The sequence below is a fragment of the Rugosimonospora africana genome (assembly GCF_016862975.1).
Taxonomy (GTDB): Bacteria; Actinomycetota; Actinomycetes; order Mycobacteriales; family Micromonosporaceae; genus Rugosimonospora; species Rugosimonospora africana.
The window spans coordinates 1-56273 of the sequence record NZ_BONZ01000103.1; the positions used below are offsets into that span (position 1 = coordinate 1).

A 56273-nucleotide genomic window follows, 5' to 3' on the forward strand; every position below is an offset into this window, starting at 1 on the left:
AGCCGTATCTACGGGCCGCCGACATCTGGACGGGGCTTGACGTTAGAGGTCGATCTCGGGCTCGTTGTTCAAACTACGTTCCGATGCTTCGTCTTCAGGGATAGCGGGGATTGCGGCACGAATCCGAGCGGCCTCCGCAGCCTGAGCGAGCCGTTCGGGTACCGGACGAGACTGTGGTTGGGGTCGGGTGGCCGCCACGGCGTGGACGCGAGCGGTCGTGTCACGGACGGCCGTGAGAACCTCCCGGGCGTCGTTGGCGGCCCGCTGTGCACGGAGGGCTAGTTCAGCTGCGGCCGCAAGACCTGCGTACCGGGTGGGCAGCGCCTGCTGGTACCAGCTGCCCCAGACCTGGTGTTGGGTCTCTAACGTGGTGACATCGTTTCGTCGCTCCGAGACTTGCGTTGTCACGTCGGTCAGTTGGCGGCGTAGCCCGTCAACACGACTCTGTGCGCGGTTGGCGGTCGTCTGGGCGGCGGCGTGCTTGGCGGCTGCGCTGGTTCGCAGCGGGCCGATATGCCACCAGCGTGGCGCGACGGAGGCGGCGGTGTGGCCGTGCCGCTTGGCGCTGGATTCGGCACTGGCGACGGCGAGTCGGAGTTCGCGGTGACGCTGCTCGGCGGCGATGAGTTGTAGGTGTGCCGTGCGGAGAGCACCGGCGACGTAGGTGGGTGCGGCGGCGTCTGCGGCGCGTTGCGCGGCGACCAGGGATCGCAGCTCGGTGTCGGCGGCTGCGGTGATCTGCCCGGCGAGGGTGGCCACGCCGAGGACCGTTTGGGCGCGGTGCCAGGCACCCCAGCGGCCAGGGTCGCGGTGGGACGGTTCAGGCCCGATCGGGTCGTCGCCGATGATCTGGTACCTGTCTCGGTAGGTTGCGACGACACGAACGCGGCTGAGCCACTGTTCCCGCTCGTCACGCCGTCCGGGAACCGGACCGAGTGCCAGCGACCATGTCGGCCGTAGTTCGGCGGCCTGTTCAGCGAGCCCTTGAGCGCGCCGGTCGCAGATGGCCGCCACTGCTCGGCGCGCCTGTTCGAGTTCACGGTCGGCTTCTGAGCTATCAGCGCTGAATGACGCGGATGGATCCCCGCGAAACGCGGTGGCCGGGTCCTGCGGCATGTCGCTGTAGAGCTGATCGATTCGCCAGGCCAGGACAGTGGCGACATCGCGGGCAGTTGCGAGTTCCCGCTGTTGTGCAACTGCGGTGAGTACGTCGTCGGGGTTGTAGCCGGCCTGGGCGAGTCTGGCCAGCCGATGGGCGAGTACGGGCATGGCGGGGTCGTCGGCCAGCCGACGGGCAGCGCCCGGTCCGGCCACGGCACTGACGATAGTCAGGTAGTGGGGAATGTTGACCCGTGCAGTCAAGTCGTCGTAGATGAGGCCCCAGTGGTGCAGGGCGTCGTGGTCGGCCCACAGCGTCTGCTCGGTCTCAGTGGCCGACCGGTCGGTGTCCTCGCGACGCAGGATATCTGCGATGACCGCGATCCCGGCCTTCGGCTCAGTGGGCTGGTGCCCTTCGGGCGGCTCGTCGTTCACCACCACGTAGAGCTGATTGATCAGGCTGCCGCGGGTCATCATGACGTACAGGCGGGACCGGTTGGTGTCCTCGTCCATCAGGACATGGGCGGTGTCCACAGTGCGGCCCTGTGCGGAGTCGACTGTGGCTGCGTAGGCGAGGCGTACGTGCTGCGCGACATACTCCGCCGGAAGCAGGGTGAGATCGCCGGTACGGGTATGCCGCACCTGTAGCGTTCCGTCGGCGCGCGCATCAAGCACTCTCCACTGGTCGCGGTTCGCGACGAACTTCTGCCCGCCCATCGTGGTGAGACGCCGGTCGTTGCGGCGGGTCACGACGAGGTCGCCGACGCCCGCGCGCGTACCGTCGGCCAGGCTGATTGTCTGTCCGGCTGGTATGACTCCGGCCCGCCGCAGGATGATGCGGGCTTTCGCGGCGATGTCGGTAGCTTCCGCTTCGGTCTCGACGAGGATCAAGGCATCACGGCCGGCGAGCACGTCAGCGGCCCACCCGTCGAGCATCTGCCCGATCAGTGATTCGCGGTGCCCGCTGTGGATGCGGCCACGGCGGTCGTACTCGGCGACCACGGTGGTGTCCCCCTCGCGCAGGCGCAGTGACGCAGGCCCCTCCCACGCGTCGGCGAATCGACGCACGTCATGCAGCTGTGTGGTGTTACCGAGGCTGGCCAGGTAGCGGAACATGCCGCCCGGGCCTACGGCGGAGACCTGCGCGGGATCGCCGATCAGGATGAGTTTTCCATCAACGGGGCTGAGAAGCCGCACCAACTCGGCAAGGTCGCGGCTGGATGCCTGGGACGCTTCGTCGAGGATGACCCACTGGCCAGGCCGGAACGACCACTGCCCAGGCTGACTGCCTGCGGGCGGGGTGCGTTGAGCGTGCAGCCACATCGCGATGTTCTCAGTTCGGATGCCGGTCAGGCCACCTGCGCGGGTGCTGTAAGTGAGGATTTCGGCGGCGTTCTGCCCGACGGTCAACCCCAGTACCGGGACACCGGCCTGCTGCGCAGCCAGCCCGACCGCGCGCTGCAGGTAGGTCTTGCCGGAACCGGCCGGACCGACGACGCCGGTGACCCGCCGATCGTCGCCAACTATGAACCGCAGCGCGGAGCGCTTCTCCGCAGTCAGATCAAGCTGCGTCGCGATTCGGTCCAGGACGGCGTTCGGAGCCGCTGTCGCACCGCGCCTGGCGGCGTAGGCGATGACATCATGCTCGGCGGTGAGAACCGCCTTGGTGGTCATTCGCAGGTCGCGGTGACGCGTGTAGAGCGGCTGCTGGTCGCTGCCGCGAGTCAGGCTGGACCCCCAGGTCATCAGGGCCGGGGGAGTGAGCACCCGCAACCCTCCAGCACCGGTGTTCAGCGCGTGAACGGCAAGCCGTGCGACACGTTGCCAGTCCCGCCCCGCCGGGTCCGTGGGATCGACACCCAGGTGCCGGCCGATCGCCAACTCGAGGTGATCGAGGCCCCACACCGCGCGCTGCTGCTCCAGATCCCGCAGCGCGCGACGCACCGCCAAGCCCGCATCATGCCGCACTGCCGCGGCCACCACCCGGGCCCGTTCCCGCCCCTCCACAAGGCCGAGTGCCGCTGCGGCCTTGTCGAGGTCCGCTTCGTCGACTCGAGCGTCGGGCGCCGCGCGGCGGGCTCGCTGCAGCACCTGGCGGGCGATCCGATCAATCTCATCGGGTACCCGGCCGACGACGACGTCGCACACCTGCGCGGCGGTGTCGAGCCCCGCGTGGCGATCCTCGAAGTGCCAGCGGCGCACCGCCGCCCTGGTGGACTCGGGCCCATCCTTGCGTTGGCGGGTACGTAGAGTCGCGTCCTGGGCCCGGGCCCGCCACCGACGTCCGGTCAGCCGCTCGCGGATGCCGCCCGCGCCGTCGGTGCGATGGCGCATCTCCTCCTCGACCGCGGCCCGGCGCTTCGAGTAGTGGACAATCGACGCCGGGCTGATGCCCACCACTTCGCGGATCGGCGAGCCCGGACGGGCCGTGAAGCTCACCCCGAGCCGGCGTGCCAGTTCGCCTTCCACCGCACGTTCGTAGACGACTCGGGCGGCGATGGTGGCCTGGTAGAACGCCCGGCTGTCCAGGGACAGCCACCGCTCGCGGCCATCGGCGTTCACGGTGCGAACCTTCGATGACACGATGATGTGCGAGTGCAGCTGAGGGTCCTTCTCCCGGCTCATCCGGTGGTCGAAGACCATCGCGGCCAGGCCATCGGTGTCGGCTTGCACGACCCCGTTGACGCCGAGCCGGGTGAACGCGCCATGCCGGCGCAGGTGCGCGAGGGCGGCGCGCACCCCGGCGTGCTGGGCAGCCATGACGTGCGCTTTGACGGCGTCGTCGCCGAACGCCCACAACAACGATACGGATTTCACGGGGCTGACGGTGATGTCGAATCCGGCGACCGCGCGCCGTTCCGGCATCGTCCAGATCCGCAGCCATGCAGTGGCGATCTGTTCGTAGGTCGCGTCGGCGGGCAGTGCTTTCCACGCCCGTTCGACGGCCTCTTTCCGATACTCGTCTGTCATCGGGACATAAGCTCGCCACAGATGGCCGAGATGTTGCCCCGTCACCGGGTGCTGGCCCTTGCCGATCAGACGGTCGGCCTCCTGATGGGTGACCTGTCCTTCTACTCCGAACAGGAGATTGCTTTGGCCGGCCCACCATCCCGGCGCCTCGCCCTGTGAATTCAGATGGGTGAAGTGCGCGAGCGGTGACCCGCGTGGAGCGGGGCGAAAGTCCTCCCGGCCGGCGGCGATCTGCCGCATCAGATAGTCCATGCCAGCGCCTGGAGCAATTCTCGTCACGGAAAGCATGAGGCAAACGTACGAGATCAAATTGTAGCTTGCGACATTGTCAGTGCCACGGGGTGTGCTACTCATCAAGGGCCGGTCGAGAGGGACTGCCGAAGGCGCTGGTTACGGCGATGCAGTCAATGGTGAACGGTTGTTGAGAAAGTGTGACTAGTGGTGAACGAATGGCTTTGGGAGTGGTGGAGGTGGGGGGTGGTGGTTAGCCTCGGCCTTTCGTTACCGGTCGGTTGATGCGCTGAGCGTTGAGACGTGAACATCCCTTGGCCTGGGTGGACTTGGATCGCATGGCCAAGATCGGCTGGTGTGGGGGTAGCACCCGCCGGGTGAAGCGGCCTGTGCGGTATGGCCTTCAGGCGGCTACGGTGCAGCGGTGACAGAGGCGGCGTGGGAAACGATCCCAGGCGAGAGGTACGAGGACTTCTGGGCGCTGTTCGATGCGCGGTACCGGTTCCGGCCCAGGACGCGGGAGAACGGGACAGGGATCGACGAGCCGCCCGGCTCGGTAACCATCGACTTGAGCCCGATCTTCGCTGGGCAGCGTTCGCAGTTCGCCGCCGGTGAGGATGCGCTCAACGCCCTGGCCCTGCTTGCGATGACTGAGGTCTTCTCGGCCGATCAGCGCCTGCTGGTCCTCGACTGGCAGCATCCCAGCCACTGGTTCTGGCCGCATCGACAGGCGCTGCATCCCAAGCAGGAGTGGCCGGTGGAAGTGTTCCCCAACGGGGACTACTACATCTTCCTGACCGAGGACATGACCGTCGGCACGTTTGGCCATCCCTGGCGCCAGACGCTGTGCATCTTCGGCACCGCGCTGGTCGAGTCGCTGGTACCCAAGCTCGCCGCCTGGCTGCCGGTGAAACGCCGCGCCTGAATGGAGGCGGCCCGGTAAGGCGAAAGAGCCTTCCGCTCTGCAACGATCGGACTTGCTGAGGGTCCTGATCATTCCGCACGGAAGGCACTTTCGCGGTGAAGGCTACCGGGTCGCGCCCGAAGATCGTTGTTGCCGGTGGTGGACGCGGCGTGGTGAGCCGAGCCGGTACCCGCCTGCTGGCCGATCTGGCGGACATCACCGGGTTGGCCGGCGGTTTCGGCGATGCGCTCGGGCCGCTGCGTCAACGCCGCGGCGGGCACGACCCGGGTCGGGTCGCTGTGGATATGGCGGTGATGCTCGCCGACGGTGGTGAGACGATCGCGGACCTGGCGGTGCTGCGTAACCAGCCGGGCCTGTTCGGGGCAGTTGCCTCGGACCCTACGGCGTGGCGGGTACTGAACAGCATCGACGCCGAGGCGCTGGCTGGGCTGCGGTCGGCGCGCGCCGCGGCGCGGGAGATGGCCTGGGCGCAGCGGACGGAGACGAGCGGCGGTTGCCCGTGTCGACCGCGGCCGGACAACCGATCCCCGCGTTCGTGTTGGACATGGACGCCTCGATCGTGATCTGCCATTCAGAGAAAGAGTCCGCAGCGCCAACGTGGAAGCACACGTTCGGGTACCACCCGTTATTCTGCTTCCTCGACGCCACCGGGGAGGCACTGGCGGCGATCCTGCGCCCGGGTAACGCGGGGTCGAACACCACTGCCGACCACATCACGGTTCTCGACCTGGCCCTGGTGCAGATCCCCGACGCCTACCGGCATGGCACCCCGATCCTGATCCGGTCAGACTCGGCCGGGTGCACCCACGGCCTGCTGGCACACATCCGCGGCCTACGAGAACACGGCATCAATGCCCGGTTCTCCGTGGGGGTCGCGATCACCGAACAGATCCGTGACGCGATCGTCAAGGTCCAGCAGTGGATCCCGGCGATCGGCACCGATGGAAAACCCCGCGACGGCGCGCAGATCGCCGAGATCAGCGGTCTGGTGCCCGACGACGGCTACCCCGATGGCACCCGGTTCATCGTGCGCCGGGAGGTCCCGCACCCCGGCGCGCAACTGACCCTGTTCGACACCATCGAAGGGTTCCGCCACCAAGTCATGGCCACTGACACCCCCGCCGGACACGGCTCGATCCAGCACTTGGAAGCCCGCCACCGCGCGCACGCCCGCGTCGAGGACGGCATCCGCTGCGGCAAAGACACCGGCTTCGGCCGCTTCCCATCCCGCGTCTTCGCGATCAATCAGGCGTGGCTGGAACTCGCCCTGACCGGAATCGACCTACTCGCTTGGACCCGAACCCTTCTCCTGCAAGGAGAACTCTCAACCGCTGAGCCGAAGAAACTGCGCTACCGACTGTTACACGTCGCCGCCCGCGTCACCCGCACCGGCCGGCGAATCTGGTTGCGGATCGCCGAGAACTGGCCATGGTCGACACAACTGGTGGCCGCATTCACCCGGCTGGCCGCACTACCACGACCCATCACCTGAACCCGCCTTCGCCATCCCGACCAGCCATCCCTGGAGGAACCCGGCCACCGCGCCGGGCCACAACCAGACCCACCGCCCTGAGCTACCGCCCAGCCACGGACATCGCGATCACGAAACCTTGATCAACAGTTAGCGAAAGACCGAGGTTAGCGTGAGGGTATGGCGAGTCGGTCGACTAATGAGCAGGTTGAGCGGTTGCGGGAGCAGCAGCGGCGGCAGCGTCGGGCGTTGGATGCGGTGGCGGTGGCGCAGCGTGTGGTGGAGGATGCGCGGGTTCGGCGTAGGAGGCGGGTTTTGGAGCTTGACCGGGCGGTGGTCCGGGCTGAGCGGGGTTTTGATGTGGCGTTGGTGGTGTTGGCTTCGGTGATGCCGGTGGATCAGGCGGCGGCTGTTGCGGGGGTGGATGTGGCGGTGTTTAGGGCGGCGCGTAGGCGGGGTGGTGCGGCGGAGGTTCGGGCGGCGGTCGCGCGGTTGGGTGTGGGTCGTGGGGGCGGGCGGCGGCGGACTGTTTCGGGGGGTGCGGCCGGTGTCGGTGACGGTGTGGGGGCGGCGGCGGGTCCGGGGTGAGCGGGTGTTTCGGAGCGTTCGGGGCGCCGTTGTCCCCCGGCTCGGGCCGGGGGACAACGGTCGGCTCAGGTGGTGGTTTCGTGGGGGTTGGTTGGGGGTGGGGGTTCGGCGTGGGGGTTGCCGAGTACGCGGACGGTTTTGGTGAGGATGAGGGGGGCTCCGTCGGGGCCTCGGAAGTGGCCGCGTACGTATCGGCGTCGGCGTAGGGATTGTTTGGGGCCGTAGGGCTGTTGGCGGAAGAATCCTGGTACCCACCAGCGGTTGCGGTAGATCCTGGTGGGTTCGTTGCCGGCGTCGGGGGTTGTTGGGGTGCGGCGTTGTTTGCCGCGTAGTTTGACGATTCGCACGGGTGGTGCGGGGCGTTGTGCGCGGGCGTAGGCGCGGCGGATTGCTTTGTCGGGTTCGATGTCGTCGGTTTGGGCTTCGGGTTGGGCGGCGATGAGCCAGGTGGCGAGGAGGGTGGCGAGCACCGCGTGGGTGTGCGGGTTGGCGGCGCTGTATGGCTTGTCGAATTCGAGGCGTGTGCCGATGCTGATGGGCGCGAGCCATCCGACGCGTTCGCGGAGTTGCTGTAGGTCCTTCGCGGTGTAGGCGCGGGTGCCGGTGGTTTCGGCGGGGGCGAAGAAGGTGAGCCATAGTCCGCCGGGGATGGTTCCCCACTGCGCGGCGATGACGGGCACTGTCTGGGTGGTTCCGGCGAGTGGTGGGTGGCAGATCGGGTTGCTCCAGATCATTAGTCCTTCGCGGGCGAGTGGTTCGTGTGGCGCGATCTGGAGTTCGTGGAGGCTGGTGGCGGCGTGCCGGGCGAGTTCGGTGAAGTCGGGGTCGATCCAGTAGAGGGTGGCGTGGTGGGCGTGTTGGGCCATGAGCGCGGTGTACCGGTCGATGGGGGAGCGGGTGTCTGGTGTGTCGGTGTCGGGTGTGAGTTGGCTGGTGAGTGTGTGGATCTGTTCGGGAGTGAGTGCTGTGGCGAGGTCGGTGGTGGCGTGGCGGCGCCAGTAGTTGGTGAGCCGGTCGCGGACTTTGGGCAGGCTGGTTGGCCGGATGTGTCGGCCTTCTGGGCTGGGTTGTGGGGTTGCCGGCGCCGAGGTTGCCGGGGTGGTGGCGGTGTGTAGGGGTTGCCGGTGTGGGATGCCGTTGGCGAGCAGTGCGCGGTGGAGTTGTTCGAGGTGGGCGGTGGCGTCGGATGGTTGGCCCCAGTGGCGTGCTCTGCGTTGTGCGCGGCGGGTGAGGCCGGCTTGGTCTCCGGCGTCGATGAGGTTGGCGCATCGGGTGCAGGCGGCCCAGCGTTCGCCGAAGTTGTGGCCGGAGAGGGCGTCTCCGCCCGGCAGGGTGACGAAGATGTCGATGTTGCCGAAGTGGTAGCTCCACTGGGGGTCAGGTGTGGAGCAGAAGTCGCAGATCATGGCGAGGTTGGCGACGTGGTGGATTGGGACGGGCCGGGGTGGGTGGTTGTCTGCCGGCGGGTGGGGGTGGTCGAAGTGGCTGGCGCCGTCGACGGTGTGGACGTTGAGTGGGCTGCGGCAGGTGGCGCAGGCGTAGCCGTTGGGGTCGATGGCGGTCACTGGTCGGCTCCGGTGCTCGTGGTGGGGTGGGTGCCGAGTAGGTGGGCCGGGTCGTGGGTGATGACCCATGCGGCGTGGTCGTCGACGAGGGCGGCGGCGCGGCGGGTGAGGCGCAGCGAGTACCGGTCGGGGTAGGTGACGTAGCGGACGCAGTGTTGCCAGAGGGTGAGCCAGTGGGTGGCGAGCCGGATCAGGGTGCGGTGGTCGGCTTGTGGGCAGAGGCAGATCCATTGGCCGGCTTGGGCGGTGTCGCGTCGGTAGGTGGTGATGGCGGTGTGGATGGTGCGGGCTTGGTGTTCGTTGGTGAGTGGTCCGGTTGGCCAGGTGGGTTGGTGGTAGCAGGGGTGGAGGGTGGTGATGGCGTCGTTGGTGTGGTGCAGTGCGGTGTTCAGTAGTGGGATGACTTGTGTTGTGCGTGCTGATAGGGCTGCGGTCAGGTAGGGCCCTGACGCTTTGGCCTCGTGGATCATTGGGGTTCCTTCGGGTCGGTTGTTGTTGAGGCCCCTTGGCCGGTTTGCCGTCCGGCCGGGGATTGGCGGTTCGGGTCTGGGGTGCGTCGTGTGAAGCGGTTCCGGTGGTGGCCTTTCCGTGATGTGGTGCGCCGGCGTTCTGGTCGGGTGCTGTGCGCTTTGGTGTCGCCGTGAGCGGCCTGGGTTTCTGGTCGCCCCCGGAATGCGGGGCGGCGGCCTTTGCCGCCGCCGTGTTCGGCGCCGGTGCATCCCGGCGGAGGCTCGCGGTCAAGGGCCGAAGAGCAAAAGATCTTGGCCGGTGGTCCTGCGGCCAAGATGTTTTGTGTGCCCTTGATCGGGAGGTGCCGGGGTGCGACGCCGGGGGCGAACGAGGATCGGCCGCGTAGCGGCTCCTGGCGGTTCTTCCTGGCCTGGCCGGCCTTGAGGCCGAAGGGTGACCGGGCGGTCAGCTGGCAGGGAGGGCCGGCGTGGGTTTTGCCGGGTCTCCCGGTGTCCGCGGGAGCAGCGGTCGTGGGCACGGCGGACCGGGGTAGACGGTTGTTGTGGTTGGTGGGCGCGACGCGGACAGGCTGTGCCGATCAGTCGGCGGGATGTGTATGACCGGCGGTGGGCGGCTTACGCCGCTCGACACGTTCACCGGTCTGTCAGTGCCTCTTGCTACGTCGGCGAGGCGGGAGATTCCGCTGGGATCCGGCGCAGACCGTGGAGTCGGTGGAGCTGGCTGCCGGATGGTCTGCCGCTGCCGTCGGGCAACGACGGTTCATCGGCTGGTTACACGATGGGAAGGCTGCGCGGGGCGGGGTGTCCGACGGCCGGACAGGTCTGGCGGGCGGACTCGACGGGATCGGGGACGAACAGCTGAGCCGAGGAATCTGGTGTTGCCGGCTACGCGTTGCGACTCTCAGCTGACCGGCATGTTGGCTGAGCGGAGCCGAACGTGCGGGTTGAGCGAGGTGCGGCTGCGTGAATGGGTCCGTGCGTCGTCCCGGCGAGGCAATGAAGGGGCGCAGGGCGCGGCGCGGTGGCCTTGTGGGGCCGCGTGATCTGCGGCTCGCCTTGCCGTCGCTGAGATTGCCGAAGGCCGGGGCTGGGCACCCAGGGGTGCGGCTGGCAAGGCCACCCCGGCCTTCTTCAACAGCAACCGGAAGGATCTCCCGGCGGGGTTACTGTAGCGGGTGTGGCCGAGGGTCCGGGGCTGCCCGATCGGGGTGGTGCTGTACGGCTGTGGGGGATGGGGTACCTGACAGGATCGAGGTCCGGGTGGGTGGTTTGTCACGGCAGCCAGTCGCGTGTCTGGCGTTGCGCTGACAGTCCTGCTGCGTCGAATTCGTCGTGGTGGCCGGTGCGGTCGATGCCCATCCGGGTCAGTATCTGTGAGATCGGACTTCCGTCGGGGGGAAAGCGCCGGCCTTCCTCAAGGGACAACGGCCCGAGCAGAAGTTGGCCGTGCAGCCACAGCACGGCACGCTGGCTCCCGACGCCGCCGAAGTAGTCCGCCTCGACGTAACCGATCGGGCCGGCCGAGGACCAGTCCGCCAGGATCCGGTCGAATCCGCCCGGCAGCTTCCAGAAGCCCAGCGGCCGCGCCGATGCGCCGTCCGTGACTGCGTCATGCAGCTCGTCCGTCATGGGCACCATGGCGGTGTTCTGGCGGAGGGGTACCAGTGCCGCCGGGATCGACGTCCTGTCTGCGAGCACGGTACGGAGTGCCGCCGTCGGTCCGAGGATTGCCTCAAGCGTGTATGCCATACCGCCTCGCTGATCAGTGGCTCTGCATGGCCAGAAGATCGAAGCAGGAGCCGGTCGAGCCTGTCCGTCCCCGACCGGCTCGAGCGATGCGTCGTCGCTGCCCGGATCAGGGCAGCACCCGGTGTGGTGTCTGTTGTGGTCGACATCCTGGCACACGTGCTCTCTGCCGGCGGAGCTGCCTGTCGATGTCGATCGGAACGGTGAGAGGTGCTCTGGTGGATGATGCGTCGGGCCGTGGCGTCCTCAGCTGGGCGACGGTCGCACCGCGCTGGCGATGTCCGGCGTCATCCGTGGGCCCCTGGCTGCTCCGCCCGGCACTCGTCGGTGGGTCGGCGGATATTCTGGTCGGCCGGCGCGACGCGCAGACGGCGGAGTTCCGGGTCCGTGTGTCGGCGATCCGTGGGTCAGGCGTCATCATCAACGTGTGGCGCGTTCTTGTAGACGGCGTAGGCGAACCAGGCGGCGTCGCGGGCGGCCGCCGGGCTCTCGTTGGAGACCTTGGTGAATCCGTCCGAGCACTCGCCGGTGGTGGCGGACACGACGAAGCAGGTGACGTTCGGCCACCCCGCCTGATTGCAGAAGACGCCGATGTCCTCGAGGATCGCGCCGGTGGCCAACGGCGCGAGGCCGGGCTGCAGCTTCTCGGCGAAGACCTTGTAGGTGATCGGCTGGTGGCCGTTGGCTGCGATTTCCTGCAGGACACGCAATCCGTTGATCATGCGGCGGGAGCGGGCCTCGTCGAGGCCGGTCCGTCTCACATACTCACTCAGTACGGGATGCATCGTTGCCTCCAGCTTCGCGAGAGAAATTATGCGCTGACGGGCGGGGCCACGTCGATCGATGGGTCCGGGTGGCAGGGCACGGAACACCCTCCTCGTCGTGCCGGCGGCTCGCCGGCCGGCGGGTGCCGGCACGCCCGACGTCCGGCCCCCGCTGCGGGTCGTCGGCGGGGAGGGTTTCACTGTGCGGTGACGACAAGTATCTTTACGTCCACGCAGTGCGTACGATGTCGCCTCGGGACAAGGCAGATGACGTATAACAGATTCAACCATCAGGGGTATTTTGGCGAGAGCTTCGTGCGGGCTTTGGTCAGTGCCGCGGGCCTCATCGCGGGGCAGCAGGATGTCGACCACACCGGAGTGGACTTCTCGATCGACTTCCCCGGCGCCCGTGGTACCGCCCGGTTCCCGAAGATCGAGGCGCAGGTCAAGTCCTGGTCCAGCCCCAGGGGCACCGATGTGCACTGGCACTATCCGATAGACGTCGACAACTACAACAACCTCGCCGGTGCCGGGTTCACGGTCCCCCGGTACCTCTTCCTGGTGATCGTGCCGGCGGATGTCCGTCAGTTCGCGCAGGTGGATGAGACGTCCATGCGTCTGAACCACTGTGGGTACTGGGCGTCGCTGCATGACCGTCCGCTGGTCGATCCCGCTGTGCAGAGGAGTGTCACCGTCCATGTGCCCAGGCGCAATCTGCTGACCGTCAGCGGGCTTCGGGCGCTTCTGCATCCTGTCCCCGTCCAGCAGGTGCCGGCATCGTGACGCCCCCGGCCATGGCGAGCGCGGAGGAGCTGCGCGCGGCGTCCTCGCTGCCGCCCGAGACGCTGCGCCAGTACCTGGAGGTGACCGGCTGGTTGCCGGCGCAGCAGCTCGAACGTGCGACGTTGTGGACGCGGAGCGAGGACGACGGCGACTTCGAGGTGCTCCTTCCGGGCGACCGGAATGTGCGTGACTACGCGGGCCGGATGCACGACTTCCTCGCGACCGTCGCCGCCGTCGAGGAGCGTCCGATCCGGCTGCTTCTGACCGATCTGGAGACGACCGGGGCCGACACGTTGTCCTTCCGGCTGCTGCCCGGTGGGCCCTCCGGCACGATTCCACTGTTCAACGCGGCCGACGCCCTGACCGGTATCCGGGAGCTGGTCGTGTCCTCCACGTTCGCGTTCATGCACCACGGGCCCATGCTGGTCCAGGGCCGCCGGCCGGAGCGGGTACTCGAGTTCGCCCGCACCGTGCGGCTCGGGACGCCTCGCGCCGGAAGCTGGGCCATCGCGGCGCACCTTGCGGTGCCCCGGGTCGGAGTCGATGACACCCCGCCGTTCGCCCGCCAGGTGTCGCTGCAGATTCATCGCGCGGTCCGGGCCTGTCACGTCGCATCGGGGGAGGTGGTCCGCAGGTTCGATCTGGGGCGGTTCCTGCGGCGCACGGGCGAAGGCGTGTCCTCCAACGTCTGCGACGCCCTCGCCAGGCTGGGCCGCAACGGCGTGCCGTACGACGTGGGATTCGACTGGTCGCGCCAGCATCCCACCTCGGTGCCTGCCGACTCGTTCCGATTCGACGAGCGCCGGATCGAGGTGCTGCGCCTGGCCGCCGATCAGCTCAAGGTGGCCGTTCCGGACGGGGAGGCCACCATCGAGGGTAAGGTCAGCGGGCTTCGGCGGGACACCGGTGAGGGTGGTCAGGCGACCATCCGTGGACCGATCTCGACCGTCTACGGCTCGTCGGAACGGTCCGTGCGGGTGCTGCTTCCCGATCGTCTGTACCAGCGCCTCGTCGCCGCGCATGGCCGGCGGCAGAGCGTGCGGGTCTCCGGTCTCGCGGTGCGTGGGCATATCGAGCGCGTCACCCGCGTCGAGATCCTGGAGGATTCGCCGGACGCGTGACCGGTTCGGTCTGTGCCGGTTCCTCCGGTCGTCGCGGTCGTCTGCCGGGGCGGACGGCTGTCCGCGCCACTGGTCCGGGTGCGGTCGGCGATGCCGCGTCGCTCGACGGGGCGGACGACCGCGACTGGTGTGCGTTGCGGACCGTCGTCGGGGTGTGCGCCGGCCCCTCGTGGTCGGCTGCGGCCAGGCTGGTCCGGGCGTGACGGACGCTGGTCCGCCGGTCCCGTCCGGTAGGCATGGTGGACGCTGCGACTGGTCCGGTACGGGTCTGTACGGTCTGCCGTGTCAGTCGTGGTGGACCGGTTCGGACAGCAGCGTCTCCGGGCGGACGACCCGGAACGCGGGGTTGTCGGGCTGGTCGCCGGCGGTTGTGCGGGCGGCCTGTGTCCAGATTCTGTGGACCGCGTCGTAGAGGTCGTCGATGCGGTGGGCTGTGCGGGCCCCACGTGAGCGGCTCCGGGCCCAGAGGACGGCCCGCCATCCGCCGTCCGGGGTGCGGCGTTCGGAGTTGACCAGTGGCTGGAGACGCGACTGCAGACGGTGTTCGAGTGCGAGGCCGGTCTCGTCGGGTCGGAGGTGGGTGAGGGCGGCGGCCTCGGGCAGTTCGGGCCACCGGATGACGACGACGCGGTCCCAGATCTCGGGTGGGAAGGTGCTCGCGAGGTGGTGGCTCTCGCCGACGGGCAGGTCCCGTAGTCTGCGTTCGGCCTGCAGGGTCTGACCGATGTAGAGCAGTCCCCATCTGAGCCATACGCCGTAGAGGACGGGGCCGGTGACCGGTCTTCCGGTGCTGTCGGCGGCGATGAGCTGCTGGCCGAGGCGGTGGGCGAACCGGTAGCGGCGTTGCCGCCATTCGCGGGTGTCGTCCTGCCGGGCGGTGAGCGTCTGGAGTGCGTCGCGCCACTGCCGGAAGGCGTCGTCGGAGGTGCTGTGACGTGTGTCGTGCGTCATGACGTGGTCTGGTCCGGTCGGCTGGGGTCCGCGGTGATGGTGGTGCCGGCGGTCGGTCCGGTGTCGGGCGTGCCGGGGGCCGGGGTGCTGGGGCGTGTCCACACCTGTTCGAGAAGTCCGGCGATGTCGTCGTCACCGCGCTGCTGGTAGGCGCTGAGGATTCTGCGCGGTTTGGTGTCGTCGGGCAGGCCGACGGCGTGGGCGAGCCGGGCCCGGGCGGTGTCCGGGTCGTCGGTGGGGGCGGATCCGGTCAGGCGGAGTGCCTGCGTCAGCGGTGGCGTGTTCTCGGGGATGTCGTCGGCGGGGCGGACGTTGAAGCGGCTGTCCGGCAGGAATTCGAGGAAGAGGGTCTGGCCCTCCCGGCTGTCGAGTCCGTCGAGGAACCGTTTGATGGTTCCGCTGGATGGTTGGGCGGCTGTCCAGCGGATGTTCTGGGTTCCCAGGTCGGAGTCGAGTTCGACGACGTCGCCGCGTCGGCAGCCGACGAGGTTGGCCACTCCTGCCGGTATCGGGAATCCGGATCCGCGCAGGTGGTCGCGGGTGACGCTGATGCGTAGTCTCCAGAGTTCGCCGTCGCGGAACAGCCGCCGGGTGGCGGCCGGTTCCTTGCGTGCCGGAGTGGGGTCGGTTCGGCGTTGCACGATCCCGTCGACGATCTCGTATTCGCCGGAGCTGGCGTTGGTGTAGACGCTGCTGGGGGAGATGTTGAAGCGTCCGGCGATGGACTGGACCAGTTCGTTGATGCCGACGCGTCCGTCGGTGGCGTCCAGTTCGCGTCCGATCAGTTGACGGATCGAGGTGTACTGTTCGACCTGCCATTCGGCCAGCGCCCAGGTGGATCTGTCGGTCCGGATGAAGCGGTCGTCGTCGGCGAGGGTGTTGGCCAGTGACCGGAGGGCGCGGTCCCTGCCGAGGCGCTGGTGGAGGTCGTCGATGTGCAGGGGCTGCCCGGCGATGGCGAGCAGGCCGGCGGCGTGGTCGGCCATGGAGCGGGTCCGGGTCAGCACCGTGTCTCCGTGCAGGAGGTGGCCGCAGTGCTGCAGCCAGGCCCGCAGTTCGGTGACGGGCATGGTGGTGGCGGCCGCGACCGCGGTGAGATCGACGAGGCCGTGTCCGTCGGCGAAGTCCTCGAGCAGTGTGCGGGTGCGGTCGGCGGCGGAGCTGACGTCGGGTGCGGCGGCCCATCCGTCGGTGACCTCGAAGTAGTCGTCGAGCCGGTCGAGGATCAGCCAGAGGGGTGCGTCGAACCCGGGGACGTCGCGGGCGAGTTCGGGGTGCAGATCGATGAGCCGGTCGAGTCGGGCGATGGGCTGGATCTCGACGTGGAGGCTGGCCAGGAGGTTGCCGGTGGCGGTTCCGAAGTGCAGGGCGCCGGTCAGCTGTTCCTTGATCCCGCTTTCGATCTGGCGGACGCGTTCTCTGCTGATGTCGAGCCGGGCGCCGAGTTCGGCGAGTCGCCGGGGATCGGTGGCGATCATCCGTTCGCGGAGCACGAGGCTCTGCCGTTCGTCGAGCCGGGACAGCAGGGCCGTGAGTTCCAGGATCGGGTCGGGTGGGGTGGGCTGGGGGGCGATGTCGGCTGCGGTCAGGGAGTTGATGCGAGTGACGAGGTCCTGGATCTGTTCGGGTGCGCCGTCCTCGACGGCGAGGTTGAACAGCGGCTGTTCGGCGTTGCGTCGGATGTGGCGCCATGCGGCGAGCTGTTCGAGGTCCTCGAGCAGCTGGGCCTGGGCGGGGGGAAGGGTTTCGGCGGGTGACGGTGTGGTGGTGTCGGGGTCGTTGTCGTAGGCGGTCGCGCCGAGTGCGGCGGGTCGGGTGATCGCGGCGGAGACGAGGGTGGTGGTGATGTCCTCGATGGTGCCCTGTCCGGTTCCTCTGACGGCGTAGAGGTCGTGGACGCGGAGTTTGACGACGTCTCCGAGGGTGTGCAGCTGCAGGCGCTGGAAGGCGGTCCGGGCCCGGGCGCCGGCGCGGAGTGCGGCCAGGGGGAGGCGGACGGGCAGGGTCGGGAACGCGTCGTCGAAGGTGGTGTCGGGGTGCCGGGTGATGAACAGCCGGGCGAGGCGTCGGCAGAGGTCGTCGTGGTCGACGGCCATCGTGGTGACTGCGGGTGACTCGGTGAGCCACCAGTCCGGTGAGGGTGCCGCGACGGCGAGTTCGGGGGTGGTGTCGGGGGCGTGGTGGGCGAGCCACGGCAGGATCTGCGGCCAGGCGGTGTCGTGGTACGCGTCGGGTGGCAGGTCGTCGGGTTGTTCGGTCATCGGTTCCTCGTGGTGCCGCGGTCGGTGGGGTGCGGGTTTGGGTTCAGCCGGCGTTGTGGAATCCGAGGCGCTGCGCCTCGGTCATCAGCAGCAGTGCCTGGTGGGCCTGGCGGTCGGTGACCGTCCAGCCGTTGTTGACGTAGCGGCCGACGGTGTCGGCGAGCTGGCGCTGCCAGGGGTGGAGGTTCTGGGTCTCCTTGGCCCAGCGGGCGACGGCGAACCAGTCGGGTGCCGGGGTGGCCATGACGGCGGCGACGTCGCCGTGGGTGGTGTCGTCGGTGGCCGTGCCGGCGCTGTCCTGCACGGGGCTGTCGGTCAGTTCGGCGGCGAGGTCGTCGGGCACGGTCCAGGGGGTGGCGAGGACGGTCTCCCAGCAGTCGGGGCGTTTGGCCCATTCGCCGATGTTGGTTCCTCCGCGCAGCGGGTTGACGACGGCTTCACGGACGGGTGCGCAGAGGGTGTCGAGTGCGTCGGTGAGGGCGGCGCTGATGCCCTGTTCGCGCCAGATGCGGTCGAGGTCGATGCGGCGGGTGGTGGCCTCGGCGAGGCGGGCGATGGTGTACGCCACGACGTTGATCTTGTAGCCGCCGAAGTCGCGTGCGGCGACGATCCTGTCGGTGGCCTTGAACAGGATCGCCTTGGCGATCAGTCGCTGGCAGTAGCTGACGTCGATGGTCGGGATGTCCTCGCCCATGCGGGACATGAATTCGCGGAAGTTCTTCTCGGCGCCGCGGCTGACGAGGTGGGGCAGGCCGGCCCAGCAGTGGGCGTACTTGGCGGCGTCGGCCTTGGTGAACTTCTGGCTGAGCGGGTGCAGCGCCTTGAACCTCTTCTGGTTGGTGGGTGTGCGTTCGCGGGCCAGGGCGTCGGTGTACTGGCCGCGGGCGCGTTCGTAGAACCAGCGGGTGTCCTGTCCGCTGCCGTCGACGGCGGGTGCCAGCAGTGAGCGGGTGATCTTCTCGATGCCGACGTGCCAGGGGTGGTTGGAGCTGAAGTCGACGACGGTGACCTTGTTCTGGGTGTTGGAGTACCTGGAGATCTCCGGGACGATCTCCTGGAGCCGGTCGGGGGACACGACGGTCAGTTTCATCTGGACGTCGGCCCGGTCCAGTTCGGCGCCGTCGCGGGTGTGGGCGTAGTGGATCGAGGCGGTGGTCTGTCCGCCGTTGACGATCTGGAGGTCGTGGATGCGGCTGATCGCCTGTCCGCCCTCGGGCAGGCGGGTGAACTCGACCCGGGAGGCGGTGGCGGTGATCCCGTTGTTGTAGGCGAGGAAACGGTCGGGGTTGTGCAGGAGGGTGTCCCGGATGCCGCGGTTGACGCCGCCCTTGGTCTGCAGGAATGAGCGCACGTTGAGTTCGAGCAGCCGGGTGCCGTGACGGGCGTAGAGGTCGGCGAGGTGGCGGCCGGGGATGATGGACAGGAACACCGCGTAGTCCTGGTCGCCGGCGCGGCTGGTGGCCAGGCACGGCAGCGGCGGGTCGAAGTCGACCGCGATCGGTTCGCTGAGCGTGCCGGACGACGCGAGGCGGTGCAGCCGGGTCAGGTCCCAGATCTGGTGGGTGACCGCGAGGCCCTCGAATTCGGTCGGGGGGATGGTGGGTACCGAGCTGACGGTGTCGGTGAGCAGGAACAGCCGGATCCGGGGGGCGTCGGACAGTGCCTTCTGCACGGCGAGGCACATGTCGCGTACGTCGTTGGAGTCCTCGATGTCGCGGGCGAGTCCGTCGCGGCAGCGGCGCAGGAAGGTGGTCAGTCGCCGGAACAGGGTCTCGGCCTGGGTGCGGGTGAGTCGTTCGTCCTGCGGGCGGAGGCTGAAGTGGGTGATGAACAGGTCGAGGGTGCCCAGGGACTCGTTGGACCCGTACCCGTTGACCTCGAGGCCGTGGGCGCGGTGGTAGGCGATGAAGGTGTTCTCGACCTCGCCGGCCTGTTCGAGGTCCTCCAGGACGCGTCGGGTGAAGGTGTCCGGGGCGGTGGCGTTCTCGGCCTCGGCGGTGGCCAGGACGTCGGCGACGAGTTCCTGGGCGTAGGAGTCGGCATCGAGCTGGGTCACGTCTGTCCTTTCACGGCCTGGGCGACCTGTTCGGCGGGAACGCGGTGGTGGTCGAGTCCGACGGTGCTGAGCCGGTAGCGGCACTCGCCGACGCCGGCCGGCAGGTCGGTCGCGGTGATGCGGGGGAAACCGTCGGCGACGTGCCAGAACCGGGTGTCCCGGACGGTGTAGCGGGGTTCGTCGTAGAGGTGCCGTTGGCTGGGGAGATAGCCGACGCGGGTGAGCAGGTCGTCGAACGTGGCCCGGGCGGCGGCGCCGGTCAGGAGTGTGTGGATGGTGTCGATGACGGTGTTGAGGGATTCGCCTGAGCCGCCGCGTCGTTCGTCGATGGACAGGTGGGCGAGCAGGAGCCGGTCGACGCCGGTGTCGTCGAGCTGTCGTTCGTTGGCGATGACGATGTTCTGCGGTGCCACGGCGGTGCCGGTCTTGACCTCGATGGCGGCGGATTCCAGCTGGAAGTCCTGGTTGCTGCCGGTGGGGCCGGTCCAGGCGTCCACCGCGGTGTCGGCGGGCAGGTGGGGCAGCAGGTGGGTGCGCAGGATCGTCAGTTCGCCGTAGAGGCCGCGGCGGGCGGGTGTGTCCAGTCCGGTGTCGGCGACCGACTGGAGCAGGTGCCGCCAGTGTTCGAACCGTTGGACCGCGGCGCGCAGGGCCTGGGCGGGACCGACGGCTGCCGCGGCGACACCGGCCATGTCGGTGACGAGGGGGTTGAACACCTCCCGGCGGTCCTGCGCGGTCAGAATGACCTGCAGGTCCCGTCGGCCGGGTCCGGCGGGGGTGAACCGCAGGGTCAGTCCACGGGTGACGGGCAGGGCACCGTGGCGCACCTGTGCCTCCGCGGCGGCGTTGGGGACGTGGATGACCAGCATGCGCTGCCCGGTGGGCTGCTCGACGGCCAGGAATATGTCCTGCGGTGAGCTGGGGAACAGCCGGAGGGTCACGATCCCGGCGGCGTGGTGTTCGGACTCCAGCTGCCGCCAGGCGTCCTCGTCGATCCGCACTACTCGTCGTCCCCGTCGTCGAAGTCGTCGATCTCCTGCTGGGCCCAGATCTCGTTGACGACGTACTCGGTCTCCGAGGCGTGTTCGGAGAACGGGAAGCTGATCGCGAAGCCGACGACCGGTGTGGCGTCCGCGCACCTGTCGCAGTCCTCGGTGTGGCCGGTGCGGATGATGTGTTCCGGGTGCATGAGCGGGTAGATGAGCAGCAGCGGCTGGTCGACCGTCCGGACCCGGCGTAGCGGCTGGCCGGTCGGGACGTCGGGCTCCTTGAACGGTCTGCTGGTCTGTTCGGCCTTGAGGCGGCGTACCTTCCTGGTGCCTGCCAGCGCCCGGTCGCGCTGCTCGTCGCTGAGGTCCCGGCTCTCGTCTGCGGGGCTGAGCACACGGCGGATGGTGTAGCGGTCGTCGGTGATGTCGCGGCTCTCGGTGCGGGTGACGAGGCGGACGTCGCGGGATCCGACGGTCGCCGGCTTCCCCTGGGGGGTGCCGACGAGCCGGACGGTCCATCGGGACAGTTCCTGTCTGGCCGCGCACAGGCGGATGTACTGGGCGATGAACGCGGGTCGGACCCGGTACGAGCCGCGGTCGGGCAGGTATCCGTCGAGGAAGCCTTCGATGATGTCCTGGGGCGTGACGTTCTCCCACACGATGCTGCCGCCGTCGGTGCGCCCGCCGTGGTTCTTGTCGAGCAGACGCACGAAGTTGTCGAGGTTGGTGAGGTTGTGGTCCAGGGTCGCGGGACGCAGGTCGAAGATGGTGGTCTCGGGAAGTTCTCCGGAGTAGCTGAGCCGGACCTTGATTCCGCGGCGCATCTTGTTCGGCGCGGTGACCGCGAGCCCGGCGGAGGAGGCCCGTACCCGTAGCCCGAACCGTTCGGGGGTCTCGCCGAGGGCGGCCATCTCCTCGAAGTCGCGGCGCAGTTCGTTGTCGGCCGCGGTGATCTCGACGTAGGCGTCGAGCAGGTCGGGCGAGGTGTACAGCCGGCACAGGTCCTCGTAGCCAGGGCGGTAGCCGAACCAACGTCCCATCTGCAGGAGGGTGTCGTAGGCGGCGGAGGAACGCAGGTAGTAGCTGATGCTCAGGCCCTCCAGGGTCAGACCGCGGGAGAGCTTGTCGCCGCCGACGGCGATCACGGACACGCCGGTGCGCCGGTGTTCGTAGTACTCCAGGGCGTCGCGGGAGGTGCCGTTGATCGCCCGGACGTCGATCTTCGCGAGTGCGGGACGCAGTTCCGCGGCGACGCGGTCCCAGGGCACCGGTGGGGCCTCGTCGGCGGGGAACGCGGCGGTGGTGGGGGTGAAGTCGCGCTGCCAGAGTTCGCGCAACCGGGTCAGGGCCCGGTCGGCCTGGTCGCCCTTCGTGTCACGCAGCCGGTCGTGCAGCAGCCCGACGTACTCGTCGACCTGGTCGCGGACCAGGTTCTGGACGGCCTGGAAGCGGGTGACGTGGATGAGCATGGAGTTGTGTTCCCGGACCTGTCCGCGGGCCCGGCGGGCGGCGCAGGTGAGGATGAAGGAGTCGATCGCCTCTTCGAGCGAGGTGGGCAGCTGCTCGGGGGGCGTCCAGTCCTTCCTGTGGCGCTGCGGCATCCAGGTGTCGTGGTCGTCGACGGGTCGGAAGATCGGCAGCTGCTCGATGCTGGTCTCGTCGGGGTCGTCGGCGCGCAGTCCGAAGACCCGTTCGGGGCCCAGGTAGTTCGAGGGGGCGGGCAGGCTCTCGATGAAGCTGTCGGGGAACAGGTCGGTGCCGAAGACGTCGTGGTCGGCGTCGTGGTCGATGTAGATGTTGGCGAACGGGGTGGCGGTGTAGCCGACGTAGGCGGCCCGGTCGAAGCTGTTGAGCAGGTGACGGATCGACCTGTTGATGGTGGAGGGGTCGGTGTCGTCGTCCCTGCTGGTGTCGACGGAGGCGTGGTCGGCCTCGTCGTCGATGACCAGAAGCGGAACGTCGTGGACGATCTTCTCGGTGGTTCCGGCGGTGGCCTCGCCCTCGACCTCGATCATCCATCGGCGCAGGTACTCGAGGATGCTGCGGTGCTTCTTGATGACCAGGACGACGGGGTAGTCACCGATCGGCAGGTTGAGGTTGGCGGCGACCTGCCGGCGGAAGTCGCCGTTCTCGGCGCTGTTGGTCAGCGATGCGATCTTGAGGCGTTTGACGCCGGGCATCGCGCCGACGCCGATGCGTGCGCTGTTGGTGTCCTGGTCGTAGCGCTGCTGGTACTGCGTGTCGAAGCCGAGCAGGCCCTCGTCGACGCGCAGCTGGGTCTGGCTGCGCAGGCTGTTGTGGATGCCGGCGAGGATCACGATGAGCTTGTATCCGGCGTCGGCGGCCTTGGCGGCCAGTCCGATGTAGTTGCCCGTCTTGCCGGACTGGACCTGGCCGACGACCAGGCCGGTGCGCCGCCACCGGCCGTCGCGCTGCGGGTCCTCGAGCTGGCGCAGGATCCGGTCGGTGCTCTGGTCGAGGCGTCGCACGACCTGGGGCGCCATGATGCGGACGTCCTCGAGGTAGCGGCGGTAGCGGTCCCAGAACTCCCATCCGCGTTCGACCTTCGCCTCGGCGAGCCATTCACGGTGGTCGGCGGCGTTGGTCAGGCCGACTGCGTCATCCTGCCAGACCGCCACCCTGGCCTGGATCTCGCGGGCGAGTGCCTGACGGTCGACGGGGTGCCCCAGGGTCTGCTGCAGCCTGTGGACGGCGTCGATGCTGGAGTCGATCTCCTGCGGGGTCGGCTGCCGGTCCTGGGGCAGGGCGGCGAGGACGAGGCGGACGGCCTGCCGCAAGGCGTCGTCGTCCCCGGTCGTGGGCGCGGTCATGGCATCCTCCAGGTCGGTGCGGTGTCCCGCGGACACCTCGGGTGGCTCATGTCTGTCGCCAGAATCCGTCGAGCTGGTCGAACGGGGGCATGACGGCGAGGCGTTCGCGGGCCTCGCGGGGCGTGCGTCCCTGGGCGACGAACGCGGTGTAGATGCGTTGGGCGATGTCGGTGACCTCGGTGGGGGCTGCGCCGAGGAACGGTTCGGGGTCGTCGGCCGTGTCGACGTCGTGCATGATGCGCAGCGCCGCGACGGGAACGGTCTCCTCGAGGAATCTGATCAGCGCCCGGGCGTCGACCGCGGAGTCGGGGCCGCCGCGCAGAACCTCCCGCACCAGCGGGTGTTCGCGGTTGATGCGGCAGCGGACGTGCCCGTCGCGACGGTCGACGCGCCACGCGTGGACGAACTCCGCGCCGTGCTCGCGGGCGGCGATGCGACCGCGGTGGCTGAGCACCTCGGCGGCCCGGCCACGGGCCGCGGTGCCGATGCGCTGCAGGTGGCGACGGATTCCGACCGGCGGCACGGCGGTCGACTTACGGACGTCGATGGCCCAGTCGGCGTCGGCCTCGGCGGGCACATCCAGGGCGATGCGGGCGAGGTTGTAGCGTTCGTCGCGGCGGAAGCCCTGGATGCCCAGCCAGTCGCCGGCGAGGATGAGCCGGTCGCGGCGGTAGACGTAGAAGCCCTGCCGGTCCAGCCATCCGGCGGATCCGGCGGCGCGCTGCAGCTGCGGCGGGGTGAGCCGGCGCGGATGGGGCAGGATGAACGCCTCGATCCGCACGTCGTGCGCGCCGACGGGGATCTCCTCGGCCGGCAGACGCTGCACGGACGGGTGGTCGGTCAGGAACGGGTCCCATGCGGTGACCGGTTCGCCGTTGACGGTGATCGTCAGTCGTCGGCGGCCGGTCAGGAAGCGGCTGAACACCATGCCGAGGTGGTCCTGGACCCGGGCGGCCTCGGCGTAGAACTGCTTCTCGGCGCGGCTGTCGCCGTCGGGTGCGGTGGCGAAGCGGTGCAGGGCGCGCCAGACCACCGCGGTGCCGGCGGCACCGGTGGGACGCAGCCGCCTGAGGACCTGTGCGGTGTCCTCGTCCGCGCCGTGCAGCAGCCGCCACTCGCCCGAGTCGACGACGAGGGACAGGTCCCAGGTGCGCACGACCTCGTCGTCGGTCGCCGTGCGGCTGGCCACGGTCAGCCGGCCGGCCTGGGAGAAGGAGGCGCTCTTCAGACCCATGCCGAAGCGGCCCAGGTCCTGGCGGCCGCGGTTGCGGAAGCTGCCACGGGCGGCGACGGTCATCGCGGTCACCAGCTCGGCGGCGTCCATCCCGTGTCCGTCGTCGACGACCGCCACCCAGGAGGACGGTCCGTCCCAGCTGAAGAACACGTCGACGGTCCGGGCGCCGGCGGCGATGCTGTTGTCGACGAGGTCCGCGACCGCCGCCTGCACGCTGTATCCCAGGGACCTCAGGGATGTGACGGTTCCGGCGGGGTCGGGGTTGACGACGTCGTAGCTCAATGTGCTGGTCGGCTCCATCTGGCGTGCGGCGGTGCGCCGGCGGCTCGGTGGCGGCGCCGCGTCGCGGGGGCGGCACCGGGCGGTACGGGGCGGAGTGTCCGGACCGTCAGGGTACAGGTGGGTGACGGACCTCTGACTCTAGGTGGCGTGCCAGGGCGTTGTCTGTGGCGCTGCGTGCCGCGTGATCGGCCCGTTCGGTCCGGCGTGGCCGATCCGATCGTCCATCGGCGCGCCGGCCGTTCAGCGTCCGGCGGTCGCTGTGGTGGTGGCGGCCGGTGGTGGACGGTCACCTGACCGTGTGGCGGTGGGCGTCGGATCGGGCACCCCGGTAGTGTGCGTGGGCGTGACCGAGGCCGACGCTGAACAGCTGCCGTCCCCACGTCGCGGCGGATACGGGGTGCGGCTGGTCCGGGGTCCGTTCGTCCGCCTGGATCCGCATCCGCAGGCGTGCGGCGACGAGGATGGGCTGGTCCGGCATGCGGCCGCGGTGCGGCGGGCGGGACGGCGGCCGGCCGCGGATCTGTTCAGTGGTGCGGGTGGTCTGAGCCTGGGGCTGCGGGCGGCCGGGTACGACGTGGTGATGGCCGTCGACCACGACCCGGAGTCGGTGGAGACCCACCGGCACCACCACGGTGGGCTGACGGTCGACTGGGATCTGGGCGATCCGGAACGGGTCCGGCAGGTGGCCGGTCTGATCACGGCCGCCGGTGTCGAGCTGCTCACGGGTGGCCCGCCGTGTCAGCCGTTCTCGAAGGCCGGACGGTCGAAGATCCGGCATCGGGTGCGTAACGGTCTGCGTGATCCCTACGACGAGCGCCGGGATCTCTGGCGGTCGTTCCTGGAGATCGTGCGTACGGCCCGGCCGCCGGCGGTGCTGATGGAGAACGTGCCGGACATGGCACTGGACAAGGAGATGTTCATTCTCCGGACCATGGTCCATGAGCTGGAGTCGATCGGCTACTCGGTGGAGGAGCGGTCGGTGGAGACGTTCCGGTACGGGGTGCCGCAGTTCCGTCAGCGACTGATCCTGGTGGCGTTGCGCGACGGGACGAGCTTCGCGTGGCCGGATGAGCAGCCGGAACGTGTGACGGTGTGGAACGCGATCGGGGACCTGCCGCCGGTGGAGGGTGGCTGGCGTCCGGAGGGCGGGGCCGCCGGATGGAGCGACTACGACGGCCCGTCCAGCGATTTCCAGCGCCGGATGCGTGCGGACGTGTCGTCGGCGGATGAGCACAAGGTCTTCGACCACATCACCCGACCGGTCCGGGAGGACGACGCGCGGGCGTTCGAGGCGATGGATGCGACCACCCGGTACCGGGACCTGCCGCCGGAGGTGAAGCGGTACCGGGACGACATCTTCGACGACAAGTACAAGCGGCTGGATGAGAACAACCTGTCGCGGACCATCACCGCGCACATCGCGAAGGACGGGTACTGGTACATCCATCCCCGGCAGAACCGGACGCTGACGGTGCGTGAGGCGGCGCGGCTGCAGACGTTCCCGGACTGGTTCCGGTTCGCCGGTCCGCCCTCGGCGGCGTTCCGGCAGATCGGCAACGCGGTTCCGCCGCTGCTGGGGGAGCACCTCGCCGGGGCGGTGCGTGACGCGTTGGATGATCCGCGACCGGCGGCGGCCACGACCCGGGATGTCGCGGCGCTGCTGGCGGCGTGGTTCGACAGCGCCGAGGTGCGCGGCATTCCGTGGCTGCGGGCGCAGACCCGGTGGCAGGTGATCCAGGCCGAGATGCTGCTGGACCGGGCCCCGGCCGAGGTGGTGCGGTTCATCTGGCCGTTGCTGGCGCGGTGGCGGCAGCCCCAGGACACGGTTCTGCACGAGGCGGACCTGGTCGAGATCAGCGGCTGGGCGTCCCGGTCGCCGCGGGCCGGGACCATCCTGGAGCTCGCCGGTCGGCTGGCGGACAACCCGGCGGTGCTGCGCGACGATGTGAAGCTGCGCCGGGTGCCCGGTCTGACGGAGGCGGTCGCGGACCTGGCGGTGCTCGTGGTCCCCGGCGGCGTCGAGGACTCCGAGGAGCCGGTGCTGGTGACCAAGGGGGTGCTGCGGGTCGCGGCGCGGTTCAGCGGCGACCCGGTGGACAAACGCAACCGGCTCACCGACGGCCGTCTGGAGGTGGCGCGGATGATCGGGGGCGACACCGACGCGCGGCGCGCGCACCTGGGTCTGGTGGATCTGGCCAACAGTCTGTGCCGGCCGGTGGAGCCGCTGTGTGACGCGTGCCCGCTGCAGAAACTGTGCGCCGAGTCGAGGGTCGATCCGCTGCGCCTGTTCTGAGCCCCGGATCAGTCCAGGCCGAGCATCCCGGCGATGTCGGGTGCCTGTTCACGCAGGACGGCGGCGATGCGCTGCCACGCCGCCCACTCGCCGGCCTGCATCGCGGCGGCCCGCACGGCGAGACCGGCGGTCGTGGCGGCCTGCGCGACGGCCCGCACCTCGGCGGGGGCGCCGAGGTCCGCGGGGACCGGCCGTTCAGCGGGGCGGGAGCTGCGGCGGTAGGCGTCGTTGGCGTGGACGCACAGTTCGTTGACCGGTGATTCGAGCATCTGGCGCAGCTGCGGCGGCAGGCTCACCCGCATCTTCGCCACGTTGATGTTGAACATCGCGTCGAGATCGGTGCTGAAGTCCAGCGCGGCCCGGGCGAGTTTGGTGTGCTCGTCGATGCCCCGGATCCCGTTCCAGCCGCCCCACTGGACCAGCCGGTCGGCCCGGTAGATGTAGAGGCCCTGCTGCCGGTTCCAGTTCAGCGGTCCGGACATCCGTTCGAACTGCGTGACGTTGGAGAACCTGTCGCGTGCCGGCAGGACGTAGCGACGCAGACCGACGTGTCCGGACGTGTCGCCGGCGGCGATCTCGAATCGCTGCGGCGGCAGTTCCGTCAGGGCCGGCTCGTCGGGGGCGAACGGGTTCCACGGCTGGACCTTCTGACCGTTGACGGTGATGACCAGGGTCGGGTGGCCACGGCGTCGCTCGAGGAAACGGTGGAAGACGATGCCGAGGTGTTCGGTGGTCTTCTCGGCGAGGGCCTCGAGGCGGCGGCGGGCCCAGCCGCCCTCCGGACGTTTCTCGGGCAGCACGCGGTCGAGGTTGCGCCAGAGGACCACGGTGCCGGTGCCTTCGGCCAGCCACTGGCGGGCTCTGGCCACGTGCGGGTCGGATCCGGGGTCGATGACGATCCACTGGTCCCATTCCTCGACGACGTCCAGATCGAGGACCCGGGCGCTGGTGCGGACCACCGTCGGTGAGCTGCGGCTGATCACGGCGACGGAGCGGCACTGGGACAGGGATGCGGTCTTCAGCCCGAGCCCGTACCTGCCGAGGTCGCCGTCGGAGTAGGCGCGTCGGCTGCCGAAGCGGAGTCCTTCGAGCAGCGCGCCGGGGGACATGCCCTGCCCGTCGTCGGCGATGTAGACCCGCGAGTCGGGCCCGTCGAACTCGATCATGATCTCGACGTGGGTGGCGCCGGCGGCGATGCTGTTGTCGACGATGTCGGCGACCGCGGTGGGGAAGTCGTAGCCGATGTCGCGCAGGGATCCGGTGAGCCGTGCCGCCGAGGGGGCGACGTCGAACCAAGCTCCGCCTGGCATGTGACACCTCCGTCTGTGCGTCCGTCAGGACCAGGATGTCACAGACCACGTCATGATCTTGGTCCGGTCCCTCGCGCGTCGCGCAGCTGCCGCCACGTGCGTTCGACGACGTCCGCCACGTCGTGGGGGCGCTCGTGCTCCCAGAAGTGCAGTGTCCGCCAGCCGAGGGCCGCCAGTGCGGCGTCCTTCTCCCGGTCGCGTTCGACGTTGCGGTGCAGTTTGGCCTGCCACCATTCCCGGTTGTTGCGGGGCATGACGCCGTGCTGCGGGCAGCAGTGCCAGAAGCACCCGTCGATGAAGATCGCGAGTCGGGCCCGGGTGAGGACAATGTCCGGGCGCCCCGGGAGGGTCGCGGGGTGCAGACGGAACCGCAGTCCGCGGCGGTGCAGTTCCCGCCGCACGGCGACCTCGGGCCCGGAGGATGCCCGGGGCATGCGGCGCATCTGTGCGCTGACGGCGGCGTTCAGCGGGGCTGGTGGTCGTGTGGTCTGCGACGACGACACCGGGCCTCCTGTCGGTACTCCGGCCGCACAGTTTCAGGCGGCCGTCGGCCAGCGTACCGATCCGATGCCGGGCGCGGCCGGTCATGCCTCGTGGGCGGCAACTCCGGCGATGACATGGAATGTACGGAGCACGTCCTCCTCATGGTGTTCTGGTGTGATCTGTCGGGAATGCTCGTGCCCGCGTCGCACTGCCACCGCGCAGTGTCACCCTGGTCCGCGCGGAGGGCAGGACGACCGGACACGGACGCCCGGGCTCCACGAAGGGTGTGGTGACGGTGGACCGGGGAGATGCGTCAATCTGAGCGGCTCCGATGCTGACCTTCGGCTCGTTGCAGCCCGGCTTCCCGACACCGCGGCGTGGGCGCCGGGCAGCCGAACGTGCCCGGCTCGATCGCGTCGGGGTGTGGGTGGAGGGGTACGGATCGACGACGACAGCTTCGGCATCGGAGTACCTCCGGGCAGTGCCAGCGACCTGCCGATGAAGGACACCCTCATCGGGGCGTCCACCGTTGTGGTCCACCATGCTGCGATGACCGGGCCCTGCGGCGTATCGAGCAGGGTGAGGATGTCACCGGACCTGGCGGAGCGGTGGACCGGGTGATGCCGTTCCCACCGGAGGAGCAGGTGAGATCGATGACCGGGCGGCTGGCTGCGCTTGTCACGCCCTCGAACATGTCGCGGTCCCGGCACCGGGACTGAACTGCCTCCCGTACCGGTGGGCAGCCCGAACCCGCGATGGTGGAGAGTGATGGAAGGCAGATGATCCTCGCGTTGCGGCGGGAGGGTCTCCTCGGCCGCGGTCGAGCCGGTCTCCGCCACCTGATCAGCGCTGTGGTCGCCGGAGGCGGGCCGGCCATCGCGGGCGGCTGTGCGCGCGGACGACGGCGCAGCACCGACCCGACCGTGGCCCCGTCGGTCGATCCGTCCAGCGGACCGACCTTTCCGTCGATCTGCCCGGCCTTTCGACCGAGGCAGTTCTGTTGCGCCACGACTTTAATATTGAAGTCCGTCAGGCGGGCGTGAGCAGGGTGCAGGTTGCGCCCCGGCCGACGCCGGGAATCTCGGGGACCGCAGGCGCCGTCGGACACGGGCTGCTGATCGACCGGCCGCCGGACCGGAGGGACGGCGCGCCGGGTCGTCGATGGCCGCCTGCGGATGCGCGGAGGACGCATCGGACAGAGAGGGCGGTCAGCGGTGTCGGAGCCTGTGGCTGATGAGGAGGTCCGGGACCTCATGGCGCACATCGCGAACGCGATGTACGGAGGGGGCACGATCGAGGGGGTCCGTCGGCGACTGGCCCGGTATGTTCCCGCCGACGTGCTGGACCGCGCCCTGGTCGCCTACGACATCCAGACCCGACGCATCCGCGATCTGCGCGACCCGGCCTCACTGAAGGACCCGAAGCGTCTGACGGACCCGTGGTACGCCGGCCCGCAGCCTGAGGATGTCTTCTGGCCCGCGCTGCACCAGAGGCTGACCGCGTCCGGACTGTCCGACGGCGCGCTGACCTCCATCGACACCGCGTCGACCAAGGTGGTCGAGATGCTTCCCCGGTCGAGCGACGAGCAGATCAGTGCCAGAGGGCTGGTGCTCGGATTCGTGCAGAGCGGGAAGACCACCAACTTCATGGCGGTGGCGGCGAAGCTGTGCGACGTGAGATACCGGCTGATCATCGTGCTGTCCGGCATCACCGACAACCTCCGCTCCCAGACCCAGCAGCGGCTGGAGCAGATGCTGGTGGGAGACGCCCACGGACGCTGGCATCTGCTCACCGGCAGCACGTCTGACTTCGACGCCGACCGGCGCAACGCCGCCAATCTGCTCGGCAATCCCGATCACCGGCTGCTGGCCGTGGTCAAGAAGAACCCGTACCGGCTGCGCCGCCTGACTGCGTTCCTCGATCAGGCCGGCAGCGTCCTGCAGGACTGCCCGATCCTGGTCATCGACGATGAGGCGGACCAGGCCAGCATCGACGTGGGATCACGCCGACGCCAGTCGGTGATCAACAACCTGATCCGTCGGATCCTGGCCAAACCCAAGGTCGCCTACGTGGCGTACACCGCCACCCCGTTCGCCAATCTGCTGATCGACCCGACGGTTCCGGACGATCTGTATCCCGCGAACTTCATCGTCGACCTGCCGCGACCGGAAGGATACTTCGGCGCGGAGACGATCTTCGGCCGTGATCTGCTCGCCCATGAGGAGGATGGTGCGGACGAGGGCCTGGACGTCATACGGGACGTTCCCGACGACGAGATCCACGAGGTGCAGCCGCCGCGCGGCAGGGACGGCGTCGACGGGTGGCATCCGACCATGTCGGCGAGCCTGGCCGCCGCCTTGCGCTGGTTCATTCTCGCGACCGCGGCCCGTCGGTCCCGGGACGGCCACGCCAGCGACTCCACCATGCTCGTCCACACATCCATGCGGGCGGCGGCCCACCAACGCCTCGCCCTGTGCGTTGGCGATCACCTGGAAATCCTGACGAAGGAGCTGCGCGGCGACGACGCCGACGCCTGGGAGCAGCTGCACAGCGACTGGCTCGCCGAGGCTGAAAGGCTGCCGGCACAGCTGATGGGCCTGGATCCGGTCGCCTGGCAGGACCTGTCCCCGCACATCCTGCCGGTCCTCGACGACGTCCGGGTGGTCATCGACAACTACCAGTCCGATGACCGGCTGGCCTACGGGGATGCGCCGGTCACGGCGGTGGCCATCGGTGGCAACACCCTGGCCCGCGGGTTGACGCTCGAAGGGCTGGTCTGCAGCTACTTCGTCCGTGCGGCCTCGGCGTACGACACGCTGCTGCAGATGGGACGGTGGTTCGGATACCGCCCCGGCTACCAGGATCTGCCCCGGATCTGGATGACGGCCGATCTCGCATCCTGGTTCCTCGACCTGGCGACGGTGGAGGCGGAGATCCGGCAGCAGATCCGCCGGTACGAGGATGAGCACCTCAGTCCCCTGCAGCTCGCCGTGAAGATCCGCAAGCACCCCGCGCTCGCGGTCACCTCCGCGGCGAAGATGCGGGCCGGGATCACCGTGAAGAACAGCTACAGCTGCCAGATCGCGCAGACCATCAAGTTCCACCACCACGACGCAGACTGGCTGCAGCACAACATCGACGCCGCGGACCGTCTGCTGCGACGGGCCGCCGCGGCTTCGGGTGTGACGGAATCACCGGCCCGGGCGGGACGCCGTGTGCTGCAGGACGTGCCGGTCAGAGAGGTGGTGACGTTCCTCGGGGAGTACCGCTTCCACGAACGCAGCCCGCAGCTTCGCCCGGGGGCGCTGCGTGACTACATCGCCAAGCAGAACCGCCATGGAGCGCTGCGGACCTGGAACATCGTCATCGTCGAGCAGGCGCAGAACCGCCTCGGGTGGATGGAGCTGGGCGGCCGTGGGGTGAACCTCATCAACCGCAGCCGCCTCTGCACGCCCGACAGCTACGCCGACATCAAGTCCCTGGTGTCCACCTGGGACCGGGTCGCGGATCTGGCCGCGCCGGCGGCGGAGATCCGGGCGCGCATCGGCACGGACAAGGTCACCGACGAGCAGCTGAGAATCCACCGCGACGGCCAGCTCGGACCGGTCGGCCTGCTGTGCCTGTATCCGATCAGCAGGGACTCCGTGGATGAGACGCATCGGCAGGGCAGGTACCCGCGCACCTCGCTGGACGCGGTGCGGCACGTCATCGGCGTCGGCCTGTTCTTCCCGGAGGCGTGGGGACCGGAGGAGCAGGACTACGTCTCGGTCGACCTGTCGGACATCGCCCCACCGCCGGACGAGGTCGACGCCCTCGACATCGAGGCCCTCGACGCGGAGGACGAGCGTGTGGGCGAGAAAGGTGGCACCGGCCGTGCCCGTGGCTGACCGCGCCGAGACCGTCTTCGGTCTCCTTGAACACGCGGGCGCGCCGACCGGACTGCGGGTACGGCAGGGTGACACGCGCGTCGCGGCCGGGCCGGTCGCCCACGGCATCGACGTCCACGGTCGGCGGCACCTGCTGGTGCCCCTGGCGGAAGGGGAACGTCCCGTCGAGGACACCGGCAGCCGCGGCGTCAGGATCACCACCCGCCGGCTCGTTGACGAACCCACCTCCCCCGCGGACCGGTACGTTGACGTCAGCTGCGAGATGATCGAACTGCGTGACCTGTTCGCGGTGCTCGTCGACGAGATGACCGACCGGCTCGCCGCCGACCCGGACCGCCCGGGCCTGACGTGTCTGGCTGTGCTCGACCGGTGGCGTGACCTGCTCGGCCCCTCCTCCGGTCCGCTGCTGGGTGCGGAGAAGCTCGCCGGCCTGCTCGCGGAGCTGCATTTCATGGAGCAGATCGCCGCCGTCGACGCGGCCGCGGCGGTCGGACTGTGGACCGGACCGGACGCTGGCCGGGCGGACTTCACCGCGCCCAGGGCCGGCGTGGAGGTGAAGGCGACCACCCTGCGCGACAGTGTCCAGGTCGACATCCACGGCATCGGGCAGCTGCAGGAGCGGCCCGGAACACGGTTGTACCTGTACGTCGAGAAGATGGAACGCGGTGCCCCCGGCGGCGACACGGTTCCCGACGCCGTCGATCGGCTGCTGGGGACGGGCATCGACCGGCACGGTCTGCTCCGGTCTCTGACCGCGGTCGGATACCGCACGGTGGACGCGGCGGCCTACCGTGCCGTCGCGTTCGGCCCCGGCAGCAGACGCACCTATCTGGTCAGCGAGGCCGGATTTCCGCGCATCATACCTGGATCGCTGACCGAGCCCGGGGTCCTGGACCACGTGCGGCGGCTGCGGTACACGCTTGATCTCACCGCCGTGCCGGGCGCACTGGACGACAGCGGACCGGCGATCGTCGACCTGCTGGCCGCCTCATGAGCACTCCGGCAATGTTCGCCGAACGGTTCGCCCCGCACGGCAGCATCGACGGGCACTCCGTCAGCCAGACCCTGGGCACGTTCTCCATGGACTTCTGGCAGGTCTTCCTCCGGGAGACGCTGCAGAACAGCTGGGACGCCCGGGAGGACCCGGCCGGCGGCGTGAGGTTCAGCATCGACGCGTGGCGGCTGAAGGCGGCCCAGTTCGACGCGCTCGCCAACGGGCTGCTGCGGGAGCGGCCGCCGGGTGCACTGGGTGGTCTGCTCGAGGCCGGCGACCCCATCGAGGTCCTCACGGTCACCGACTCCGGCACCCACGGTCTGGGTGGGCCGACCCGCGCCGACCGGTCGAGCCCGGACAGGCGTGACTTCGTCGACCTGGTCCGCAACATCGGCCGCGACCCGGCGAAGGGATTCGCCGCAGGCACCTACGGCTACGGCAAGGCCGTGCTGTTCAGGGCCAGTGCCTGCGCCACAGTGGTGATCTTCACCCGCACGATCGTCAGGGGGCGGCCGACGTCACGCCTGATCGCGATGGCGCTGACCGGGCCGTACGACCTTGACGGGCTCCGCCACACCGGCCGGCACTGGTGGGGCCGACCCGACCGGGAGGTCGGCGCGGAACCGCTCATCGGTCAGGTCGCTGAGGAGTTCGCCGAGCTGCTCGGCATGCGCAGGCTGACCGGTGACCGGACCGGGACCAGCATCATGGTGCTCGCCCCACGGCTCGACGAGGACACCGGCCTGCGCGACGTCGTGGAGACTCTCGCCCAGACCGCCGCCGACTACGCATGGCCCCATCTGACCGCCGCCCCGGGTGCCCGACCCGCGTTGCGCGTCGCGTTCACCTGCGGGGGCCGCGCCGTGCCGTACCCCGAACCGTCCTCCGACGATCACCTCGGACCCTTCGTCGAGGCGTACCACCACTGTCTGAGGCTCCTGGAGGGAGACGGTGTTCCGGTGCAGCGCTGGCCCTGGAACATCCAGGAGATCAACGGCTCCCGCCCGCAGCAGCGACTCGGTGTGCTCGCCTGGCGCACCCGGCTGGCCGGGGCCGTCGGCGCACACGAACGGCCTCCCGCGGAGGTCGCGCTGATGCGTGACCCACGCCTGGTCGTCGAGTACCACCCGGTCGCCCCCGACCCCTCCGGCCAGGTGATCACCGGGGTGTTCGTCGCCGACCCGCGGCTCAATGATTTCTTCGCAGCGGCGGAACCACCGACACACGACCGGTGGCAGCCCGGCCGTGCCCAACGTGAACGCTACGCCCGCAACCCGGTCAGTCAGGCGATCAACCGGCTGGAGGGTGTCTTCAGGGACCGTCGGGTCGTGGACCCGGTCGACGTCACCCAGACGACCGACCAGGTCGGCGTCACCCGGCTGGCGTCCCTGCTCGGCACACTGCTGGACACCCAGCCCGGCGGTACCGACACCCGTATCCCCGAGCCCGGCCCCACCGCCGGCGCGGCCCCGGGGGCGGGCACCTGGACCGACGGCGGCGGCCAGGGTGGCGCAGCCACGGCCGCTGGCGGGGAGCCCGGCGGTGGTGGCACGAGCCAGCCGCCGACGGAACCCCGACGACCCGGCACACCTCCGCCGCCACGCCCACGCCGGGGCACGGTGACCGTCAGGCTCCACACCCGGCCGCGACTGACCATGACCGACCGGGGTGTCTGCGCCGATTTCCCCGTCGATCTGGACAACCGGTCCGCTGGAGACGGGGTCGTCCTCATCGCCGAACCGCTCGTCGCGGTCGCGGACGGGCACCCTGAACGACCGGACGGCGACGTGCCGGTGACGGTGGTCGGCTGGCACAGCCGCACCGAGGACTCGGTCCACGAGGGTGAGTGTCTGACCGTCACGCCCGGCACGGCCGGCGCCTGGAACGTCCGCGTCACCCAGCCCGCCGATGCCGCTGTCACCCTCGTGGTGCGTCAGGAGGCCGTGACCACATGACCGGCCCTCCGCTCAGCGTCGGGTTCCTGCTGCCCGTGCAGGAACGCATCCTGGCCGCCGACCCAATGGTGCGCACCAGCACCGGCGTCGAGGTGGCCGGGGGGCAGGCCCTTCCCGACTGGGACTACTTCACCAACCTCAGCGTGCACTGGCCGGCCACCGTCGACCTGCCCGGGCTGCTCGACGACTGCACCCTGACCTCCGGTGCCCGGGTCCTCGGTCTGGTGACCTGGCACACCTCGGGCACGGGCATGCGGGGCAACGGCCCGGTCACCGTGCTGTCGGCCGGCGGCACCGTGTTCACGGCAGACGTGCCGGGTGCCGAGGCGGGGGGTGTGCTGCACCTGAGCCTCCGCGTGGTGCTCGCCGCGACGGACCCGGACGCCGGACCCCTGGCGCCGCGGCGGCCGGGAAGCATCCTGTGGCAGACCGCGACCCGGGTCGCCCTCGAAGGCGCCGGCAGCCGGTTCCCTGTCGTGCAGCTCAGTTTCGCCAGAGCGGGGATCGCCGGCGGGCGGCGGGCGCTGTGGTACCTGAACTGTGGCAGGGATCTGGACGCGTCGGACACCGGCAGCATCCGGCTGTATCTGAACACCGACCACCCGGCGGTCGAATCCATAATCAGTTCGCCCGCCGGTGCCGGATCGAAGGTCCTCGCCGAGCTCATCCGTGCCGATGTGGCCCGGCAGATGGTGCTGCACGCGCTGGATCACGACGAGCTGGACCCGGATGCCGGCTACGAGCAGGGAACCCTCGGCGACATGCTGGTCAACCTTCTGCGCAGATGCTTCCCGGCACGGACTCTGCACGATCTGCGTGGTGACCGGGACATCGACCCGGGCGAGTTCGAGGCCGGTATCCAGGCCGCGCTGGGGGTGATGGTTCCATGACCGCTGAATGGGTCTACCCCCGCCTGCCGGCGGGTGTCGCCGAGGAGCTCCTGCACTCCCACTCCACGGTCGACAGTCCTGAACTGCTCGTGGTCGCCTCGTCGACCACCCATCCGCGTGCCACCTGGTACCCGACCGCACCCAACCGCGTTCCGCGGGAGACGCTCGTCGAGGTCCAGGAGGCCGTCCGTAAGATCGCCCACGGCAGCGGCTGGCCCACGCCGATCAGCCGCTACGCCGGCACCGACTTCGACCGGCGGATCGCCGCTGAACTGTACCGGCGGATGCGGATCCTGCCCGCCGACGCGGCCTCGGAGGACGTCTGGTCCTTCCTCAGCCTCGTACTGCTGCCTGACGTCGCGCTGTGGCGCTGGCCGAATCCCGACCGCAGGCCGCGTTACGAGCGACTCGTCGGTCGTCCCCGCAACGTGTTCCGTCGCCTCTGGACCAGGATCCACGTCCTCGGCGAGGACGTGGGCGGCCGGTTGTATGAGGACGAGGCGGTCGGACTCCTGGAACGCCCGGTCAGTCTCGGGGGCAATCCCCGCACCGCCCGCGCCATGGCGGCGGCCCACCTGGCCCACGTCGAGCGTCATCCCGAGCTGCCCCGTACGGGACTGTTCCGTAACGCCGCGGTACGGATGAACCGGATGGCCGTGCTGATCAGTCCCGAAGCGCTCGACGACCGGCAGCTGACCGCGCTCATGACGGAGATCTTCGACGCGGCCGCGCGTTCGCTGCTCCGTTCCGCCGACAGCTCCGCGCCCCGCTGAGTGGCGCCTGTGCCGCAGGTCGTCATCAGCCTGAATCCGTGCGGGCGGCGCCACGAACGCGTTGTGCCGCCGGCCATCTGCGGTGGATGCCGCGAGACAGATCCCGACCCGGATCGGAGGCGCGGCATCGAGCTGACAGGACAGTTCCAGGCGCCAGCTGCCGTAGCGTCGGCTGCCCAGGTCAGACAACACCTCCGGCTGCCCGACCTCCTGCACGGCCCGGGACGTCCGAGCGCAGACGTTGAACCAGTCGCGCCACGCCAGGGCGGGAGAGCTGATCGCCGTGCCGCCGCGCCGGGCCGACAGGCCGGGTCAGGAGTTCTCTGGAGTGGCACCTGGACGAGGTCCTCAAGGCCGCTTGACGCCGAACAGGCGGCGTGACATGTTCGCGACAACCTAGTCAGGGAGTGGTCCATGGCGCACGTCTCCACGTCGTCGCCTCTCACCATCGGTGTGCGCCTGCTGCTGGGCGGGCTGGGCGTCGGATCGTTCACGGCCGGGGTGCTGGCGGTGTTCGCCACCGAGAACGGAACCGGTAGTGGCGTGCTGCTCGGCTTCGGCGGCATCCTGATCGTCCTTGCTCTGCTCGGCAATCACATTGACAGCTTCGAGTTCGGTGGTGCCAAGCTTCGGCTACGAGCCTCGGCGGCGCAGATGTTCGCATTGGCTGAGGAGACCGAGCGTCGCGGTGACCTCGTCGAGGCCGACCGGCTGCGGGCGCAGGCCCGGGCGTTGCTCGACGCGGCAGGCCCGATCGCGGATCACTACCGTTCCCTGCGTGAGTCCATGCCGTCGGGAGCCGCCCGCACGGACGCTCTGGAGCGAGTGGTTGCCCGGGCCCGGAGGCTGGGGGCCGAGCAGGCGTTCGACGCGGCCGAGGTCGCGCGGTGGCTGCGTGAGGGAACGGATGGGCAGCGCATCACAGCGCTCGCGATGATGCAGGCCCGGCCCGAGTTGTGGGATGTCGATGCGGCGTTCGCGGCGATCGAAGATCCGCGCAGTGCGTTCGAGCAGTTCCATGCGATGCTTCTGGCTCTTCATCTGATCGAGAGCCTGGATCCGGCGCGACGGCGACAGCTGGCCGGGATCATCCGGCGCGTTCGCGGCCAGCGGTTCGGTGAGGACGAGGATCGTTGGCAGCTCAGTGAGGAGATCCTCCAGCGGCTGGAGGATCCGGTGCCCTGAAGCTTCCTGGACGGGGATCAGCCTGGCGGGTTGTGGACCAGGCACCGCGGGCGGCCGGATGTGAGCAGCCACGCCGACCATGTCCGTCTCGGAAGACGATGACAGAGCGCCTCTCGGCGTGGTGCCCTTCAACCGTGTGCGAGCGCGCATCCGCTGACCGGTCGGCGACCGCAGCGCCGTCCTGGCTGACCACGTCACCGGCGGCAGGGCGGCTCAGGCGTGGACCGCACACTACATGGCATTCGCATTCGCGAGGTCGGCCGGTGACGCAGACGCACCCGGTCGTGGCCTGCTCTGGCCGACCGGTCTGTGGTGACGGTGGCGACCTCCACCGGCTCCCGCATACCGAGCCCCCGGTGGTCGGCATTGACGGCTCTCCTGTCGGCCACGTCGCCCACCCGAACACGTCAGCACGCTCTGGAAGGCGGTGAGCGGCGTGTGCCAGCTGAACCTCGCGTCCGCCGATCTGCAACACCCCACAGGTCGCCACCTCACCGCCGGCCGCCGGCCCACCGGGCACCATCCACTGCGAAGCCCGTGTGCTCCAACATCATCACCAGGTGAGAGGGCGACCTGGCACCGATCTCTGAGGATCCGTTCACACGCCATCAGAGTCAGCTGAAGCCTCCGGCAGCAACGGGTCGTGAGTATTGACGACACGCCATGTCAGTACGCGGCCTGCTAGGGTTGGCTGACGGCAGGTCAAGCAATATCCGTTGAGCAAAGGACTCCGCCATGGCCTTCCACGCCGTGCGTTCCTCATCATTTGTTGTTGCCCTGAAGCATTGGCGGGATGTGCGGGGTTACTCCCCCGACCGGCTGGCTGCACTGGTCGGATGCGAGCCGGCATATGTGCACCATTTGGAATCCGGTCACGCCATCCCGTCTCACGATCTCGTCGTTCGTGTCGACGAGGTGCTCCAGGCAGGCGGTGCCGTTGTCGAATCGGCTGTGCAGTGGTCTGGCGGAATCGACACGGCACCCGCCTCATCCGAGGAACGTGAAGCGGAAGTGGCGGGGATCCTTGTCCGACACGATCACACCTTTTTGGAATTCGATGGGGAGACCTACAGGATCCGTCATTCCCGCCGTATCGTCAACACGGGCAGCAGATCGGTGTCGAGCTATATCGTCAGGATCTCCGTTGACCGTTACCCCGGGAATCCTGAGCGGTCACGTAGCCATCATCAGCGACATCCACTTGAGATGGCAGAGCTGGGATTTGCTCCAACGTGCAACTCGCGGTCTATCACCTGGGACCTCATCTACGATGGCGCCGCCTACAAGGAGATCCGTCTGCACCTTGCGGATGAGGTCGGGGGTCCTCTTATCGGTCCCGGTGGTGAGGCTGACCTTGAATTCGGATACGAGATCAGCTCCGAAATATGGGGCAAGTGGCTCCAGCGGGTCGTGCGCAGTCCGACGCTCGTCATGGCGGTGACGATCAGCTTCTCCGTCGGTCTACGAATGGTGATGTCGGGTTACCAGCTCACAGGCACCGCTGCCGCGCTGCCTGTCTCCGCTCTGGAATGCGTTCGGCACCGGGGTTCTGACATCTACACGTGGTCGACCTTGCGCGCCGACCAGGACTCAGTGTTCCGGTTTGAATGGCGACCGGACAAGGCAGTCGCCGACAGTGACGAGTATGCGGTCCCGTTGACCGCGCGAAGGACCATGCTGGCGGCGGGAATTGTCCAGAGTGACAACATGCTGCTACGGGAGAGGTCGACCATCTTTGACCTTCCGACTGAGCTCGAACGTTGTCGGGAGGTGCTGTGTCTGACCAGCCGTGCCCTCGACCGGCTGGCGCGCGTCCATCGGTTCGGGAAGGGTCAAGGCATAGCGGCGGTTCAGATCGGGATCACCCGTGCTGCCGTTCTGATCCGACTGGACAGCGGTAGGGACCTGTTTCTCGTGAACCCGAGGATCGTTGAGGCTTCCGTGGAGACTGACGTCCAGTTCGAGGGGTGCCTGAGTTTCTTCGACGTCAGGGGGCGTGTGGCCCGACCGCGGAGTGTCAAGGTGGAGTATCAGGACCTGGCGGGCAACCGTGAGATCCGGGTCTTTCATGATGGTGCGGCCCGGATGGTGGCCCATGAGGTCGATCATCTCGACGGAATCCTCTACACCGACCGCATGTCCGAGCGGGAGCGGCTCGTCCCGCTCTCGGAGTACGGCGGGATAGGCAAGGACTGGAGCTACCCGCAGGGCCACAGGTGATCGCCATGCCCGTCGTATTCGGACCTCTGCATGCAGGGAGTCGGCTTCAGCCTTGACCGACGTCAATGTGTTCAACGATGAGGGGAGGTGGGTCCATGGCGATCGAAGAGAGTGCCGCGCGGCTGGATGCGATAATGTTGACACGAGGTGCTGCTGCCCGTGCCGCAGAGAATGCACTGGTCGAACGAGGGTTGGGCATGAGTGAGGCGGCAGTTTGCGAGAGGTGGCTCGCAGAGCTGGGTAAGAATTCGGCGATCGAGCCGTGCGGATGGTACGCGCCGCCCCCTCATGGCATGAGTGTCCTTGTCGGTGATCCGCCTGACTTCAGGCGCACGACGTTCGCCTCCCTGCGGGAGGTTTCCCACTGGCCCCGCTCGGAGGCTCTCGTCGATGAGGAGAGCCTGTTATTTCTGTACTGCTCGCCGGTGCACCGGAGTTCTGGAATGATCGGGGATTTCCAGATGAGTCTCTACGGTGGGAGCTCCTCGGCGGTTCGCCGACATATCGCTGCGACGCTCGATGTGACAGTCAAGACGGTGGAGTACGCCGCTGTGGGTATGGAGTTCGCCGAGTTGTATGACTATGCGGACCGTCAGATGCGGTGTCAGAGTGTGCGGAATGACACGAACAGTACGACGGACGTCTCCGGGCAGCAGAATATCGGCCATACTGTTCCCTGGTTCGAAAGCGGCGCACCCACGGATCTGTTGCAGGCGTTGGCCGAGCGTGACCATGGGAAGATTGCCGCCGGTCTCAGCCCCGCCCGTACATTCATAACCGGCAGGCAGCGGGCCCGGATAGGACGGGACTCATCCTTCACGGTGGAACCGCAGGTGACCAGTGAGTCCGGCATCCTTGCGACCTTCCATTTCATCGTCACCTTCTGCCGGGGAGACAAGGTCGTGCTGGCCGGCTTCTCGAACCTCTTCGCGACTTTCGGGATGACGGAATTCCTGGAAGCCGAATCGATGGATGCGGTGCGGGCATACGACTCACGTGTTCTTCGATATTCCTGAGTCGTTCGCGCGCTCCATGATCGCCTGAATCTCATCCGCCTGGCCCAGGCCACTGTCACCCATCACGCGGGCGATTCTGGCGAGGCTGTTCGCCGTCATCCTGCGATTGCCCATCGCCTCGAACAGGATCGAAGCCTCGGTGTATGCGGCCAACGCCTCCTGCGCCCAACCCCTGCCCTGCAAGGTCTCGCCCGTGTTGAGAAGTACGGCCGCCTCGATCGTCCGATGCCCGAGAGAACGTCCGACACTGAGAGCGTCCCGCTGTGTGGCGAGGGCGTCGTCATAGTTGCCGAGAGTGTGGTGGATCAGGCCCAACTGCTGGAGTGCGAGCCCCTCGACGATCTTATCGTCGAGTCGGCGTGCCAACGTCAGAGCTTCTTCCTGGGAGCGCTGCGCTGCGTCGAGTTCACCCACGCCTGCCTGCGCCGTACCAAGATTGTGAAGTGTCCACGCCCTGGTCCAGTCATCTCCGGCGTCCTGCGCGATCGTCAGCGCCTGGTGGAAGATGGGGATCGCCCGATCTGATTGCCCGAGACCTGTCAGGCAGAGGCCGATATTGCTCAGCGTGGTCGCTTCCCCGCTTCGGTCGCCGGCCTCGCGCCGTATCGACAGTGCCTGTTCGAAGCAGCTCCTTGCCTGGAGGAACCGGCCCATCTCCTTCATCGCGACACCCAGTCGATTGAGCATCATGCCTTCCGCATGCCGATCCCCGAGTCGGGCAGCCGCGCGGCAACCGACCGTGTACATCTCGGTCCAGTCCTCGAAGTAGCTTCGAACGTAGAGGAAGCTGAAGAGCGCGGAGGCCAGCTTCCAGGCGATTTCGAAGAGACCGAGTGCCTCGGCTGTGCGTGTGCCGACAACGAGGTTGAGCCGCTCGGCCTCGCACCATGTCATGGCTGTGGGGTAGTCGCCAAACGCCATCGGTTCCACTCTGTCCGGCAGAGGTGGGAGTGGTACGTGTCGACGATGAGGCGCCAGTACCCGATTGGCTGCGTCAGTGGAATGGAGGTACCAGGACAGCAACCGGCCCACCGCGACCTTGCGGCTGTCCGCGGACTCTTCCTGGTGCGCACGGCTGATGGCGTAGCTGCGCAGCAGGTCGTGCACGCGGTACCGTCCTGGACCTGCCTCCTTGATCAGATGAGCATTCGACAGCTCATCGATGCTCTCTCTGCATTCGCTGTAGCTGACACCGGAGAGAGCGACCGCCGCTTCGATCGCGATCGATGTGCCTGGATGTAGTCCGATGAGTCGAAACAACCTTGCCGCGCGGGTAGACAGTGCGTGGTAGGACCAGGAGAAGATCGATTCCACTGCGGCGTCCCGATCTCCGGACACTCGCAGAACCTTCATGGCCGAGGTGTGGGTCTCAAGCTGACCTATGAGGTCGTCAAGGGTGGCAAATTCCGACCGTGCGACCACGTCGGCCGCCACGCGGAGTGCGATCGGGAGGTAGGCGCATCGAGCTGCCAGAGCCGAAAGGTCGAGCCGGTCGTTGGCCAGGGCTATCCGCCTGGGTAGAAGGTGCGACAGCAACAGTTCGGAGTCGAAGCTGGACAACGTCGGCACGGTTATCCGGGTCGCTCCCTCCCGGATCACAAGCCCGGGCAGGTCGTTGCGGCTCGTGATGACGACCAGACAGGACGGGCTGCTCGGAATCAGCGGTCGGACCTGCCCGGGACTGACCGCGTTGTCAAGCATCACCAGTATCCGACGACCTTGGGTCAGCGTGCGGAACAGGGCGGCTCTCTCGTCCACGGTGGGAGGCATCGAGTGCTGGCCGGGCAGTCCAATGGCCCGGATGAACTGGCTGAGTACCTCGGCTGTGGACAGGGGCTCGTTGCTGGGATCGAACCCGCGTAAGTTGACGTAGAGGTTGCCGTCTGTGAAGCTGTCCGCCACCCGATGCCCCCAGTGGACGGCGAGGGCGGTCTTGCCCACGCCCGCCGTGCCCACGATGACGGCGACGGTCACCGACGAACCCGTTCGGCCGCGTTCGATCAGGGCGCTGAGTCGCGTCATCTCGTCGCCCCGGTTCACGAATGTGTCCACATCCCCGGGTAGCTGTCGGGGAGTCGGCCATTCAAACGAGGACACGTATGAGCCCGCGCTCAAGGTGCCTATCTGTGTGACATTGCCAGCCACGATCCCACCGATTGCGTTTCTGATCGACCGCGCGGTCTCATCGGGGAGTTCAGCCACCATCGGGTACCTTCGTTCGCGCGCACTGGGAGGGAAGGTGCTTGCGATCGTTGCAACCGGCAGTCTAGTACTCCAGTGACACCTGACGATGTCATCGGTCTGAGCCACGACATGATGGCTTGCTGTCGCATGAGTTCGACTCTGTTCGTGAACTGCCACGAGATCGATCGGTCAGGATCCGGGCCACGCGATTTGCATGATCGCCGGGAGGAGATCCCATTGTGGCTGACATTTCACGACCTCGATGCGTACGTCTGCCGGCGCCGGCGCACGTCAGGCACATCTGCGTCCAGACGACCATATGGCGGCCGTGGACCACAGCGTCGAGCCTGCTGATGGGACGGCATTCGAGGAGAGTGTGTTGCAGGTCCGTCGGGTGCGAATCGAGCCGGGACGGGCACGCGGGGGAGGGCGGCACGCCGGGATCTGTCGGGGGCTGTCAGATGTCCGTGTTCCTCGCGTGAGCCGTAGCCACCGTGGCGCAGGTGAGTTGACCGAGGGCTGCGAATATCCGCTTGCTGGGCGGCCGACACTGCGCGGTGCCCACCCGGGAATTGGGGCTCGGCCCGCCGGAGCTGACGCCGACGATGGGCAACCGGCGTCAATCCGGTGATGCGCCGCGACGCGGGAGCAACTGTCAGATCCTGCCCCGAACGACAGGAGCGGCCCGCCGACGTCGATGAGCAGTGGTGGGCTCTCCGTGTCATCGGTCATGCCGCCGTACCTGTTCGCGCTCGACGAGCACACCCTTGTCGGTCCAGGCCCGGCGCGCACGAGGGCGACCAGGTGGTGCGTTGGTGCGCCAAGCGTTCCTGGGTGGACTCGATGAGGTTGAACATCATCGCGAGGGCGCACGTGCGATCCGGCACCGCGGATGAACCCAGGCGTCGACCGGTCTCATCCCGCTGCCTGGACCGATCGGTGATCTAGCCATCGATCTCCGCCTCCAACGCCACGACGAGCATCCGCCGGGCGCCCTTCCGGACGGTCTCGTCGATCAGGAAGCCCGTCGGCGTCGATCACGGTAAGCATCGGCGTGTCGTCCCAACGGGCAACATCGGCCCACTCGGTGACCTTCGCACGATCCGTCGGGAGGCCCTCGCCGAGCCGACCCAAAGGTTTCTGAACATTGCCCCCGCGGATGCCGGCACAGGAAACTGCGCCTCTACCGCTGCTGCGCGCTCTGGTTGTGGTCGGCTTCGCCGTTGTGGCCGTGGTGAGCGTGCCACCAACCAAGCTCGCCGGCTCCCGCTGCCCGCTCGCCCGCTTCGCTCGGCGTCAGGACTTCGCCGTCGAGCACTACGGCGCTGAACATCGCCAACGGGATCCGCTCGAACCGATGACCGCCCAGCTTCTGGAACTGCAATTCAGTCACGAGTTTCAGCGATGTCGTGACGAGGATGGTCGGTCTCGTTCGGGCGAGGTCGAGTGTGCCTGCGATGTTCAATACGGTGGTGGGTCCCAGGGCGTCGGCGCCCGCCACACCCGTGGACCCGCCGACGTCATATCCTTGACCCGCGTAGCCCGCTGCATCCAGGTTGCGCATGACCGCCTTCACCAGAGCGCTGCTGGGGGCCGCATGTACCGGAGTGGCGCGGTCCATCAGGAGGCTGACGGCGGCGGCAACAGTCTTGTCCACATCAGTGTCGAGACACTCGAGCAGCTGGTGCAGCGCCTCATGCGGCTGCGCCGCATGAGCTGCACGGACCACGTGCCACATTGAGCCGTACCAGGGTAACCGGTCGAACATCAGGTCAGCCGTCGCGTCGATTCTGTCTCCACGCTCGGCGAGTTCGAGCAGTCCCAGAATGACCTGCCTCGTCACCTCCGTTGCCCCCGAGGTGCGATCCTCAATCGCCGCCGACAGCCGGGGCGTCAACCTCGGAGTGTCCATGCGTACCGCTATCTTCCGCTGGCGAGGCGAGTCACTCAGCCTCGAGATGAGTTCAACAGACCCTGGTGGTTCTTCTGACGAGACCAACGTGCGCCCAGACAGTGGCGTCCGTTCGTCACAGACAGGCAAGGATCCGTCCCTGAAGCGGAGCCGGGCCTGGCAGGCGATGAGTGGCGCGCGTCAGTGGGCGGGCAGCACCGTAGCCGTCACGACCGGTAGGTGCTCACAAGCTCGACGCTTGCGTCGTCTCGGCGTTCCACCCGACCGACCACCCACGCCGGGCACGCCGCCCTGCCGAGGTACTCCAGGGCCGCCGTCTCGGCGCCAGGCGAGACGATGGCTATCATGCCGACACCCATGTTGAAGGCCCGCTCAAGTTCCGTTCCGGCCACCCCGCCGACGTCTCCGACAAGGCTGAAGATCGTTGGCGGGGTCCACGTACTCCGGTCGATGGTCACCTTGAGACTGTCGGGCAGGACCCGGGGAAGGTTGCCAGGCAGCCCGCCCCCGGTGATGTGGACGAATGCATGGACCTCGGCGGCCGATATCAGACCAAGGCAGATCTTCGTGTAGATGCGGGTCGGCTCCAGCAGCTCAGCGCCGAGAGTCCGACCGAGCTGATCCACGTGCCGGTCGAGTTCCCATCCTGCGAGCTCGAGGAGGACCTTCCGAACGAGTGAGTACCCGTTTGAATGCAGACCCGTTGAGGCCATGGCGATCAGCACGTCCCCGGCGGCGACGCGATCGCGACCCAGTACGGAATCCGCTTCGACGAGACCGGTGGCGGCACCAGCGAGGTCGTAATCGTCCGGAGCCATCACCCCCGGATGCTCTGCGGTCTCTCCACCGATGAGCGTGCAACCTGCTTCGACGCAACCCGCCGCGACCCCGGCCACGATTTTCGCGATCTTTTCAGGAACGAGCTTTCCGCAAGCGATGTAGTCAGTCAGATAAAGGGGTTCGGCGCCACAGACGACGAGGTCATCAGCAACCATTGCCACGAGGTCCTGACCTACAGAGTCGTGCTTGTCCAGCCTCTGAGCGATCGCGAGCTTGGTACCGACGCCATCTGTGCTCGTCGCCAGCAACGGCCGGCGCATGGCCTTGAACCGTGACATGTCGAACAGACCGGCAAACCCGCCGAGCGAGGAGACGACCTCAGGTCTCATGGTGCGTGCGACCGCCGCGGACATCAGGGTGACCGCCTGGTCACCCGCTTCGATATCGACGCCCGCGGCCTTGTACGTCAGGCCGTTGCTGCTGGTCATAGTCGCGTCCTTCGATGGTGCGAGGAAGAGTAGGTACAGGTATCAGCGCTGCGGCTGGCCTGGGTCGGTCCGCCCGAGTTCAAGATCGCCGTTCACGTTGAGCGTGCCGGCTTGAAGCGCCCCCCCGAACACGATCCCACTGATCTGATTCTGGGTCGCACTTGCCTGATTCTGGATAACGCGTGAGGCCAGCTCACGGTTCGCCGACGGCCACAGCTCGTGAACCTGCTTCAAGAAGTCAGCGTCCGAATCGGCAACGACCTGCAACGCCTCGGCGAGCCGTTGGACGCGGTCGGCATCGTGGGGAGCGGCCTGGGCAGATTCCAGGGCGCCTTCGACAACACGCGCACCCCTCGCTCGACCGTGCACAAGCCGCACGAGCGCGGACCACGCCGCACCAGCACCTTCCGTCCCGAGACGAGTCGCGAGAGCTGTGGCCAGTGCCAGAAATACTGGGTCCACAACGGCCTCCCTCTGGAGCGTCAAGGTCATTTCCGTGAGCGAAAATGCGCTATGCGCGAAACCCGTGCTGCAGGCAGCTTGAGCCAGGCGAGCATAACCCAGGGCCGTCGACCGTTCCACGGGCGACACAGGAATGATTGATGCCCCTTGGTGAACGGCGGCGATGGTGTCCACGACCACGGTGAACCAGGGCGGTGACACGGTCCCCTTACGGCGTTTTCAAATATCGGTGAGTCAGGTGGGATCCGTTGCCGGAGCAGGTGGTGACGCTGGCGCGGCATGTGGATGCGTCACTGTTCGCCTACAACCGGTCTCCACGCCTGCTCAAGGACACGCTGACCGCTGGGCGGAGAACTCGTCGGCGGCGGTGTCATGGCTCGGCTTCGACCTGATCGACGCGTTGAACGGGGTGGAGGGTGTCCGCGGCGGTGGGGCGGGTGTTGGTCGCTGATCCGATCGGTGCGGTGGCGGCCTCCGGTTTTGACGCCGGGCGCGTGCTGGCACGCTGTCTGTCGTCGTTTGGAATTCGCGCGCTCGGCAGGGCAACGAAGACCGGACGACCGCTGCTTGTAGCTTCGCTGCGTGGCGCCGCATTCGCCTCCGACGGCATCATTGACATATGCCGCTGGTTGCCGAGGGCCTGGGTGGGCTTATCGATGCGACTCTTCCTGATCTTGGACTCGGTGCCTCATGGCAGGACATCTACCGGATGCGACCGCGGGTGCCGTTGGTCTGTCAAGCTTGCAGGGGGTCGCTGCACGCCAAGGTTTCCCCACGCGGGTTGCGCTTCTTCGCCCATGACGCGGCGCGCCGGGACTGTCCTCTGGCCGGGGAGTCGATCGAGCATCGACTGCTCAAGTCCGCCATCGCCGCTGCGGTTCGGATGGCCGGCTGGCACGCGGCGTTGGAAGTCACCGCACCGGATCGCCGTTGGCGCGCCGACGTTTTGGCGACCTCACCTGACGGTGCTCGGCGGGTGGCGTGGGAAGCGCAACTGGCTCGTCAGCATGACGACGACACCATGGCCCGGACCGCCGGCTATGCGGCTGACGGCGTTGAGGTCGTCTGGGTGTTCGAACGGCCCGCCACGCGCGAGGTTCCGGCGATCACTGTGGATGTCAGCGACGACGGCATCACGGTTGCCGAGCCTCTCGCCCGTCTGATAACCAGCCGCTGCGAGAGTGGGAGCAAGTGCGTGCGCTATCGCGACCTGCCTCATCCACCGCAGTGCGTCGGTCACGGCCGGTGGGGGCCAGCCACACTCGTGTTGGATCAGTTTGTCGCACTGGTCTGTCGGGACGAGATCCGGTGGAGCGTTCTGCCGCCACCCGAAGCCATTCGGCCAGGTTACTTCGAACCTGTCGAGGAGATTGCCTGGACCAGCCCCGTATACGTGCGCCGGGCCGAGGCGATTCGTGAAGTCCAACGCGTCACCGACGCCAGCGTTGCGGACGAGCGCCATCAGCGTAGACGGCGTCACGAGGCTGAGCTACGCCGGCGGCAGCAGGAAGCTGATCGGCATGAGGCGAATCGTGCGGCGCTGCGGGAACGTCAGCATCGATTGACTTCGATCGTTGTCCAGCAGGTCACCGCAGGGACCGGGCAGGCGCCGTGGACGTTGCCAAGCGACTTCGAGCACGCCACGGGGGTATCCGTCATCGTCAACGGCGGACCTGTCGCCGTGATATGTCCGATCGCGTCCAGGATCGACGGCGAGATCGCAGACCGGCTCCTGGGCGTCACCGTGTATGTCGCGTCCGAGCGCGAGCGACGGGCGATCGCCGGCGAGTGTCACCCCGGCCAGCGAATCGTCGTCATCTCACAAGACCATCAAGCCACCCCGCCAAGGCCGGCCGACGGGATCCCCTGAAATCTCGCACGGTGGCTCACCTACGGGCGCCAACCGACGCGCTTGATCTCGCGCAGGCGGCGGGTGGTGCGCCTGCCGACGCGGACGTCAACGCCATCTACGCGAATCGACCGTGATGAGAGCCGAGGCTCGCGGTCGCCTACCCGTCCGGGTGGCTCCGTCGTGCGGGCTGTGTCAGGTTCCGACGTCGCCGCGCATGAGGAGTTCGTGACGACTCCGGTGCCGTCGCGCTTGGGGACGGTTTCCCGGGTTTCGTAGGTATCGACGAGATGGTTTCCCGGGTCGGAACAGGTCGCGGTCGTCGGTGGCGGTGTGGGTCGCGGCCACGGTGAGGGTCGCCGGTCTGGGACCGGGCGGCGGCCGCGGTGGGCGCCGGATGACTTGTCCAGTGGCGTGATCACTTCGGCAGGGGCCGACAACGGGATGAAAACTGATAGTCGTCAATCAGCTACGCAGGGTAGATTATAGATAGATATGATTGGCCCATGATCGAACCAATGGGAATGACTTCGTGGTCACGTACATGCCGATACTCAAGGGCAAGGCGGGCGAGCTCGACGCGATCGCGCACCTGTCCGGTGCTCTGGTGTGGCACCTACTGCCGATCTTCGAGGTAGTCCCGACCGCCCAAGGCCCAACCAAGGATGCCTACCGATTCTGCGAGAAGGCACGCAACTCGTTGCCCGCCGATCTGACGATTGCAGTTGACGTGCGCCATCTCCCCGACATCACCGAGGGCCTACGTCGACCGATGTGCGACATCGCCGAGGACCTCGGCGCCTGGGGAATCCCGATGCTGCCGGTCGTACATCTTTACGACAGCTCCACACGGCTTGCTGACGTCCGATACGCGGCCGACCTTCACGGGGGCCATGCGATTGTCCGGCTGGGCAGCGACACCCGCGATCCAGACGACGCGGAAGCCGAGGAGGCACTGGATCGTCTTCGTAGTGAAGGCGGCCTGATGATCGAGCAGTGTCATCTGGTCCTGGATATGTTCGAGGTCCGCTCCGAACGGGATCTGACCAGGGTCGAACCCGTCGTCCGCAAATGCGTGTCGTGGGCTCAGCGCTACCCGTGGAGTTCGGTCACTGTCGCCGTCGGCGCCATGCCGCAGGGCATCTCGCACATCCCGGTCAACACACCCACACCTATACCGCGTTGGGACCTTCAGCTGTGGCAGCGCGTGGCGGACCTCGGCGTTCAGTACGCGGACTACGGCATCGCCCATTACGGATTGACCACGGCGAGTTGGCGGCCGATGCCCAGCCTGCGATACACCGATGACGAGGTGTGGTGGATCTACCGTTGGCCGCAGGACCCGATCGGCAGACCCGCGATGTATGACCTCTGCAAGGCACTCGTGGCGTCCGACCACTGGGCCGCTGCGGGGAGAGGCTTTTCCTGGGGAGATCACCAGATCGCTGCGCGCGCGGAGGGCGTCGGCGGGCCTGGCAACGCCGCGAACTGGCGTGCCTGGGCCACCTCGCACCATCTCGCCAAGGTAGTAGATCAACTAACCGGAGCTGGTTAGGTCAACGGCGGTTTCAAGTCCTGACGTCGCAGCATCGACGCGCCTCCTGGCTGGTCCGCAAATGGGGTCAGGGTAATGACGACCGTCGCCGACCTCGCGGAATCCTGCTGCCCGCTCTCCTCGATCCGCGGAACATCCAACGGGCTGAGCGCGGGGCTGGTGCGTAGTCCGGGAGGTGGACGCAGGATGCGGGGCGCTTCGCCGTCCGCCGCCGCCCAGGTCGGACATCTCCCGGCAGCGTTCGCGTAGGTCGCTGGCCATCGCCTGGGGCCGCACGGAGCGGGTCCGCCTGGCTCAGCGGCTGTCCCGGGTGATGTCGATGGCGATCGTCTCTATGGTGGTGCCGCCGATGCTGAAGGTGGCCTTGTCTGCGCTGGTTGCGGGGTGCAGGAGTGCGGCATACGTGGCGCCGAGGCGCTGAGTGTATGCAAGTAGTTGGTACAGCTCGCGTGTCTCGGGTCGGCGCCGCCAGCGGCGATACTTGGCGTCATACACGGCGGACGGGCGCCCTTGCGACTCCACGACGAAGTCGGCACGTCCTTCCCAGCTCGGATCGTTGTCGGTGAGGGGGATCCGGTGCTGCGCGTGCAGCAGATCATCCGCGTCGATGCGGGCGCCGAGCCAGTTCTCGACATAGGTCTCCCAGATCCTGGTCATGTTGAAAAGCACGGCTACTCCGGCTATGCCGGCGCCGGTGGGGAGGCTGGTGCGTGCGTCGAGGATGAGCAGGGCGAGGTCGTGGATGTTCCGGTACCGGGTGGGCACTTGCGGGATTGGCGCTGGGGGACTGGCCGCCGGCGTGATCTGGCGCAGCGACGGCCAGAGTGCCTGTAGCCGCATGGACAGGTCCTTGTCCTGGTAGGGCAGCTTAGTGAGTTTGCGGTGCGCGGCGGCGACGAGTCGGTTGACCGGGATGTCGGTGGTGAGGCGGCGGGCGGTGGTGACCAGCCGGTCGGGGCGGGCGGCGTGGATGTCCAGGTGCGCGGTGGCGACGGGTATGCCGGCGTACGGGGGCCGGGCGAACGTCTGTTGCCGGTACCCCTTTTCCAGTCCTTGCCCTATGACGCGTTCCGCCTCCCGGATGAACGCGAGCGCGATGAGGTCCATGAGGCCGGTGCCGCCGGTGGCCGCGGTGGCCGGTTCGCGTAACAGCGTCGCCTTCCGTCCGAGGCCGAGTAGGCGGGCCAGGTCGGGAAAGGCGAACCGGCTGGCGATGTCGATTGTCCGGCCGGAGCGGAGCCTGAACCGGCCGGCATACGGCCCGGGTGTGACATCCCAGGCATCCCCGTTGACGCTGAGGCGTTCGATGACCCGCGGCTGGCCGCGTCCCGTGGTACCGCCCTTGGTCAATGCGGTGAGCTCGGTGGCCTCGTCGCGGGTGAGGTCGACGGTGGTCGGCTGGTACTCGGTGAGTTGGATCATGCTACGCGCGTTCGGCGATCAAGGCCCGCACGTCGGTGTCAAGCTGAATCAGGTCGGCGGGGCGTTCGAACCAGTATTCAGCCAGGTACGGGTGCAGCTGGTACTCCCAGATCCGTTCGGCGGTGCCGGCGTCGAGGCTGTCGATCATCCAGTACGAGTGACCTGGGCTGACTGGGGCGTCGTGGCCGATGCGGTCACGGATGAGTCGGAACACGGCCAGGGCCAGGTCGGCGTTGACCGGTGGGTGTTCCCTGGCCCAACCGCCCAGGACATCCTCGTTGGGTAGGAGTGGGAACGCGTGGAAACGTCGACGCAGGGCGAAGTCCAGGAGGGCCAGGCTGCGATCGGCGGTGTTCATGGTGCCGAGCACGATCACGTTGCGGGGTACCGAGAACCGCCGTTGAGAGTAGGGCAACGTGGCCTCAACGTCGCCGCGGTACTCCAGCAGGAACAGCAGTTCGCCGAAGACAGCGGCCAGGTCGGCGCGGTTCATCTCGTCGATGACCAGGACGAAGGTCTCCTGAGGTGAGTGTCGCGCGCGGTCGCAGAGTAGCGAGAACACCCCCGGGCGGACGGCGTAATGCAGGTTTCCGCCAGTTCCGCTCTGCGGTCGCAGACCTTCGACGAAGTCCTCGTAGGAGTAGGCCGGGTGGAACTGGGTGAGCTCGATGTGCGCCGGCGAGGTGGCCAGGTGGCGGGCGAGTAGTCGGGCGACGTGGGTTTTGCCGGTGCCTGGCGGGCCGTGGAAGACAGCCTGCCGCATGCCTCGGTTCAGCGCCTCTGCCCATCCATCGATCTGCTCCACGGGCAGGTAGCAGGCTGATGCCACCGCCTCCGCCGTCAACCGTCCGTCGGCAGCGAGGCCAGCCATGGGCTCGGAGGTCTCCAGGTACTCCCGTTCCCCCATTGACTCGGAGATCGGTACCCTTTTACTGATCACGGGGATCTGCCGCATGATCTCGGTCAGGATCGCGTCGGCTTCCTGCGGCGCGACACCGTACTCGCGGCGCCACCCCTGCAGGGCGGCGCAGAACCGCTCGTAGCTGTCCCGGCCGTCCGCCCTGAACCGTTCGCCAACCTCGGCGCCCAGTCCCGTCATCGTGGCGTTGATGCAGACGCCGAACCGCTCGGGATCACGGAGATACAGGAGGTAGCTTGGCAGCGACGACCCGGCGCCCGGCAGGATCGACCGATCCGCGTACATACGGCCGAGCAGAGCGAGCGCGTCGTCGATCGGCCCGTGCCACAGGTCATTCACCACGTCGTTGAACCGCCCGACGTCCTGCGAGAGTTTCACCATGATCGCGCCGGCAAACCCCGGGGAGAACCGGTCGAAGCGCACGCGGTTCGACTTCCCGTGCCGGTTGAACAGCCGACCCAGTTCCACGATGTCGTGGTCGTCCATGCGACCGACTCGATCGTCGAGAAGCTTCCGGGCGTCCGCCTCGGCCTCGGCCCGACTGGACACGAAGGCGCTCCCGAAGTGCTCGCGTAGTTCTGCGACGATTTTGTGCGTGTCCCATGACTTCTCAGGCATCAGGTTCCTTAGGTCGGATCATGTGGCCGGACGTCCAGGCATTGTGTTCCATTCGAGGCTCGCGGCGACGTCAGCACCGGTTGATGCCGCCAGCGGCTTCGGATGCAGGTGATCGATATCCTCCTGGCTGGACCGCGGGGACCTTACGTCACGGCTGTCGACGAGTCAGCCAGATGGAATGATCGATCATCCATGGCGTGACCGGGCGGTGCAGCCGTCTCGTCAGTTCCTGAGCCGCCTGTTGCAGAATGCCCCGGGCCTCTGCTGGGTTGGCAGGACAGCCGTGTCGAGCCAGCCACCGCAGGATCATCCGATCGGGCTTGCTCAGGTCGTCTGATCCTGCCAGCATCCACAGATAGCCGCGACGCACCCCATTGCTTCCTTCTCCGGGAACGGCCGCCAGGGCCTTGTTGAGCTCGTCGAAGCGCCGACAGTCGCCGATGATCCTCGGGACAGCTGAAAGGTCGGGTACGTCGTGGTCGATGAGGATCCCCGCGTAACGCAGTGCGGCGTCGGTCTTCCGGATTCCACCTCTGGTCGAGGTGAGCTGTCGGTTGGTGTCGGCCCGTAACGTCGCGGCGCTGGGATATCGATCGAGTAGTGCCTGAAGTGGGAGCGGATCGGGCGGCAGGGGCGCGGTGGCCGCCACCGAGGGATGCTGGTCGTTGTTCCGCTCGGCGACTCGACGAACGAGCGGCGCCACGACCTCGTCATATCGCGCTGAGATCGACCAGACGGCGTCAATCACACAGTATGAGAGGCTGCTCCACCGTCGTTCCCGGGGTTGGGGGTCGAGAGCGGCCAGAGCCTCCACCACATGGGAGAACGACATGCGTCACATGATGCCCGACCCGCGAGCGCACCCGGCATCGACCAACAGGTCTCTCCCACTTGACCCGTCGCAGACGGCATGATGTCGACGCCAAACGATGCTCGGCGACTGGTGCTGCGTCGCGCAGCGTCCGCCCGGTCGTACGGTTGCGTCATGAGTTTGAGCGGGCAGCCTGGCCTGGATGAGGTCGAAGCGCTGTTCGAGGCGGTCGTCGAGGGGCGTGTGAGTCGGGATGAGGCCGACCGTTGGGCTGCGGGTTGGGTCGCAGACGACAGCCTCGTCTGGGATGACCTGACCCGGTGGGCGCTGAACCTGCTGTACGGCATCGACCTGCCGGCTGGGCCGGATGAGGGCTACCTGCACGACGATGACCAGGTCCGTGAATGGCTGACGGAGTTACAGCGTCGAAAAGCGTCATAGACGTGACACGCAGCGCCCGACCGGTCGCCACTCGCCGAACCTCGCCCCGCGCGATCACCAGCTTCACCTCAGACAAAGAACTCCTGGACGACAGCAGGGCGGTGCGCTTGATAACCGGTGAGGTGGCCAAGTTGAGTCCGGAGCATCTGTTCTGTGTCAGCGGGCCAGATCACCGAGTCTGGGGCACGTCCAGCGCGGGTGCCGTCCGGCCGGTCTGGCCCGTCGGGGCGCACTTCTTATCGAGTTCATTAGCGCGCCCGCGGCTGGCCTGCCTTGCCGCCGCGTCGGGCACGGCACGGGCACGCCGAGTGCCCTCACCTTGTCGCATCAGATGTTTTACAGCCCGCTATGGCAGAGCGACAGAGACGCGACACAGGTCTCCGGTGGCCTCGATACGAGCCTTCGCGGTGATGCGCTCGTCGCGGGCCTCCGCGTCGATGATCGTACGGGTGAGAGCCTCGGTCGCGGCTTGTGGAAGGTGGCCGACGAAGGTGGCGCTGAGAAACACGCCCACGCGCGGGTCGGTGTTCAGCTCGACGAGCGTGAGCCGGGCAGACATGTGGTTCACGTCGGCTCCGGCCGGTGTGCTCAGTCGAATGGCTTGGCTGGCGCGCTAGAACGACCGTATGGCCAACTGCGCTGCCGGATCGGTCGACACGTCGATGTCGACCCAGCGGTCACCCACGAGCCGATGCCGGCGCGCGTGCACACCCTCAGGCATCTGGCCCCGGGCAACGCTTCCGACCGCGCGACCGACCGACCGGAGCAAACCGGGCCGGCCACGGCCGATGCCTTTGCCCAACAACGCGATCCGCTCCGGAGGTTGCGGGATACCGGCTCGCTCAAATTCCACACGCAGGTCCGCCTCGACCTCTTTACCAGTCTTGCCGGCACTGCGTTTCCGGATGCGCGTCACGATTTCCTGGCGGCGGCGTGCGACCTCGCGCCACGCCGTCCAGCCGTTACCGGCCGCGGACTTTGCCTCGGGCGTCTCCACGGCGCCACTGTAAGCGTCCGCACCCACTCGTAGTGACCCTGAAGAGAGATCTCACGCCGATGAAGTCAGGGGGCTACCATCCCGCTGCCGTCGACCCGGGGAACAGTGCGGCGCCGGGGCCGCCACTACTTGCGGACCGCCACCTCACCCACGCCCAGTGATCGCGGCAAGCTGGGTTCGAAAGTCGAGGTGAGTCGCGGACGAGTGACGCAGGGGGCTCGTCCGCGACTCGTGTACTCCTCTATGCCGGCCGTAAGGACGACGATCTCGGACGCCTCGAATCGCGTGGGTGACGCGGTTCCGGCCGCGGCTGGTTGGTACTACCCGAGCATTACCCAGTTGCTGGTGCCGTTGACCGCGATGAGGTCGGCGAGTCCGTCGCCGTTGATGTCGGCGCTGATGGTGGTCTTGGTGCCAGAAAAGCTCGCGTTGGACCATTGTGTGGAGATGCTGAAGCTTGTTCTGGCTGACAGTTTGACCCATGCGCTGGTGT

At 68.0% G+C, this 56273-nt stretch carries 37 protein-coding genes and 1 pseudogene; 16 read left to right on the top strand and 22 right to left on the bottom strand.

Going from position 1 to position 56273, the window contains the following annotated elements:
• Positions 1–42 precede the first annotated feature (42 nt).
• Positions 43–4356 carry a MobF family relaxase gene (mobF, locus tag Raf01_RS43915; RefSeq protein WP_203924098.1) on the bottom strand — a complete coding sequence of 1438 codons (4314 nt, stop codon included), beginning with the start codon at positions 4354–4356 and terminating at the stop codon, positions 43–45.
• Between the two features lie 367 nt (positions 4357–4723).
• Here mobF and Raf01_RS43920 point away from each other — a divergent pair, with 367 nt between their 5' ends.
• Both Raf01_RS43920 and Raf01_RS43925 read left to right on the top strand, forming a co-directional pair.
• Positions 4724–5224: a DUF2716 domain-containing protein gene (locus Raf01_RS43920; RefSeq protein ID WP_203924099.1), complete on the top strand. Its 501-nt coding sequence runs from the start codon at positions 4724–4726 to the stop codon at positions 5222–5224.
• Positions 5225–5319: 95 nt separating this feature from the next.
• A pseudogene (locus Raf01_RS43925) lies at positions 5320–6716 on the top strand (IS1380 family transposase).
• Between the two features lie 632 nt (positions 6717–7348).
• Here Raf01_RS43925 and Raf01_RS43930 read toward each other — a convergent pair.
• From Raf01_RS43930 to Raf01_RS43945, 4 genes are all read right to left on the bottom strand, one after another.
• Positions 7349–8848: a hypothetical protein gene (locus tag Raf01_RS43930; protein ID WP_203924100.1), complete on the bottom strand. Its 1500-nt coding sequence runs from the start codon at positions 8846–8848 to the stop codon at positions 7349–7351.
• Positions 8845–9318 (bottom strand): hypothetical protein, encoded by a 474-nt coding sequence (locus Raf01_RS43935; protein WP_203924101.1) that lies wholly within the window; start codon positions 9316–9318, stop codon positions 8845–8847. Before Raf01_RS43935 ends, Raf01_RS43930 begins: the two co-directional genes overlap by 4 nt.
• Before the next feature lie 1272 nt (positions 9319–10590).
• Positions 10591–10947, bottom strand: a complete 357-nt coding sequence (locus Raf01_RS43940; protein WP_203924102.1) for a hypothetical protein — start codon at positions 10945–10947, stop codon at positions 10591–10593.
• A 524-nt stretch (positions 10948–11471) separates the two neighbouring features.
• Positions 11472–11936, bottom strand: a complete 465-nt coding sequence (locus Raf01_RS43945) for a hypothetical protein (RefSeq protein WP_203924103.1) — start codon at positions 11934–11936, stop codon at positions 11472–11474.
• 159 nt (positions 11937–12095) lie between these two features.
• On the opposite strand from Raf01_RS43945, the gene Raf01_RS43950 reads away from it, so the two are divergent.
• A complete protein-coding gene (locus tag Raf01_RS43950) occupies positions 12096–12611 on the top strand; it encodes a DUF4365 domain-containing protein (RefSeq protein WP_203924104.1) in 516 nt (171 codons plus the stop codon).
• Positions 12608–13732, top strand: coding sequence for a hypothetical protein (locus Raf01_RS43955; protein WP_239134449.1), 1125 nt, complete (start codon positions 12608–12610; stop codon positions 13730–13732). Before Raf01_RS43950 ends, Raf01_RS43955 begins: the two co-directional genes overlap by 4 nt.
• 285 nt (positions 13733–14017) lie before the next feature.
• On the opposite strand, the gene Raf01_RS43960 is transcribed toward Raf01_RS43955, so the two are convergent.
• The 6 genes from Raf01_RS43960 to Raf01_RS43985 are packed head-to-tail and all read right to left on the bottom strand — an operon-like array spanning position 14018 to position 24336.
• Positions 14018–14683, bottom strand: coding sequence for a hypothetical protein (locus Raf01_RS43960; RefSeq protein ID WP_203924105.1), 666 nt, complete (start codon positions 14681–14683; stop codon positions 14018–14020).
• Complete coding sequence (locus Raf01_RS43965) at positions 14680–16944, bottom strand: sigma factor-like helix-turn-helix DNA-binding protein (RefSeq protein WP_203924106.1); 2265 nt, start codon at positions 16942–16944, stop codon at positions 14680–14682. Before Raf01_RS43965 ends, Raf01_RS43960 begins: the two co-directional genes overlap by 4 nt.
• 43 nt (positions 16945–16987) lie before the next feature.
• Entirely contained in the window at positions 16988–19000 is a 2013-nt protein-coding gene (locus Raf01_RS43970; RefSeq protein WP_203924107.1) for an AIPR family protein, read from the bottom strand.
• A complete protein-coding gene (locus Raf01_RS43975) occupies positions 18997–20001 on the bottom strand; it encodes a PD-(D/E)XK motif protein (protein ID WP_203924108.1) in 1005 nt (334 codons plus the stop codon). Before Raf01_RS43975 ends, Raf01_RS43970 begins: the two co-directional genes overlap by 4 nt.
• Positions 20001–22820 carry a Z1 domain-containing protein gene (locus Raf01_RS43980; protein ID WP_203924109.1) on the bottom strand — a complete coding sequence of 940 codons (2820 nt, stop codon included), beginning with the start codon at positions 22818–22820 and terminating at the stop codon, positions 20001–20003. The genes Raf01_RS43975 and Raf01_RS43980 overlap by 1 nt, the downstream gene beginning before the upstream one ends.
• 46 nt (positions 22821–22866) lie before the next feature.
• A complete protein-coding gene (locus Raf01_RS43985) occupies positions 22867–24336 on the bottom strand; it encodes an ATP-binding protein (RefSeq protein WP_203924110.1) in 1470 nt (489 codons plus the stop codon).
• Positions 24337–24679: 343 nt separating this feature from the next.
• Here Raf01_RS43985 and dcm point away from each other — a divergent pair, with 343 nt between their 5' ends.
• Positions 24680–26629 (top strand): DNA cytosine methyltransferase, encoded by a 1950-nt coding sequence (gene dcm, locus Raf01_RS43990; protein ID WP_239134450.1) that lies wholly within the window; start codon positions 24680–24682, stop codon positions 26627–26629.
• An 8-nt stretch (positions 26630–26637) separates the two neighbouring features.
• Here dcm and Raf01_RS43995 read toward each other — a convergent pair whose 3' ends face one another.
• Entirely contained in the window at positions 26638–27939 is a 1302-nt protein-coding gene (locus Raf01_RS43995; RefSeq protein ID WP_203924111.1) for an ATP-binding protein, read from the bottom strand.
• 50 nt (positions 27940–27989) lie between these two features.
• Complete coding sequence (locus tag Raf01_RS44000; RefSeq protein WP_239134451.1) at positions 27990–28442, bottom strand: very short patch repair endonuclease; 453 nt, start codon at positions 28440–28442, stop codon at positions 27990–27992.
• 1206 nt (positions 28443–29648) lie between these two features.
• On the opposite strand from Raf01_RS44000, the gene Raf01_RS44005 reads away from it, so the two are divergent.
• From Raf01_RS44005 to Raf01_RS44040, 8 genes are all read left to right on the top strand, one after another.
• The gene (locus Raf01_RS44005; protein WP_203924112.1) at positions 29649–32309 is read left to right on the top strand and encodes a Z1 domain-containing protein; all 2661 of its coding nucleotides are present in this window, start codon (positions 29649–29651) and stop codon (positions 32307–32309) included.
• Positions 32296–33303, top strand: a complete 1008-nt coding sequence (locus Raf01_RS44010; protein WP_203924113.1) for a PD-(D/E)XK motif protein — start codon at positions 32296–32298, stop codon at positions 33301–33303. Before Raf01_RS44005 ends, Raf01_RS44010 begins: the two co-directional genes overlap by 14 nt.
• The gene (locus Raf01_RS44015) at positions 33300–35258 is read left to right on the top strand and encodes a hypothetical protein (RefSeq protein WP_203924114.1); all 1959 of its coding nucleotides are present in this window, start codon (positions 33300–33302) and stop codon (positions 35256–35258) included. The genes Raf01_RS44010 and Raf01_RS44015 overlap by 4 nt, the downstream gene beginning before the upstream one ends.
• Positions 35255–36148 carry a hypothetical protein gene (locus Raf01_RS44020; RefSeq protein WP_203924115.1) on the top strand — a complete coding sequence of 298 codons (894 nt, stop codon included), beginning with the start codon at positions 35255–35257 and terminating at the stop codon, positions 36146–36148. Before Raf01_RS44015 ends, Raf01_RS44020 begins: the two co-directional genes overlap by 4 nt.
• A complete protein-coding gene (locus Raf01_RS44025) occupies positions 36145–36921 on the top strand; it encodes a DUF6339 family protein (protein WP_203924116.1) in 777 nt (258 codons plus the stop codon). The genes Raf01_RS44020 and Raf01_RS44025 overlap by 4 nt, the downstream gene beginning before the upstream one ends.
• Before the next feature lie 453 nt (positions 36922–37374).
• The gene (locus tag Raf01_RS44030; protein ID WP_203924117.1) at positions 37375–38106 is read left to right on the top strand and encodes a hypothetical protein; all 732 of its coding nucleotides are present in this window, start codon (positions 37375–37377) and stop codon (positions 38104–38106) included.
• Positions 38107–38841: 735 nt separating this feature from the next.
• A complete protein-coding gene (locus Raf01_RS44035; RefSeq protein WP_203924118.1) occupies positions 38842–40326 on the top strand; it encodes a peptide deformylase in 1485 nt (494 codons plus the stop codon).
• A gap of 95 nt (positions 40327–40421) precedes the next feature.
• Positions 40422–41342: a hypothetical protein gene (locus Raf01_RS44040; protein WP_203924119.1), complete on the top strand. Its 921-nt coding sequence runs from the start codon at positions 40422–40424 to the stop codon at positions 41340–41342.
• Here Raf01_RS44040 and Raf01_RS44045 read toward each other — a convergent pair.
• The 4 genes from Raf01_RS44045 to Raf01_RS44060 form a co-directional block, all read right to left on the bottom strand.
• Complete coding sequence (locus Raf01_RS44045) at positions 41319–43382, bottom strand: ATP-binding protein (protein ID WP_203924120.1); 2064 nt, start codon at positions 43380–43382, stop codon at positions 41319–41321. The genes Raf01_RS44040 and Raf01_RS44045 overlap by 24 nt on opposite strands.
• 1327 nt (positions 43383–44709) lie before the next feature.
• A complete protein-coding gene (locus Raf01_RS44050) occupies positions 44710–45423 on the bottom strand; it encodes a hypothetical protein (RefSeq protein WP_203924121.1) in 714 nt (237 codons plus the stop codon).
• Positions 45424–45644: 221 nt separating this feature from the next.
• A complete protein-coding gene (gene purM / locus Raf01_RS44055) occupies positions 45645–46706 on the bottom strand; it encodes a phosphoribosylformylglycinamidine cyclo-ligase (RefSeq protein WP_203924122.1) in 1062 nt (353 codons plus the stop codon).
• Between the two features lie 42 nt (positions 46707–46748).
• Positions 46749–47342 carry a hypothetical protein gene (locus Raf01_RS44060; RefSeq protein WP_203924123.1) on the bottom strand — a complete coding sequence of 198 codons (594 nt, stop codon included), beginning with the start codon at positions 47340–47342 and terminating at the stop codon, positions 46749–46751.
• Positions 47343–47787: 445 nt separating this feature from the next.
• Between Raf01_RS44060 and Raf01_RS44065 the strand changes: the two genes are divergently transcribed.
• Positions 47788–49038, top strand: coding sequence for a competence protein CoiA family protein (locus Raf01_RS44065; protein WP_203924124.1), 1251 nt, complete (start codon positions 47788–47790; stop codon positions 49036–49038).
• Between the two features lie 511 nt (positions 49039–49549).
• Positions 49550–50572, top strand: coding sequence for a beta family protein (locus tag Raf01_RS44070; protein ID WP_203924125.1), 1023 nt, complete (start codon positions 49550–49552; stop codon positions 50570–50572).
• A 294-nt stretch (positions 50573–50866) separates the two neighbouring features.
• Here the strand turns inward: Raf01_RS44070 and Raf01_RS44075 are convergent, their stop codons facing one another.
• The 3 genes from Raf01_RS44075 to Raf01_RS44085 form a co-directional block, all read right to left on the bottom strand.
• A complete protein-coding gene (locus tag Raf01_RS44075; RefSeq protein ID WP_203924126.1) occupies positions 50867–51994 on the bottom strand; it encodes a 5-methylcytosine restriction system specificity protein McrC in 1128 nt (375 codons plus the stop codon).
• 1 nt (position 51995) lies between these two features.
• Complete coding sequence (locus Raf01_RS44080; protein WP_203924127.1) at positions 51996–53531, bottom strand: McrB family protein; 1536 nt, start codon at positions 53529–53531, stop codon at positions 51996–51998.
• Between the two features lie 148 nt (positions 53532–53679).
• The gene (locus Raf01_RS44085) at positions 53680–54363 is read right to left on the bottom strand and encodes a DUF8548 family protein (RefSeq protein WP_203924128.1); all 684 of its coding nucleotides are present in this window, start codon (positions 54361–54363) and stop codon (positions 53680–53682) included.
• 81 nt (positions 54364–54444) lie between these two features.
• On the opposite strand from Raf01_RS44085, the gene Raf01_RS44090 reads away from it, so the two are divergent.
• Positions 54445–54783: a YxzC family protein gene (locus tag Raf01_RS44090; RefSeq protein WP_505973670.1), complete on the top strand. Its 339-nt coding sequence runs from the start codon at positions 54445–54447 to the stop codon at positions 54781–54783.
• A 346-nt stretch (positions 54784–55129) separates the two neighbouring features.
• Here the strand turns inward: Raf01_RS44090 and Raf01_RS44095 are convergent, their stop codons facing one another.
• Positions 55130–55351, bottom strand: a complete 222-nt coding sequence (locus Raf01_RS44095; RefSeq protein WP_203924130.1) for a hypothetical protein — start codon at positions 55349–55351, stop codon at positions 55130–55132.
• Positions 55352–55396: 45 nt separating this feature from the next.
• Positions 55397–55780 carry a hypothetical protein gene (locus tag Raf01_RS44100; protein WP_203924131.1) on the bottom strand — a complete coding sequence of 128 codons (384 nt, stop codon included), beginning with the start codon at positions 55778–55780 and terminating at the stop codon, positions 55397–55399.
• Positions 55781–56273: the final 493 nt, after the last annotated feature.

Coding starts and splice junctions, on each gene's coding strand:
- Raf01_RS44085 (WP_203924128.1), bottom strand. CDS start 54,363: ATGTCGTTCTCCCATGTGGTGGAGGCTCTGGCCGCTCTCGACCCCCAA.
- Raf01_RS43965 (WP_203924106.1), bottom strand. CDS start 16,944: ATGACCGAACAACCCGACGACCTGCCACCCGACGCGTACCACGACACC.
- Raf01_RS43980 (WP_203924109.1), bottom strand. CDS start 22,820: ATGACCGCGCCCACGACCGGGGACGACGACGCCTTGCGGCAGGCCGTC.
- Raf01_RS44035 (WP_203924118.1), top strand. CDS start 38,842: ATGGCCTTCCACGCCGTGCGTTCCTCATCATTTGTTGTTGCCCTGAAG.
- Raf01_RS44080 (WP_203924127.1), bottom strand. CDS start 53,531: ATGCCTGAGAAGTCATGGGACACGCACAAAATCGTCGCAGAACTACGC.
- Raf01_RS44040 (WP_203924119.1), top strand. CDS start 40,422: ATGGCGATCGAAGAGAGTGCCGCGCGGCTGGATGCGATAATGTTGACA.
- Raf01_RS44090 (WP_505973670.1), top strand. CDS start 54,445: ATGTCGACGCCAAACGATGCTCGGCGACTGGTGCTGCGTCGCGCAGCG.
- Raf01_RS43995 (WP_203924111.1), bottom strand. CDS start 27,939: ATGCCAGGCGGAGCTTGGTTCGACGTCGCCCCCTCGGCGGCACGGCTC.
- mobF (WP_203924098.1), bottom strand. CDS start 4,356: ATGCTTTCCGTGACGAGAATTGCTCCAGGCGCTGGCATGGACTATCTG.
- Raf01_RS44025 (WP_203924116.1), top strand. CDS start 36,145: ATGACCGCTGAATGGGTCTACCCCCGCCTGCCGGCGGGTGTCGCCGAG.
- Raf01_RS44075 (WP_203924126.1), bottom strand. CDS start 51,994: ATGATCCAACTCACCGAGTACCAGCCGACCACCGTCGACCTCACCCGC.
- Raf01_RS43950 (WP_203924104.1), top strand. CDS start 12,096: ATGACGTATAACAGATTCAACCATCAGGGGTATTTTGGCGAGAGCTTC.
- Raf01_RS44020 (WP_203924115.1), top strand. CDS start 35,255: ATGACCGGCCCTCCGCTCAGCGTCGGGTTCCTGCTGCCCGTGCAGGAA.
- Raf01_RS43940 (WP_203924102.1), bottom strand. CDS start 10,947: ATGACGGACGAGCTGCATGACGCAGTCACGGACGGCGCATCGGCGCGG.
- Raf01_RS44065 (WP_203924124.1), top strand. CDS start 47,788: ATGCCGCTGGTTGCCGAGGGCCTGGGTGGGCTTATCGATGCGACTCTT.
- purM (WP_203924122.1), bottom strand. CDS start 46,706: ATGACCAGCAGCAACGGCCTGACGTACAAGGCCGCGGGCGTCGATATC.
- Raf01_RS43960 (WP_203924105.1), bottom strand. CDS start 14,683: ATGACGCACGACACACGTCACAGCACCTCCGACGACGCCTTCCGGCAG.
- Raf01_RS44015 (WP_203924114.1), top strand. CDS start 33,300: ATGAGCACTCCGGCAATGTTCGCCGAACGGTTCGCCCCGCACGGCAGC.
- Raf01_RS43935 (WP_203924101.1), bottom strand. CDS start 9,318: ATGATCCACGAGGCCAAAGCGTCAGGGCCCTACCTGACCGCAGCCCTA.